This window comes from Oceanobacillus piezotolerans, assembly GCF_003665065.1.
GTDB classification, from domain to species: domain Bacteria; phylum Bacillota; class Bacilli; order Bacillales; family Amphibacillaceae; genus Oceanobacillus; species Oceanobacillus piezotolerans.
Genome location: NZ_RCHR01000004.1, coordinates 288,358 through 346,028, shown reverse-complemented (window position 1 = coordinate 346,028; position 57,671 = coordinate 288,358). Strand labels below are relative to the sequence as shown.

The window sequence follows — 57,671 nt, the reverse complement described above, 5'->3', positions numbered from 1 at the left end:
GCCAACTTGACAATATCCTGAACTTCCTCAACAGTACTAGGCTGAACAACCAATAAGGGTTGATATTTATCCGAGTCATTTGGTCCATATGGATCTTTAAATTCTTCAATTTGTTCTTCCTCACCAAGAACAGCATCTTCACCAAGTATGCTAATAAATTGATCCATTAATTTCTTTTTATTAGTATCATTATTTTCATTCATATTAAATCCTCCTGTAATAATTACTTTTAATAAGCCTAATTTTTCATTTAGAAAATTAAGAAATTAGGTTCTATTTTATTAACAATGTAAAATAACTCTCAAAGTTACATCAATTAAGCCCCTCCTTATACATAATGTAAATAAGTGTACTACGAGTTCACTTATGTACCCATATTAAAGCTGGATATAAAAAAAAATCAAATAATCTAACGATGAACGAATAAAAATCATTAAAAATTACTTCATAACTTTGATTACTAGTTCTATAGTAGTAAAGGGTATTGATATTTAATTTAAAGTGTAGTAATGTAAGATAAAAACAAAATTGTACTGGTCGTACATTTTTAAACGGAATAAAAAAGTTGATTATTACTACTCTTCTTAAAAAATAATTGTAAGGAATGAGTTTATGACGGGGCCATTTTCTAGAAAACAAATCCAACTAAACCGTGAAAATTATATTCTTCAAGTTACAGAGGAAATACTTCAGGAAAAAGGATTTCATGATATGTCTATGGATGAAATAGCATCTCGCGTAGGAATTAGTAAAGTTACAATTTACAGGCACTTTAAATCAAAGGAAGATATCGTTTTTTGCCTATTTTTCCGTGACCTACCTGATTTCCTTCATAACATTGACCAAGTGATAGTGTCTGATCGCCCACTTCTTGAAAAAATAGAATCCATTATATATATGAGTATCTTAAAGTTTCTGCAAAAAGAATCGGCACTTTCTCTTAGCGTTATCTCCGTTTTAGGAGAACTTCCTATTTTCCTGAAAAGTAAGCAAGAGGAGATTGAGAATGTTCAAGATACATTATCGAATCATCTAATGCCCTTACTTAATGAAGGACAATCAGAGGGTCTATTAGATTCGTCGATTCCTTCCATCCTTCTTTATAAGTTATTTTTTAGTATCATTCCTACAATCAGTTCGCGACAGCTTATGGAAAAAAGTAATATGAGTGAAGATGAATTAGCTAAAATAGGAACTCGTATGTACATGAAAGCAATTACTATTTAAATTTACAGGGACAAATCTTACTGTAATACCTTGCTTAAGATAGCAACTAATATAATGAGCATTAAAACGAAAAAAACGCCAATCTCTTTAGCTTCAAATGATTGGCGTTTTTTTATTTTTTAACGTTTATACATCTAAAATGAAAATAAACAGTTTAGGTTTCTTTAGAATCCTTTTATCTACTAATTTTGAATTTTTGTTCCTCTGTAGTAACTTCCTTTTTACCGGCCAAAAAATCAGCTTATTACACTAACCTGCCTCGTTACTTCAATAAAAAGCAGCAATGCTTGTTGAAGAAATGCTACCCGTTTGTTTAAGTATATTTTTTCATAATCTTGTCGAGCGCGTCAGACCAGCCGTCGTACACGTACTGATCGCCAGGGTGACCGGCGAATCCGCGCAGATGAAAAATCATCTCGGTGCTGTCGCCGTGTGCGGTGAGGGTTAGGGTCACGACAGGGGATTTCTCGATGGGATCATCGGGGTAGCCCCAGGTGAAAACAAGCCGTTCAAATGGTACGACGTCGAGAAACACACCTCCGGTAGGATACTCCTCGCCGGTCTTGATGTTGACCATCGTGTAGCGGTAGCGTCCGCCTTTGCGAACGTCGAAGGAGATGGTCTCCAGGGGGGTCGAAGGCAACCAGCTGGCTAGTTCCTTCTCCACGGTCCACGCGCGCCACACGAGTTCTTGGCGGGCATTCAGGGTGCGGGTAATGAAAAACTCCGGTACAGATGTGGACATATTCATTGTTCCTCCTTTATGGTCAAGTCAAATATTTCTCACCATATTTGATCTTATTTAACTATTCTGCCCCGTTAATTAAATAACTTCACCTTATAATAACATAATATTCAAAAAATATTTTTTTAAAAACAAAGGCAATCGTATTAATGATTGCCTTGTTTTACTTTTCCACCAGTTAGCTCAATATATATTTAGAACCATTAAATCCTCGTCAAAATACTGACCATTAAATTTAAGGGCCTTTCTTTCTACACCATAGACCTCGAATCCTAAGGACTTGTATAGCTTCTTTGCCGACTCATTTTCAGATACAACTGTTAAGTTTATTTGTTCCAAGCCATCGAAGTTTTTTACCTTCCCTATAAGTTCCATCATTAGTGATTTTCCTAAACCACGTCCTCGACCTTCTGGTGCTACATACATCCCGAAAATATTCCCTTTATGATTCATTTTAAGGCTGCTTTCACGCATAAAAGTAACGATTCCAACTAACGAACCACTATCATCAAAAGCACCTAAAACAAATTTGTCTTTAACTGGTTTTAATCTCTGCCCAACTGTTTCTATTGAGAATTTAACTTCTCTTTCATATGTTGAACCAAATGCTTCTGGATTGATTTTTAATGCACTTAATCGTAATTCTTGATACAAAGGGGCATCAGACTCATTTAAAGTACGAATATTCATTAGCAATTCTCCTCAGTTCCTTTTGTTTCCCTATATACTACAATCTAAGCAGAATATATCCAAAAATATATTTACTAAATAAAAACCGATCGTCTTGATGAAAACCTTGTTCTAACAGATCGCTCCTTGGAAACGTAGTTACTGAAGCTTTCTTTCAACATCCATAAAATCCTCCAATGCATTTGGATAATATGATCCTAAAAAGGGATATTAATGAAGAATAATCTACCAACTATAATTGGAGTGAAGAAGATGCATACACGTTACATAAGGAACACCGTTTTATGTATGTTGGTGTTTGTTTTAGCATTCCCAATGGAGCTGCTAGAGGTACAGGCGCAGAATAATGTAGAAGTTGAAACAAGAACGAAGGCTATCTTAACTATTGAAGGGAAAAGATATCGCGATTTAAATAATAATGGCAAGCTTGATCCATACGAAAATTGGGAGTTGCCTACCGAAAATCGAGTGGAGAATTTATTGTCTCAGATGACATTAGAAGAAAAGGTAGGATTACTGACGATAAACGAATTTCCAGAAATTCAGGATAGTAAGGTCGTTTTCCCCAACAAGTTTCTTGACCAGCATACTCGCTATTTTATTTATCGGGAAATGCCGAGTGCCGATGTTATCGCCAACCATACCAATCAATTACAAGAAGCGGCTGAGGCATCAAGATTAGGAATTCCTGCTGTAGTTATTTCAAATCCAAGAAATCATCCTTTAACTATCCCAGTTATTGAAGAGGCAGGACAGTTTTCTCATTGGCCAGATACGTTAGGTTTAGCGGCCACTCGTGATTCGGGCTTGGTAAGAAGATTTGGTGAAATTGCTGCAAAAGAATGGAGAGCAGCAGGAATCCATAAGATGTACGGCTATTCTGCGGATGTTGCAACAGACCCTTTATGGGCAAGAAATCAAGAAACATTCGGCGAGAATCCAGAACTTATCTCTGCTATGATCTTTAATGTTATTAAAGGGTTTCAAGGTGACGTATTAAATAAAAATAGTGTCTCCATGACTACGAGACATTTCCCCGGTGGGGGAGCGCGTGCAGAGGGGAGGGACCCTCATTTTAAAGAAGGGCAATATAATATTTATCCAACGCCTGGCAGCTTGTTAAAGTATCATATTCCGCCGTTTAAGGCAGCCATTGAAGCAGAGACAACTTCCATTATGCCTTATTATGCCTATCCAAGTAACGAAAGCGCAGAACAAGGATTGCCACATTTTAGTGAAAATCAGCAGTTTGAAGAAGTTGCTTTTGCACTAAATGAGCCATTTATTAATGGATATTTGCGAGATGAACTGAAATTCTTAGGCTATGTTAATTCCGATACAAGCGCGGTGATTGATCGAGCGTGGGGCGCAGAGGATTTACCGGTAGAACAGCGATTTGCAAAAGCAATCAATGCGGGAACCAATATTTTCTCCGGGGTACCAAATCCAGAACCAATCTTAAACGCTGTCAATCAAGGTTTGGTGGGAGAAGAACAAATTAATCGTTCAGCCACCTATTTACTAACAGAAATGATGAAATTAGGGCTTTTTGAAAACCCATATGTGGATTCTGACCAAGCATTAGCAATTGCCGATAATCCCGAATCCCAAAAGGTGGCAGATGATGCGCATCGCAGGTCGATTGTTCTGATGCGAAATGATAATAATCTATTGCCATTAAGGGATGAAAATATGGCAGAAGTTCGTCTTTATGTGGAGATGTTCCCTGGAGGAGAAAATGGACAAAAGACCGAGGAATTAAAGCAAAAAATAAGAAATCACGATAATTCTATTACCATTGTAGATAATTTAGCAGATGCTACACATGCCTTTGTTTGGGTTCAACCCTTCCAAGATTTATTTGCCAATAACCCAACGGTTGTGATTGGTCCGGAAACGGGTGTGGATCAAGTAAATCGAATTGTGGAAATTCAAAAGACGGTTCCGACGATAACGGCTATTAATTTTTCCAACCCATGGCTTATTAATACGATCGAACCGAACGCAGGAGCTGTCATAGGAACGTTTGGTACAAAGGCTGAGGCAGTTGTAGATATGATCCGTGGAAAATATAATCCTGTTGGAAAACTCCCTATCACCATCCCTGCAAATCAGGAAGCAGTGAACAATGAAGCCGGTGATGTACCAGGATATGATGAGGATCCCTCCTATCCGTATCAGGATAAAGCAGGGAATAGGTATCAATATAATTTTGGACTTTCTTATTGAGAATAATTTAAAGAAAAAAGGGTCAGTCCCCCACTTAACTAAAGTGATAGAGAAGCAGGGGACTGACCCTATTTTTCACGATTCTAAAACAGGAGGCAAGAAACAAAGAGGCCTTAGCCTAATAAGCAGGATGGCATCGTTCTGAGCGTAAATATGATGGTCATTCGTACTATTGGAAGGAATCTTCTGCTTCTAATTTGGCGAATCATTAGAAGCGCCCTTGTGTTTTACAACAGATTATCTTGTCCATCATTTCTGATAAACCAAAAGTGATTCAATTAAATAGCTTATGACATTCCTTATCCTGTAGTAATTATTTGAATCTTTTATCGTATGGTTATTGACAAAAACATGAAACTGTTATATATTACAATCATAATATAATACTGTTATACAACAGAAGGGAGGGTAAAATAATGGAAAATATCTGTGTTGCAGCATACCGTGGTTACTTGTCGATTTGTGAAAGATATGGAATGCAGTCAGTTAGCTTTTATCACTTTATAGGACAATTAACAGAAGAACAAATCAATGAGTATAGTAAGTTGGATATTTAAGAAAAGGACGTGTTGAAAACGGAACTCCCATTAGAATCAGAAGTCGAAGTCAAATAAAACCCTTACTTGTAATGTATTCATATAAGTAGGGGTTTTTAGGTGGTTTTTAAATAGTCACATATTTAAATGATGAAAAAATCATCCTAAAGCCTATTAGTTACCACGTTATTCCCCATTAGTTGATCCAGTTCTCACGTATTAAAATGCGAGGAGTTCCTGAGTGGAAAGCCTATGAACGGGGAAATAGCCGAAAAGGTTACTGGCTTATTTCAAGCAGTCCTATATTACATAAAACCCTTGGAAACTCCTATTGGAGTGATCAAGGGCTTAAAAGTCTACAAGAACGTTATGAGTTCTTGCGTCATATATCTCTTGATTGAACGGCCGTATACGGACCCGTACGTACGGTGGTGAGAGCGGTCGTGAGTTTTAACCACTCCCTCCTACTCGATTTATGGTATAAATTCTAAAATCTCCCTTTCCCATTAGCCGAAACGCTTGAAACCGCTTGTCCTGCATCCCACAACTACAATTTTTTCGTTCGCACACCGAAAGATATGTACGACTGTGACACCTAGATTATCAAAGTTCTGCTTTACTAGGGAATGAACTGCTACGATATTTCCATACCGAATAACTAATCCGCCATGTGGAGCTTTGAGTATTCGGGTTATAATTATTCTTCTAAAATAAAATGCACTTCTGTATTATAATTAGCAAAATACTTTGGCGTGGTGTATTTCAATTCGAGATAAAAAATCATTTAATACAACCCAGTATTCCTTATGCATATTTTTATTCATTAGAATTATTAAATTATTCAAAAAAGTAATTGACAAAGATAAATAGGCAGAATATAATCAACTTAAGAAATTTGAAAATCAAGTTTTACATTATAAAACAAACTTCTTCTTAGTAATAGACTTCAATGGTATTACACAGCACAGCAACATTATAAATGTTTAATTGAAATTTATTTTTTATTCATTTATAAAAACAGAGTTTTACATTATAAAACTGTGACGTGATTCCATAAGAAGAATGGGAAGAAGTTTTTTATTTGACACCATGATAACGCTTACAACAAAAAAGGAGGGTCTTTATGAAAAAAAGGAAAATCTTTAAAATTGCTGCAAGTATCACGTTGGCAGGTGCAATCTTTCTTGCAGGCTGTAGTAGTGCAGGAACAACATCTAACGGATCTGAATCTGAAAAGAAAACGATTAAAGTTGCACACTATTTTGCTGATAATCACCCGCAAAATATTGCTTTAAAGGAAAAATTTAAAAAAATAGTTGAAGAAGAAACCAATGGTGAATTAGAAGTAGAAATCTATGCAAACAGTACATTAGGTGCAGAAAAAGAATTTTATGACGGTGTTAGAAATGGAACAATTGAAATGGGAATTCCAGGGTTAATCATGCAAGCAGATATTCCAAAAATGAGTGTTCCTGAATGGCCTTTCTTGTTTAGAGATTTTGAACATGTCAAAAAGGTTTTGAATGGACCTATTGGCGAGGAAATAACAGCAGATTTAGATACGAAACATGGGGTTACACCACTCGCTTGGAGTGCGAATGGATTTAGAATGATTTCAAGTAATCGCACAATAGAAAGTATGGAAGATTTTGAGGGATTACGACTAAGAATGCCTAACATTCCAAACTACATAAAGTTAGGTGAGGCACTTGGTACAAATGTCAATCCACTGCCTATTTCTGAAATTTTTACTGCACTTGAACAAAAAGTGGTGGATGCACAGGATAACCCAGTTGCAACATTGAGAAATTCTGGATATTACGAAGTTCAAAGCGATGTTTTAGAATCAAAACACATGTTCAGTCCTAATATTTATATCATCAACAGCGAGTTCTTTAACAGTTTAACAGAAGAGCAGCAGCAAATTATTCAAAAGGCCGCGGAAGAGGCAGCAGCATACGAATTTGATTTACTAGAAAAGAGCTATGAAGAAGACAAAACATACCTTGAGGACAATGGAATCAAATTTACAACGCCTGATGAAGGATTTACAGAAGATATGATAAATGCGAGTCAATCTGTTTATGATGAAATATTTGCTGAGAATGATTGGGCAGAGGAACTAGTTGAAAAAATTAAAGCGGAATAAATAAAGGCTCTTTAAAGGGAAGGGAGAGATTAGATGAATAAACTATCGATGTTATTGGAAAAGACGTTGAACATTTTTATGGCTGCAGCTCTAGCGATCATGGTCGTTCTCGTTTTTGGGAATGTAGTTCTCCGTTATTTCCTTAATTCAGGGATTACCTGGTCTGAAGAAATGTCTCGTTATTTGTTTATATGGCTAACATTTCTAGGTGCTATCGGCGCTTTCAATAACAAAGAACATTTAGGGGTAGATATGCTTATCAAACGTCTTCCTGCCAAGGCGAAAAAAGTGGTGCTTATCATAGGAGATTTATTGATGTTATTTGTCCTTATCCTTATCTTGGATGGGAGCTGGAAGATGACATTGATTAATATGGATAGCACTGCACCTGCTACTGGGATGCCATTAGCTTTTGTACATGGTACTGGCATTCTTGTAAGTATATCGATGGGGTTAATCATTATCAATAATTTATATCGAATCATCTTTAACAAAATAAAAGATGAAGATTTGGTTCAAATTAGTGAATCCGAAGAGTTAATTGCTCTCCATAGCAATGCAGACAACGCTGAAGTTTATATGGATAAGAAGGAGGAAAAACAAGGATGATTGGAATTTTTGTCGGATCCTTACTCGGTGCTATGGGACTTGGAATTCCTATTGCTTTTGCCTTACTCGTAAGTAGTGTCGTTTTGATGTATTTCCTTGGTATTTTTGACAGTCAAATCATCGCTCAAAACCTAATCAGTGGTGCTGATAATTTCCCTCTAATGGCGATTCCATTCTTTATGTTAGCTGGTGAAGCAATGAACCGCGGGGGATTGTCAAAGCGGATTGTTGAAATGGCGATGACAATGGTTGGTCATATCAGGGGTGGCCTTGGTTATGTTGCAATTATTGCGGCCGTACTTTTTGCAAGTTTATCTGGATCCGCAGTTGCTGATACAGCTGCTCTTGGCGCTATCCTAATTCCGATGATGGTAAAGGCTGGTTATGATAAAAATCGTTCAAGCGGACTAATTGCAGCAGGTGGAATTATTGCTCCAATTATCCCACCAAGTATTGGATTTATCATTTTTGGTGTTGCAAGTGGTGTTTCGATTACAAAGCTATTTATGGCCGGAATCGTGCCTGGTCTTATGCTGGCTGTAGGATTGACAATTACATGGGCTATAGTAGCTCGTAAAGATAACGTAGCAGTACAACCCCGTGCTTCTGCAAAAGAAATCTTTATGTCACTTCGTAATGGTATATGGGCACTTTTTCTTCCAGCTATTATTATTGGAGGATTGAGATTTGGCTTTTTTACACCAACAGAGGCAGCAGTAGTTGCTGCTGTATATGCATTATTTGTTGGTCTAGTAATCTACCGTGAAATGAAAGTAAGTGAATTGTTTGATGCTTTGGTACATGCAGGAAAAATGACAAGCGTCGTTATGTTTTTAGTAGCTGCAGCACTTGTTTCATCTTGGCTTATTACGGTAGCTAATCTACCGGCAACAGTCATCAGCTTATTGGAACCGTTCCTGGATAACCCGTTCCTACTATTAATCATGATTAACTTATTAGTCATTGTGGTTGGTACAGCAATGGATATGACGCCGACAATACTAATTCTAACGCCTGTATTAATGCCGCTTGTTGTTGCAGCAGGTATTGACCCTGTTTACTTTGGAGTTCTTTTTATTCTAAATAACGCAATCGGTTTACTTACACCTCCCGTTGGTACAGTTCTAAATGTCATGTGTGGTATAAGTAAAATCAGTATGGAAGATATCATGAAAGGGATTTGGCCATTCTTACTTGTCCAAGTGATCATACTAATCTTGTTAATCATTTTCCCTTCCTTGGTATTAGTTCCGCTTGAGTGGTTCACTAATTAAAAACAAAGATTATAATCTGAATATTGTAACTAAACTTAAAAATTAATATGAAAATGGGGGAAATGAGATGAAAAAATGGCTGAAACTTTTTACTATTGGATTTATCCTTCCGGGTATCTTGCTGCTAAGTGCCTGTAGCGGTGCAACTCAGAGTGAAAGTGCTGCAACTTCTGAAGGCGGTATACAAGAAAGAACGATTAAAGCTGGAATCGGAAATAGTGAAACACACACTCAAGGGCAGGGCATGGTGAAATTTGCAGAACTTCTAGAGGAAAAAAGTGGCGGGAAAATGAAAGTACAAAACTTTTTTGATGCCACTCTTGGAGATGATCTAAAAATGACAGAAGCACTCCAAGGAGGTTTACAGGAAGTAACGGTCCCATCAACCTCTCCATTAGTAGGGATGATTAAAGAGTATGGTATTTATGACTTCCCGTTTGTTTTTCAAAGTGAAGAAGAAGCTTACGCTGTTTTAGATGGAGCAGTTGGACAGAAATTATTGGATAAATTACCTGAGCACGACTTAATAGGTCTTGGTTACTGGGAAAATGGCTTCCGAAATTTAACAAATAGCAAACATCCTGTTGAAACGGCTGAAGATTTTAAGGGACTTAAAATTCGTACAATGCAAAATCAAGTCCACTTAGATGCCTTTTCTAAGTTAGGAGCAAATCCATCTCCTATGGCATTTTCTGAGGTATTTACAGCATTGGAATCAGGTACTGTTGATGGTCAAGAGAACCCATTAATAACAATCCAAACCCAAAAATATGATGAAGTACAGGATTACTTAAGTCTAACGAAGCATGTATATACTCCATTTGTTTTTCTTGTTAGCAAAAAGTTTTGGGATGACTTGTCAGAAGAAGAACAAGAAATCATGAGGGAAGCTGCTCAAGAAGCTGGAGAATACCAACGTAAGCTTAATCGAGAAGAGAATGAAAAAGCACTTAAATATTTAGAAGAGGAAGGAATGAAAATTAACGAAGTTTCTGCCGAAGAAACAGAAAAAATGAAGGAAATCATTCAACCAGTGACAGATAAGTTTACTGAAGAATTTGGAGCAGATCTTGTTGAAGAAATGATGGAAGAAGTAGAAAAAGTACGTGGTAATTAATCAAGCTTGGGATTTAGTAAGGGGGAGCAAAGTTGGATATTATTTCGGAACTTTTACGAGAGGTCCAATTACCTAAAATGGTGAGAGTAAAGCAAAAATTCCATGCACCTCAACTCGCAGATGTTGCGAGTGAGGTGCAAAAGGCAATAAAGAAAGCAGGTGTCTTATCAAGAATATCAATTGATGACAATGTGGCAATTGCAGTAGGCAGCAGAGGCGTCGCTGATCTGCCTATCCTCGTAAGGGAAACTGCAGCTGCTATTAAGGAAGCGGGAGGGAAACCATTTATTGTCCCTGCAATGGGCAGCCATGGCGGGGCTACAGCAGAAGGACAAATCGATGTACTTCATCAGCTTGGTGTTACGGAAGAAGCGGTAGGAACCCCGATAAGATCGTCTACGGAAGTGGTTAAGCTAGGCGAATTACCAAATGGTCTACCCGTTTATATCGATAAATTAGCTTATGAATCAGACAAAATTATTGTAATTAATCGAATTAAGCCCCACACTGCATTTCGAGGTCCGGTCGAAAGTGGACTAATGAAAATGATCACAATTGGATTAGGAAAACAAAAGGGCGCTGAAGCCGCCCATGCTTATAGCTTCAAGTATATGGCAGAACATGTCCCAGAGATGGCGAAAATATCAATCACGAAAGCTCCTATCATATTTGGTCTTGCTACGATCGAGAATGCCTATGATAAACCCGCAAAAATCGTCGCAGTACCAGCAGAAGATTTAGAAAAAGCAGAGCCGGAACTACTATTAGAAGCAAAATCTTTAATGCCAAAGATTCATTTCGATCAGATTGATGTCCTGATCGTAAATGAAATAGGCAAGGATATTTCTGGAGATGGAATGGATCCGAATATAACGGGGAATTTCGCCACTCCATATGCATCTGGAGGTCCTGAAGTTACACGGACAGTAGTTCTTGGACTCACAGAGAAAACAAACGGAAACGCAAACGGAATTGGAATGGCCGACATGACGACGAAAGCTGTTATGAATGAAATCAAGTGGGAAAAAGGATATGCTAATGCACTTACAAGTACCGTTATTGATGTGGTGAAATTGCCAATGTGTTTAGATACTGAGGAATTGGCTGTGAAAGCTGCAATTAAAACATGTCATGCATTTAATCTATCAAAAGTAAGAGTTGTAAGAATTAAAAACACCTTAGAAATTGATGAGATCTGGATATCCGAAAACATGATAGAAGAGGCAGAAAAAAATAAAAATTTAGAGGTTCTATCAGAACCTAAAGAATTAGTACTAATCTAGTAACTCATTAGAAGTGTTAATCGAATGAAAAGCTTGTTCGATTTCATTATGAATATTGAAAGGAAGTAATCTAATGAATCAATTATATCCACTCATTGATAATGAGGTAAATCCGTACAGAGACAATGTACAGGGAAAAGCAAATGAACCGATTACGGTAGCAGGGCTGCTTGACCGTTCAAAACTGACACTAGGTTCCTCATACGAAGGGGGCAAACCGGATTGGACACTGGAAGAAATCTATAACCGCCTTGAAATGAATGCCCCTCGTATTGCCATTATTGGAGGCTCATCAGATCACCCAGCACACATAATGGACTATCAAACTTCTGCACGGGCGGCAATCCGCATTTGGCAAAATGGAGGAGTTCCATTTTACTTTTCTACTCCGGTTATGTGTGATGGAACAGCCCAAAGCAATCAAGGAATGAGCTATTCTCTCCAAAGCCGAAATGCTGTAGCTCAAATGGTTGTCAATCAGATTGAAGCGCATAGTTACCATGGTGCATTCGTCATTCAAGGGTGCGATAAACAGCCTCTTGGTGTAGTAAGCGCCTTGGCACATGTAGACCGTGTAAGGCGTGACCGTGGTGAGGCTCCATTCTTTGCTACATTCGCACCAGCACATGTACTTGAAGGCGGCTCTATTCCGGATGATGTCATCACAGAGCTGGAAGGATTGGCGAAAAAAGCAGAAACAGAAGGTGCTTCAGATGTAGCGATTGATTTACGTGACACGATGGCCTACATATTGCAGTGTTCATCCAATACAGCCTTCCAGGGAGTTTTCGAGCGTGCCTATGAGAGGGGCATTCTAACGAAGGAACAGCATAAATATTTTGAAATGCGTTTAGCAGTTGCGACATGTGATGGCCAGGGCGGTGTATGCGCGTTTAATGGAACAGGCAATAGTTCACGCCATTTAGTAGCCGGAATGGGTCTTGTTCATCCAGCGGTTGAACTACTGACAGATCCGCCAACACAAAGACAGATTAATGCTGTTCTTGATAGCTTTGCCACCATGATAAATGACGAGAAATATGGAGTCTCCAATATTGTAGCAGCCAACATTAAAAACGCTATTCGCATTCACAGTGCCTCTGGCGGTTCTACAAACTTGATGATGCATATCGTCGCAGGGATGCTCTATGCAGGATACAAATTCAGCTTATGGGATTTGGACACCATTCATCATGAGTATCCGATTCCGGATTTATTTGATTATAGCCTCACAGAAGGGCGCGATATTTACTCACTGGCTATGCAGTGCTGCAGTGGAACAAGCAGGGGAATGGAAACACTCTTTTATGAACTTCTTGAAAATGGCGTCCCAATGGATGAAGATGCTCCGACGGTAGCAGCCAGCACATGGAGAGAACGCTTGGCCATTACAAGAAGCCTTCAAGCAATAAATGTAAAGGAGAACCCTGTTATCTTATCTACCCCGCGAAGGGCATTCAGCGGAGTGGATGTATTGCAAGGGAACTTCTTTGAGAGCGCTGTTGTTAAAATTAGCGGCATGCCGACACCTCAGCTTGATCAGTTTGATGATAAGCTTGCATTTGTTCTTTATTTTGAGAATGAAGATGATGCGAATAGAAGTTTACTGGACTCCAATCTCTTGAACAATATTAAAGAGAAGAAATTATTTGATTATAACCTGTTGTTTGAAACACTTAAATACAACAGCAAAGAGGAGTGGGAACTCCTGAAAGAAGCACCATATGAAAAATTATTTGACAAAATGGTGGAAAAAGGAATTTTGAAAATTTCCGTTGTTATTGCGGGCCAAGGTCCTGTAGCATTCGGAATGCCTGAGATGTTTACCCCAATGCAGCATATTAATGCCAACCGCGTCATGAAAAAACTGGCAACCATTATTAGCGATGGACGCTATTCCGGCGTAACCTATGGTGCAGCAATAGGACATATGACACCTGAGGCATACGAAGATGGAGGCATTGGCTTCCTTCAAACAGGCGATGTTGTCCACCTTCAACTGCGAGAACGCCGCATTGATTTTATTGACAGAGCCCAGTTATACTCAGGAAACGTTGTCCATGTGTTTTCAGACAGTTTAAAAGAAGAACGGAGATCTCTTGTGGAAGAGAGAAAACAGCGAATGAAGACACGCCAGAAGCTAGTCGCAGCAAGCAACCGGATGTATGGTCATACGGATGCTGCCAATGGTGTTGTTCCACTGGCTGTATCGGAAGATGCGGTGCTGGATTATAAAAAAGATATATTACTTCATGAAATCAGCACAAATGCTAAATAAAGAGGCATACTTGTCTGAAATTTAGTAAAATTAGTCTAAATAAGACTAGGAGGATGAGTGAAGATGCCTATTATCCAATCAGTGGAACGTGCATTAAAAATATTAGATATATTTGACGAGAGGGACAGAGAGTTATCCATCACAGAAATAAGCAGACGAATGAACCTGCATAAAAGTACCGTTCATTCGCTATTAAAAACGTTACAGGTACATCGGTATATCTCACAAAATGAGGAGAATGAAAAATATCGGCTTGGATTAAAGCTTTTTGAACGAGGTAACATGGTCGCTAACAATTTCGATTTGCGGAAAGTTGCCAGAAAACATCTTGAAAGGCTATCTGCTACAACGAATTTAACGGTTCATCTTGTAATTCTGGATGGGCAGGAAGGTGTCTATATCGACAAGGTTGAAGGAAGCGGTGTCACCGTTGTATATTCCCGTATTGGCCGGAGAGTGCCGATTCATACAAGCGCGGTAGGTAAATCAATTATTTCAACTAAAACAGATAAAGAACTTGACCAGTTTCTAAAAAACTATCAGTACACGAAACAAACACCAAAATCAATCAGCTCAAAAGAAGAATTATTAGCGGAAGTCAACCATGTTCGAACGGCTGGTTATTCTATGGACAATGAAGAAAATGAACTCGGCATCGTCTGTATCGCTGTACCGATTAAAGATTATACTGGCAAAGCGATCGCAGGAATAAGCATGTCCATGCCTGCTACTAAATTAACGGAAGAAATCAAAGAATATTACGTCAGTATCTTAAAAGAATACAGCAACAGCATTTCGCAGGAGCTTGGTTACGATTATCAAAAAATTTAAAAGAATCAAAGTTGGTTATTATAGGGGGAAACTATATGAGAATTATTCGTTACCTAAAAGATAATAAGAAGCAACTTGCAGCTGTAACAAAGGAAAATGAAGTAGCAGACCTTCCATTCAACGACTTTATGTCGTTGATTTCCAAGGCACGCGAAGATAACAAAACTTCGTTTGATATTATAAAACAACTTACAGCTGGTACAGAAAAGCAACCATTGGAAGGTCTTCACTTAACCACTCCAATCGATGCTCCGGAAGTTTGGGCATCGGGTGTGACATATAAGAAAAGTAGGGAAGCGCGAAATTATGAAGCGACACAAGGGAAACTGGACCGTGAAACCTTCTATGACAAAGTCTACGATGCAGTGCGCCCGGAAATTTTCCTTAAATCAACATCTGCAAGAACAGTAGGACCGAATGATCCTGTGTATCTCCGTTCAGATTCAAATTGGCAAATTCCAGAACCTGAGCTAGGGCTAGTTATTGATAAGGATGGTAATGTGCTTGGGTACACGGTCGGCAACGACATGAGTTGCCGGGATATTGAAGGAGAAAATCCGCTTTACCTGCCACAGGCAAAGGTTTGGAAAAATTCTTGCTCCATTGGGCCAGCTATTGTATTGGCAGAGACGATAGCAGACCCTTATGAATTCTTAATTATTTGCCGTATTTATCGTGATGAAGAGCTTGTATTTTACGGGGATGCGCAAGTTAATCAGCTAAAACGCACACTGGATGAGCTTGTCCATTACCTAGTGCTTGATAATGAGATTTTTGACGGAACAGTACTTCTTACAGGAACGTGTGTGGTACCGCCAAATGAATTTACTTTAGCAGAAAATGACAGGATTGAAATTGAAATTCCTGGAATTGGCGTCTTGAAAAACCCGGTTGTCCAAAGTAAAGAAGTCAGGCATGCCGCTAAGGGGTGAAAAAATGAGTGAGTACAAGACGCTTTTTTTAAACGAAAAGGATAGTGTAGCAGTCGCTCTGTCAGATATACCTGCAGAAGTGGAAGTGGTTGTCAAAGCTGATAGCAAAGAATTTCGTGTGAAGATACTTGAACCCATCCTTTTTGGTCATAAATTTGCAATCAGAGCGATATCTCAGGGTGAGGACATTCTTAAATATGGTGAAGTGATCGGAGCTGCAGTAGTCCCGATCGATGTCGGAGAACATGTGCATGTTCATAATCTGGAAGGAAAAAGAGGAAGGGGAGATAAGGTTGTTTAATGAAAAACTTCAGTTTTGGGGTTATCGACGTCCTGATGGTCGCGTTGGCGTAAGAAATCATGTATTGATTCTACCGACAATTACTTGTGCGACGCAAACGGCTCAGCGGGTGACAGAGCTAGTCAGCGGAACCGTCACATTCATACACCAGCATGGATGTGCCCAGGTGGGTACAGATTTTGACCAAACGGCAAGAACCTATGTCGGAATGGGAATGAATCCCAATGTATACGGCGTAATTGTCCTGGGCCTTGGCTGTGAAACCCATCAAGCAATTCAAATTGGGGATGAAATTGCAAAATGTGGCAAGCCTGTGGAAACAGTATCCATCCAAGACAATGGTGGCACGCTTCAAACGATTGCAGAGGTGGCAAAAATTGCAGTCAGAATGGTACAGGATGCTTCGATGGTACAGCGGGAGTTATGCGATTTTAGCGAATTGATCATCGGGACGGAGTGCGGAGGCTCTGATGCCTGCTCCGGCCTTTCAGCCAATCCTGCTGTTGGAAGCACCAGTGACATGATTGTGGAACAGGGAGGGACAGCTATTTTAGCCGAAACAACCGAATTAATCGGTGCAGAGCATTTGCTTGCCAACCGTGCTGCAAATGACTCAGTGGCTAAAAAGGCGTATGCAGTCATTAAAATGATGGAGAATCGTTCCATCCAAATGGGTGTAGATATTCGAACTGGAAATCCAAGCCCAGGTAATATTGAAGGAGGATTAAGTTCTCTGGAAGAAAAGTCGCTTGGGGCGGCGACAAAGTCTGGTACAACAAGACTAGAAGAAGTCATTGACTATGCAGAGAGGCCAACAAAAAAAGGGCTGGTCTGGATGGATACTCCTGGCCATGACATTGAACAATTAACAGGTATGGTTGCTGGAGGCGCCCAAATTGTTTTATTCACCAGCGGACGCGGGACACCGACCGGATCACCGATAGCGCCGGTTATTAAAATCTCAACAAACACCCCGATGTACGAACGCATGCAAGAAAACATGGATCTTGATGCTGGTACCATTGTGGACGGGAAAGAAACAGTTTCACAAGTAGGTGGACGTATCATGGAAGAAATTAAAGCAGTAGCAGATGGAAAGTTAACGAAAGCGGAAATTTTGAAACAGCATGACTTTGGTATTTGGCGAATTGGTCCAACATTTTAATAAAGGTCTTTCTAAAAGCACTATGTTGATCCTAGCACACTGTTGATTCGATTGTAAGCCTGTGCTAAAGAGCGGATGAACGGAAGTCACCGCAAATGCAAGGCACCGTGGAGGCTTCCAGAACGCTCGTGGAAAACGAGCAACAGGAGAGTATTACAGTGTCTAATAAAAAAGGAGATTAAAACATGAAAACAGTTGTCGAAACAAAAACGTATAACAACTTTATTAATAATGAATGGATAGCATCTGTATCCGGGGAAGTTATTACAAGTATCAATCCAGCTAATAAGGAAGCAATAGGATATGTACAAAAGTCTACTGAAGAAGAACTAAACCAGGCAGTAGAGGCAGCACACCAAGCGAAAAAGGCATGGCGCAAACTAGGCCAGGCAGCAAGAGGCCAGCTTTTGTTCCAAACAGCAAACATTCTAGAATCAAGGATAGATGAAATTGCAGAAACCATGACAAAGGAAATGGGGAAAACATTACCTGAAGCCAAAGGGGAAACAGCTCGAGGCATAGCCATTCTCCGTTACTATGCAGGGGAAGGGATGCGCAAAGACGGAGACGTGATTCCTTCAACGGACAAAGATGCCCTCATGTTCACAAAGCGTACTCCGCTTGGTGTCGTTGGTATCATTACACCTTGGAACTTCCCAGTGGCCATTCCAATCTGGAAAATTGCGCCTGCTCTTGTATATGGAAACACAGTTGTGTTCAAGCCTGCTAGTGAAGCAGCTGTTACTGCTGCTAAGGTTGTGGAATGTTTTGCGGAAGCCGGTTTTCCGGAGGGTGTATTAAACTTTGTAACTGGTTCAGGATCTGTCATTGGTCAGGGGCTGATTGATCATCCTAAATTGAATGCCATAACCTTTACAGGATCTGAAAGCGTCGGACAAAGTGTAGCGAAAGCAGCTGCTGCACGTGGCATCAAGTTCCAGCTTGAGATGGGCGGGAAGAATCCTGTTATCGTTACGAAAAATGCCAATCTTGATCAGGCAGTTAATGAGGTTATCAACGGCGGATTCCGCTCTTCAGGACAAAAATGTACGGCAACAAGCCGCGTAATTGTAGAATCTGAGGTTTATCACGAATTTAAACAAAAACTTGTCGAAGCGTCCGAGAAAATCACGGTAGGCAACGGTCTTGAAGAAGATGTTTGGATGGGGCCTTGTGCAAGTGAAAGCCAATTTAACACATTCAAAAATTACATTGAAATTGGGAAAAACGAAGGTGCCAGACTTATCCATGGTGGTGAAGTCTTGACAGGTGGCGAATACGATAATGGATTCTTCGTTCAACCTGCCATTTTTGAAGAAGTATCACCTGATATGACGATTGCGCAGGAAGAAATTTTTGGTCCAGTTATTGCTTTAATCAGAGCGGCTAACCTGGAAGAAGCGATTGAATTGGCGAACAATACAAAGTACGGTTTGAGTGCATCGATCTTTACAACGGATATTAGCTCTATTCTGGAATTCATTGATGAAATTGAAGCAGGCCTTGTCCGTATCAATGCGGAAAGTGCGGGAGTTGAGCTGCAGGCGCCATTCGGCGGCATGAAAGCTTCAAGCACAGGCTCACGCGAACAAGGGGAAGCTGCGAAAGAATTCTATACAGCCATTAAAACGGTTTTCATTAAAGGATCTTAATAAATACGAAGTACAAATCTATTCACTATCAGAAGAATAAAGATCCATTCACATAGAAATGAGATGCGAGGTGAACATATGAAAATTACTAAACTTTCATTATATAAAGTTCTGCCCCGTTGGCTGTTTTTAAAGATTGATACTGACGAAGGTATTTGCGGATGGGGAGAGCCCGTTGTTGAAGGGCGGGCAGAAACAGTGAAAGCGGCGGTTACTGAATTATCAGATTACATTATTGGGCGTAACCCAAATGACATTGAAGATATATGGCAAACGTTGTATCGAGGTGGTTTTTACAGGGGCGGTCCGATTCTGATGAGTGCTATCTCTGGCATTGAGCAGGCCCTCTGGGATATTAAAGGGAAGTATTACAACATACCAGTTTATGAAATGCTTGGCGGGAAAGCGCGCCAAAAAATTAAAGTGTATTCATGGATTGGCGGCGACCGGCCTATTGACGTCGCTGCGGCCGCAATAGAAAAGCATAAACAGGGCTTTCAAGCAGTTAAAATGAATGCCTCTGAAGAAATGAACTATATAGACAGCTTTTCAAAAGTGGAAGCAGTCATTGAGCGTGTTGCATCGATTCGCGAAGCCCTAGGAAAGGACTTTGGCATTGGCGTTGACTTTCATGGTCGGGTTCATAAAACCATGGCCAAAACGCTTGTGAAAGAACTGGAACCATATCGTCCAATGTTCATTGAAGAGCCAGTGCTTCCGGAAAACAATGAAGCGCTCCGTGAAATTGCACTCCATACGACTTGCCCGATTGCAACAGGAGAAAGAATGTATACTCGCTGGGGATTTAAGCAACTTCTTCAAGATGGCTATGTTGATATAATCCAGCCTGACCTTTCCCATACAGGCGGTATTCTGGAAGGAAAGAAAATTGCTGCGATGGCTGAAGCATATGATGTGGCGGTAGCACCACATTGTCCGTTAGGTCCTATGACGCTTGCTTCATCGGTTCACCTAGACGCCTCAACACCGAATTTTATTATCCAGGAACAAAGCCTAGGCATTCACTATAACGAGGGAATGGATATTCTTGATTATATCCATAACCCTGAAGTATTTGCCTATAAGAATGGATATGTGAGCATTCCGGATCAGCCAGGCCTTGGTATTGATATAAATGAAGAAAAAGTTAAGCAGGCAGCCGAAATCGGGCATGATTGGAAAAATCCAATCTGGCGTCATGAAGATGGCAGCATTGCAGAATGGTAATAGAAGGAGGAGAATATGTTGAGCTTTCATGGAATTATTCCCCCGGTCGTCACCTTGTTTGATGAATCGGGAAATCTGGATTTAGAGCTAAATAAACGCTATATAGATAAATTGATTTCACAGAATATTCAGGGCGTTTTACTGATGGGCAGTTCAGGAGAGTTTTCTTCCCTTTTAATAGAGGAGAGGAAACTTTATATAAGAGAAATAATCAAACATATTCATGGCCGTGTAAGAGTAATGGTTGGGGTAGGCCATACGGCGTTAAAGGAAGTCCTTGAACTAACCTCATATGCAGAAGAAATGGGAGCGGATGGTGTTCTGGTTGTAAGCCCCTATTATTGGAAGCTTTCAGATGAGCAGCTTTACCGTTTTTATTCAGCAGTTGCCAACCATACTGAGTTACAGGTGTTCATTTATAATATTCCGCTTTTAACAGGGCAGAACCTGCCTGTTGAACTGATTTTGAAATTAGCGGCAGATCACCCGAATATTGCCGGTATTAAAGAGACAGTCAGTGATTTTGGCCACCTTCGACAAGTTCTGACAGAAGTGAAAAAAGTCCGTTCGGATTTCCTTGTTTTCTCCGCCTTTGATGAGCACCTTCTTCCTGCGCAAATGATTGGTGCAGCAGGAAGTATTAATGGAAGTGCAGTCTTTGCGCCGGAAATCTCCGTCGATTTATATGATTCTTATCAAAAAGGGGATCTTGCGGAGGCGCAGAGGAACCATCGGCTGATTTCCAAGCTCATGGAATTATATACGTATTGCCCTACGTACTTCACAGCAATGAAAGAAGCGGTCCATCTGCGCTGGTTTGATACAGCAGCGGGGCATCGGGTTCCGTTTGATGTATACCCAACAAATTTACGTGAAAACGTTAAAAGTCTCTTAGAAACTACCATTACGAAAGAAGGCGTCTAATTATGAAAGAATCCCGTGATTTACTAGAAAAATTAGGCTATCCATCTTCTGATTTTCAAGAGTTGCCGACATCCTTAAAAAGATTCCCTGACGGTGCACAGTACCGTGTTGAAATTCCTAGTGTGGAAGGTCCAGTAGCATTAAAAGCCACTCTCGAAGAAATTGACCGGCTCGGCCTTACGATTCACCGTGTCTCCCAGGGAAGCGGTATTATGCTTCAAACAGATGAAGAAATTAAAGAGATGTGTGATCTGACAGCAGAACGTGGAATGGAGCTTAGCTTATTTGTAGGTCCACGAGGAACATGGGATATAAGTGCAGCCCCGTTTACATCGGGCGGCAAATCCCAAGCACTTCGCCACGAAGGAGCCGATCAGCTGGTTTATGCAATGGAAGATTTAAAGCGCGGTGCAGCACTTGGTTTAAGGGGCGCACTTGTGGCTGATGAAGGGCTTCTTCTTTTAACAAAAGAAATGAAAAGTATTGGACAGTTGCCAGAAGACTTTGTTGTGAAGGTATCCGTACAAATGGGATCAGCCAATCCAGTTTCGGTAAAGTTAATGCAAGATATTGGGGCAGGTACCTACAATGTTCCATCCGCATTGCCGCTGGCTAAACTTGCAGCGATCCGGCAGGCCATTGATATTCCAATCGATTTGTATGTAGAAGTTCCTGATAATTTTGGCGGATTCCTGCGGTATTATGAGATTCCGGAGATCATTCGGGTTCTTGCTCCAGTTTACATTAAATTTGGTCTGCGCAATCATCCGGATGTATATCCTTCAGGAAAACAGTGGGAAAGTACCAATATTTCCCTTGTGAAAGAGCGTGTCCGTCGCGCTTCCATAGGCATTCAAATGATTGAACGCTACTATCCGAAGGCAAAAACCTCAGAGCTTGGCGCCAAAGGGCTTGGAATTCCGAAAGTCGGAAAAACGTTAGCTAAATAACAATAGATTCCTGATGTGTCCCCATGTTGCTTCAGGAATTTCTTACAATCATTTTAGGGAGGGAAATGAGGATGGCTTTTAAAGTACTGTTAACAGACTATGAATTTGAAAGTCTGAAATATGAAGAAGAAATCTTTATGGAAAGCGGCCTTGATATTGAATTCGTCAAAGTACAATGCAAAACAGAAGAAGAGGTTGTGGAGCAGGCAAAAAAAGCAGATGCTATTCTAAATCAATACGCACCGATATCGCGACGTGTTATTGATTCTTTAGAGAATACCAAGGTTATATCTCGCTACGGGGTAGGTGTCAACACGATTGATCTAGAAGCCGCGAAGGAAAAAGGCATTACGGTTGCAAATGTACCTGATTATGGGATGGAAGAGGTTTCGAACCATGCACTGGCCCTTTTATTATCATGGGCACGCAAAGTGACTTTATTAAATAATGAAGTAAAAAAAGGCAATTGGGACTTCAAAGCTTGTGTACCGATTCATCGTTTTAACGAGCAGACAGTAGGGGTTCTCGGATTTGGACGCATTCCACGCCGATTTATTGAAAAAGTAAAGCCTCTTGGCTTTAAGACAGCAGCGTATGACCCTTTCGTTTCGGCAGAAGAGATGGCTTCTGCTGGGGTAAAGAAAATGGAGTTTGATGAAATCATACGGGAAGCTGATTATTTGTCTGTTCACGTACCGCTTGTTAAAGATACCTTCCATATGTTAAATAAAAAACGTTTTAGTCAAATGAAGAAAAATGCCGTTATCATAAACACAGCTCGCGGGCCAATTATAGATGAAAAGGCACTTATAGAAGCTCTTGAAAAAGGGAAAATAGCTGGTGCTGCTCTTGATGTAACAGAAGAAGAGCCTATAAGCATGGATAGCCCGCTTCTCAACATGGACAATGTCATTATTACTCCGCACAGCGCCTGGTATTCCGAGGAAGCAATGATTGAACTTCGTAAGAAAGCTGCGAAAAATATAGTTCAGGTTTTAAAAGGTGAAAAAACGCCTTATGCTCTTATATAAGAAAGAATCGCTGCCGAGAAAATATGAAACTAGTATGCTTTTGACCCATTCTGCAAATCATATCATCTATATCACAGTCCATGACTCTGAGACCTGGTATTTAATAGCAGCAGGCACACCCTCCTGAAGTGGAAATGGCGGAAATCTGAAGTTTGGCTAATTGTTGGATACAGAATTAGTATTACGATTGAGTGAATCGGAATGCTTTTTAAAGGCCGACTAACAAGAGAAAGAGGTTGATAGACATGGATGTTGTAACAATCGGGGAAACGATGGTTTTATTTACACCAAATGAAGAGGGCATGCTTCGCCATGCCCATTCCTTTTCGATGAAGTTTGGTGGAGCAGAATCCAATGTTGCCATCGGATTAAGCCGTCTTGGCCATCGCTCAAGATGGATCAGCCGTCTTGGAGAGGATGAGTTCGGGGATGCCATGTATTCATTCATTCGAGGCGAAGGAGTGGATGTTTCCTATGTGACACGAGATCAAACTTCACCGACCGGCGTTTTTTTTAAAGAATTCAGGCGGTTGAATGATATGCGCGTCTATTACTATCGAAAAGAATCTGCCGCTAGCAAGATGAGTGCTGAATGGCTGCCGGAGGATGCTATCTCAGATGCTAAATATCTTCATCTTACGGGTATAACGCCAGGGTTGAGTATATCGTGCCGGGAAATGCTTGAAAAAGCAATCTGCACTGCCAAAAAAAATGGAACGAAAATTGTTTTTGATCCAAATCTCCGCTTGAAAATTTGGGAAGACGAAGAAGAAGCCCGCCATTTTTTAAAAAAATATGCTTCTGAGAGCAATATTTTTCTCCCGGGCATTGCCGAAGCAGAATTTTTATTTGGTGCTTGTACGATGGAGGATTATGTTGAAAAATTTCATAGCCTTGGAGTTGAAACAGTTATTATGAAACTGGGAAAAGAAGGAGCACTGGTTTCTTCTAAATCGGTACCTATGACTAAAGTGCCTGGGTTTGTTGTGGAGCGGGTAGTTGATCCAATCGGGGCAGGCGATGCATTTGCGGCTGGAGTGCTTTCTGGGTTGTTGGACGGAATGCCGCTGGAAGAATCGGTACGTCGTGGCAATGCGATGGGTGCGATGGTGACAATGGTAAATGGTGATGTAGAAGGCTTGCCGAATCGATTTGATCTTGCTGCCTTTATGAACGGTGGCTTGGAAGACGTTACGAGATAAAAAGGAGGAGAATTAGTGAACAGGTTAGTGGAATTAAAGAATCGCAAAATAGTTGCAGTAATCCGCGGTGCACATCCCGATCAAATTTTACCAATAGCACATGCACTGCAGGAAGGTGGAATCAGCACACTTGAAATTACAGTCGAAACACCAAAGGTATGCACGTTAATCGAAAAAGTAAAAGAAGAGTTTGGAAATAAAGTCATTGTTGGGGCAGGGACAGTTTTGGACCCTGAAACAGCACGAGCAGTTATTATGTCCGGAGCGGAATTTATTTTCTCACCAACCGTTAATACTAAGACGATTCAAATGGCAAAACGATATGGTGTTCTTAGTATACCCGGCGCCCTTACGCCAACAGAAATCCTGACTGCTTATGAAAATGGCGGGGATATTATCAAGGTGTTCCCAGCTGATGCAATGGGATTTTCTTACTTTAAAAGTCTGCAAGGACCACTTCCACATATACCATTAATGCCTACAGGTGGCATAAGCGTTGAAAACCTCCAAGACTATTTGAAAGCAGGGGCTGTTGCTGCTGGTATCGGTGGTTCGTTAGTTAATGCAAAAAAATTAAATTCTGAAGAGGATTATGCCAACCTAACTAAAAAGGCAAAGCAATTCTCAGCACTAGCGGGAAACTAAAATTACAAAATGCCGCTAAAAAGCTCATGACTGTTAATAAAGGAGGATACGATCTGTGGATGTACAACTTAGTTTGGCCAAAGAGCAGCAGCTAAAAAAGATATTAACGGAGATGGAGAGCGTAATCATTGCCTTTTCCGGAGGGGTGGACAGTACATATTTATTAAAAGTGGCATTGGATATCCTGGGGGCAGAAAATGTTTTGGCTATTACAGCAGATTCTGAGTCTTTCCCTCGTTCTGAGCTGGAAGAAACGATTCGAATTGCTGAGTCATTGAATGCTCCGCATCAAGTTATTAAAATGTCGGAACTTTCCATCCCTGGCTATGCCGAAAATGATTCAAACAGATGTTACTTCTGCAAAAAAGGTCTGTTCGAGAAGCTTTATCCCATTATGATAGAGCAAGGTTACAAGAACCTGACATTTGGACTTATTAAAGATGATTTAGGTGAACATCGGCCAGGTGTAAAAGCTGCAATGGAAAAAAATGTGAGAGGGCCGCTAGCAGAGGCGGATATAACAAAAGAAGATATTCGCATTCGCTCCAAAGAACTTGGGCTTGATACATGGGACAAACCTTCAATGGCCTGTTTATCATCCAGAATTGCCTACGGTGAAAAAATTACAATTGAAAAGTTAAAGAAAGTCGATCAAGCAGAGCAATTCATAAAAAGCTTTGGCATAAAGCAGGTGAGAGTCAGGGTTCATAATGAGATTGCCAGAATAGAAGTGGATTCGCAGGATATGGACAGCCTCCTGCAAAACCATGACCAAGTTTCAGAAAAATTGAAACAAACTGGTTTTAAATATGTGGCGATGGACTTAACAGGCTATAAAAGCGGAAGCATGAATCTAATGCTGTGATTGCTTAATAATAGTGCAAGCGTATAGTGGGAGGTTTGATTTTCAATAAAAACTTTTGATGGATTTTCTCCAACGAGGCTGATTAATTTGAGGCCTCTTTTCTGTTGAAACCCTTTCGTTAGAGTCTATAAAGCTCTCTCTTCAGCACAATCACAGGAAAGAGTTCTGTGATCTTCTGTTTTTACTCCAAAGAGACCACCTAAGCAATAAAGTTTTTTCCTCATTGCTGACTATCTATTTTGTATCTTTAACATAAAGAACGGTCCACGACTATCAATAGTGGAAATCATATTGATTATGAAAAGGGCATGTGTAATAATAAAGAAAACGCTTTCTAGTTTTAAAAACTCCACTGGTAAACTATTAATCTACTTTTTAACCTCTTTATACGGACATTTTCCAACCTTGTTCAAAAATAAACTAAATAGGAAGGAAGAGTAACATTATGCGCAATCATGTACAGATTCGTTTTATGGCCATCATTATGATCTGCATCATGTTATTAAGCGCTACATTACCGTTTGTTCCACTTCAGCAAGTCATTGCGGATGGAAATACCGAAAATCGCATCGTCCGACTGACATATGAACGACCGGATGGAAATTATGAAGATTGGGATGTGTGGGTTTGGAATACGGGGGTCAAGGAAGACAACATTGATTTTACCGACTTTGAAAACGGGCATGCGACAGCTTTTATTGAAGTCGCCCCTGACACGAAGGACATAGGATTTATCGTACGCAAAAAGGATTGGGGCGACCGGGAACCGAATGGACAGCATATCGATCGTTTCATCAGGATCAATCAACAGGAATCGATTACCAAAGTAACGGTAAAGCAAGGAGAGCAAGAGGCTTATATTGTCCCTGAAATACCAAAGCCACAGATTTCGAATGGGGATGCATTCTTTTATTACCGCGATTCCGATCTGTATCACAATGATAGGATGGATAGCATAGAAAAAGTAGAACTAAAGGTTGCTGGTGAGACAGTTGAGATGCAATATGATGAAGGAAATGAACGCTACCAATATACTTATGAGGATTTTCCGGAAGGGGCATATCACTATTCATTTTTGGTAACGAAAGACGGTCAAACAGTGGAAGTGACCGATCCGTATTATCGGAAGTCTGTCATCGAAAATCGGAAAGTCGATATGTCAGTTTCTGCGACAGTATCTCCTAAAGCTATCGATTATAACGAAAATGCAGTTCTTTCATTAGATATTGAAAATAAGTCGGGGGCAGGAGTACGAGAGATTTATGCTGATACGACATCACTCGGTGGTCCCGCTAAACTAGCAGTAGATCCCGATCTTAATCAAGTCTCGATAGCAGTCAATGAGGAAGTACCTGCTGGAATCAAGGAGATTCCACTTTCTGTCGTGGACGAATTCGGCAATATTCATAACGTGACAACGACGGTTGAAGTGAAAACACGTCAGATTAATGAAGGGGGAGATTTTGACTGGGATGACGCCGTCATTTACTTTCTCTTAACAGACCGATTTTTTGATGGAGATGCATCGAATAATGATCCCTATGGAATCGATTATGATAAAAATAAGCCAGGAACCTATCAAGGTGGGGATTTAAAAGGAATAACCGAAAAATTGGATTATCTCGATGAGCTTGGTGTGAATACGATTTGGATTAGCCCGATCGTAGAAAATGTACGACATGATGTTCGATTTAATTCCTCGGATGACAATCAGGATCAACCTTATTATAGCTATCATGGATACTGGGGAAGTGATTTTGAAAATCTAAACCCTCATTTTGGGGATATCGAAGACTTGCATGAGTTGATTGATGAAGCTGCAGCTCGCAATATGAAGATTATGGTCGATGTGGTACTTAACCATGCTGGATATGGGTTGAAGGAAATAGATGGTGAACTCCCAGAAGCCGAGCAACCTGCTGGCTATCCCACTGATGAAGAACGTTCCAGATTCAAGCCACTTCTTCGCCAGGGAAGTGATGTAGGGAATGATGAGGTAACAGGGGAACTTGCCGGTCTTCCCGATTTTATAACGGAGAATCCGGAAGTTCGTGAACAGCTAATTGATTGGCAAGCAGATTGGATTGAAAAATCAAGAACGGTAAATGGCAATGCGATTTCCTATTTCCGCGTCGATACGGTGAAACATGTAGACCATACAACATGGAAAGCTTTTAAGAACGCCGTTACAAACAAGGATCCTGCATTCAAAATGATTGGCGAGGCATGGGGAGCGGGGCAGCATGAGGACTTTGGATTCTTAGAGTCAGGGGAAATGGACTCCCTGCTCGATTTTGAGTTTAAGAATATTGCCAGGGATTTTGTGAATGGAAAATTGGAAAGTGCGAATGATCTTCTTGAAAGCAGAAATAGTGGATTATCCAATACGGCAACGCTTGGGCAATTCCTTGGAAGTCATGATGAAGACGGGTTCCTTTATTCCGTTGGCGGTGACAAAGGAAAATTAAAAGCAGCGGCTACTTTACAGCTCACGGCAAAAGGGCAGCCGGTTATCTATTATGGAGAAGAGCTTGGCTTAAGCGGGGAGAATAACTATCCAATCCTCGATAATCGCTACAATATCGATTGGGACCTTGCTCAAGATAATAGCATTTTAGAACATTATCAAAAAGTACTGGATTTCAGGGAAGACTTTTCCGAGATTCTCTCTGACGGCACACGAGATGCTCTTGCGGGATCAGATGCGGAACAATTTCTGCTGATTGAACGAGAGCATAACGAAGATTCCGTCTATGTCGGCTTGAATGTTTCAAACGATGAAAAAGAAGTCACCTTAGCCGTAGACTCGGCAGAAACCGTTGTAACAGACCATTACTCCGGTAACACGTACAAGGCATCTGAGGATAAAACGATTTCTATCACACTGCCATCGATGGCCGATGGGGGAACGGCATTACTGACTGCTGCAAATGGGAAAATCATTGGAGATCAAGAGATGGAAGAAATCCCTGAGGATACACTGCGTGTTCACTATGAGCGGGAAGACAATGATTTCACAGGGCTTGGTTTATGGTTTTGGGGAGATGTAGAGAAAGCATCGGAACAAAATGGCAGTTGGCCTGGTGGGGCTTCCGCTTTTACGGAGAATCCGCTGACAGACTATGGTGCCTATGTCGATATCAAGCTTACGGAAGGTGCAGAGACAGTAGGGATGCTTGTCAATCATTCCAATGGTTCCAATCTGACAGGTGATATTTTCGTCGATATCCTGTCACCCCAAATGAATGAAATCTGGTTATCAGAAGATGGAAAGGTATCACTTTATGAACCCGCTGATCTCGGTCCAAATAAACTAAGAATTCATTACAAGAGTGAGGAAGCCGCCTATGAGCCATGGGGAGTGTGGACGTGGGGCGATGTGGCAGAACCGAGTCAGAACTGGCCAATGGGTGCACATGCTTTTTCCAATGAGCAGGTTGGAAAGTACGGTGCCTATGTGGATGTTGACCTGACAGAAAATGCAAAGGAAATTGGATTTCTGTTGGTGGAACGGCAGAATGGTGGACGGCAGACAGGAGATATGTCTTTTGCTGAACTTGAAGCGCATAACCAGATTTTCCTGCAAGAGGGAGATGAAACCGTTTATACCAATCCCTATTATGTTTTCGAAGAAGGGCTGGAATATGGGGAACTTGTTTCCTTAGAAGAAATAGAACTGACTTTTTCTTCTACAGATGACTTTACAGAGGAAGAAATTAAAGAAGGTATAGACTTAAAGGACAAAGATGGTAATGACGTGGAATGGACCAAAGTTACTAAGGATGAAGATGGCAAGACGGTTCACCTTGCAGGTGCTTTTACTCCAGAAAGTGCCCCATACAGTGTTACATTTATGAATCAAACGGTACAGGTGCATAAGAGCTGGAGGCTTACAGATAAGCTTTACAGTTATGATGGAAACGACTTAGGAGCGACCTTGAACAAAAATAAATCGGCTACATTAAAAGTTTGGTCGCCAAGCGCGGACAACGTCTCGGTTATTTTATACCATAAAAAAGATCAGTATAAAGTGGTCGGTGATCCGATTCCGATGAAAAAAGGGGACCGTGGGGTCTGGGAGGTTACGCTTGATAAAGGCAATACTGGTGTTTCGAATCTAACAGGATATTATTATCATTATGAAATAGAGCGGGATGGGGAAAAAGTGCTTGCCTTGGATCCTTACGCGAAATCGATGGCGACATGGAATGTGGAAGAGGAAGATGAAGTACCTGTTGGCAAAGCGGCCATTGTAGATCCATCGAAAGTTGGACCGACTCTCCGTTACGCTGATATTGAAGGATTCCAAAAACGGGAGGGTGCCATCATATATGAGGCACATGTCCGTGATTTCACATCAGACCCAAGCATAGAAGCTGGCTTGAAATCTGAATTTGGTTCATTCTCGGCCTTCACGGAGAAGCTGGATTATCTGAAGGATTTAGGTGTTACCCATATTCAGCTGCTTCCCGTGATGAACTATTTTCATGTGAATGAAAATGAACGAGAAAGATTGGTGAATTATTCATCCAGTGATAACAACTATAATTGGGGTTATGACCCACATAGTTATTTCTCACTCACTGGTATGTATTCGGAGGATCCTGATAACGCCGAGGAACGGATTAAAGAATTCAAGTTTTTAATAAAGGAGATTCACAAGCGTGATATGGGCGTCATTCTTGATGTCGTATACAATCATACGGCACGCGTAGATATTTTTGAAAATCTTGAGCCCAATTACTATCACTTTATGGATGGGGATGGTACACCAAGAGAAAGCTTTGGTGGAGGCCGGCTTGGTACGACACATCAAATGTCAAGAAAAGTCCTTGTCGATTCCATTGAATATTGGGTAGATGAGTTTAAAGTGGATGGATTCCGCTTCGACATGATGGGAGACCATGATGCAGAAACGATCCAGATTGCATACGACAAAGCGAAGGAACTCAATCCAAATATCGTCATGATTGGTGAGGGTTGGAGAACGTATGCAGGAGATGAAATAGGGGCAGATGTAATGCCGGCAGATCAGGATTGGATGCAACACACAGATAGCGTTGCCTCATTTTCCGATGAAATAAGAAATGAACTCAAGTCCGGTTTCGGCTCTGAAGGCGAACCACGTTTTCTCACAGGCGGGGCAAGAGATATTGAGCAGATTTTCGATAATGTAACAGCTAACCCGCATAATTTCCTGGCAGATGATCCAGGAGATGTCGTATCTTATATTGCTGCACATGACAATCTGACACTGCATGATGTGATTGCACAGTCGATTAAGAAGGATCCGAAAGATCACGAAGAAGAAATCCATAAACGAATTCGCCTTGGGAATACGATGGTGTTGACATCACAGGGAACCGCCTTCCTGCATGCCGGGCAGGAATATGGTCGGACTAAGCAATTCCGGCATGAGGATTATCGCGAGCCCGTTGATAATCCGCCGTATAAATCTACCTACATGACAGATGCAGGAGGTAATCCATTCCAATACCCTTATTTTATTCATGATTCGTATGATTCATCAGATGCCGTAAATAAGTTTGATTGGGAAAGAGCAACAAACAAAAAAGCATATCCGATTCATGTACAAACGAGAAACTATACACAGGGGCTCATTAAACTGCGTCGTTCCACTGATGCATTTACATTGGGAACAAGGGAAGAAGTGGATGCAAATGTTACGAAAATAGAAGCTCCGGAAATAAAGGAAAGGGATTTGATAATTGGCTACCGGGCCGAATCGTCCAATGGGAAGGAAGCGTACTACGTCTTCATCAATGCTGACGATAAAGAGCGTACACTGACACTTACAGATTACGATTTAAGCTCCGGAAAGGTAATTGTTGACAGTGATGAATCCGGTACGAAAAAGGTAAAGGATCCAACAGGATTTCGATGGAAGAAAGATGGAATTACGATCGATGCCTTGACTGCGGTGGTTGTAAAAGTGAGTGGGGATGAAAAGAAAGAAAAGGGGAAGAAGCGGTAAGGTTAAGCTGGTATAGTTGATCTTTGAAGTGCTGTGATTGTCAAGCACTTCTTGCCGATATTTTACAAGCATCTAAGGCGAATTCAAGCCATAAGAATTGGTGAAAATCCTAAATTAACTAAATTTCTGCAAAAGCATTTTAAGAGTAAAAATGATGATTCTATAATCAAATTAAACAACCTGCTTCCATGGTATAAATTGGGAACAGGTTGTTTATCATGCGTGAACTGGCTGTAAGATCCCCACCGAAGGGAAATCACTTTATTTCATATTCAATACTTCCAGAAAACAAATCTGGTCAAGATTAACATCTGCTGAGCCGTCACTGTTTGTAATTTGGATGCTTCCTTCATTAGCTTTTGTTAATGTTCCTGTTAGTATGGACTGAGAATCACTGTTTCTGACGCTGACATCTTTCCCCAAATATTTTAGTAATTGCTTGTGAAGGGAGAGACCAAAGAATAGATTGATGATCTCAGGCCGATTGGATACGAATTCACCGAAATTTAATACTAAATCCCTTTTTGTAGAACAATCTGCATCTATAAATTCCTGATCCGACGATTTGGAATCATGTTCTTCCCGTGTGATGGAGACTAATTTATCGTATAAGATGAATACAAACTTGCCTGTAGAGTTGACTTGAAGGAAGTCACGACCTGCAGTTGCCAAAATCCCTTTTTGTAAAATAGGATTTGCTACACCTTTATCTAAATCATCTTTTATTTCTACGGTAGGCGCATCATCTGAATCAATGCTGTTACAACTGATTTTCACTTTCACTAGCGTACCTTGAAGTTCAAGAAATTGCAGTTGGAGCTGACGCATATTATTTGGATCGCTATCTGAACCCAGTGACCGGAGTAAATGATTTGCTTTCTCAATACATCTTTGTAATTCTTCTAATTCTTTCGGCTTAAGCGGACTATTTGGAGATGTAAAGCGGCGTGTAGGAATCTGCTCCGGACAATGAAATGGTGACTCAAAACAATCATCACAATTTACTTTTTTCCTTTTACTCATTTGAACCTTCTACCTCCTCCAACTTTGTGATAGTAAGAGGGGCAATCAAGGTACTGTTTTTGTCAAGAACTCTCATAATTCCCCACATGCCGATTTCAATATCCCATCTTATATTTCCTGAACGATACATATAATCACCAGGCTGTTTTAATAGTCCTCCAGCGCCATTTATTAATAGGAAATCATCATTGCTTCCTGGGATAGCTAATCCTTTAGCTGACACTTGGGAAGAATTAATATCATTGTGGCTTCGGAACCATTTATGACCGTGGATGGTAAAAGTATGTGCTCTTGCTCTATCTGCAGGTGTTACAAATCGGAAGGTTACTGGGTCCCCTGGATGGGCCAAAAATATCGGTGTACTTGGATCTCCATGAACATCAGAACTAAAGACAGTAAATACCTCATTAATCTGATCGATCCGATTGCTGAATCTTTCGTTTCGGTAATTAAAAGCTTTAGAACCTTGATCTTCAAAGTCTGGTAATTCCTCTTCTTCTGGGTCTACAAAAAGCGGCTTCGGATCAATGATGAGCTTGCCATCCTTATCTAGAAGTCTAGCTCCGTCATGCATTAACAAAGCAAATTCTCTAAAATCTGGCAGAATAGGGTGAGAGATAATTACTTGACTGCCAGGAGTTTCTGCTATATTTCGGCTCAATGTGTCAAGGTATTTGGATCCTCTAGATTCTGAAATTAACATACCAAAGGCGCCATGATGTCTGTGATTACGAATATCCGCCATATCCCAGAGATTAGCTGAACCGAAATCTCTATCTAAATACCAGCGATACGTAATACTCTCGCCTGGTCCCACCGTCTGATCTAAATTAAATCCAACGGTTGCGCCATCAGAATACCTGACGTCGTACGCTGCTAGTTGGGCATGAAGCGATACTCGCTTAGAAGGCGGAAATGGTGCTTCTACTGGAACCTCAGGGTATCCATGTCTTCTGCCATCCTGATGAAAATCTCCTGTTAATTGATTGGTCAAAGTGACTTCTATGCATTCCCCGCGATTACCACGTAAAATTAATGGCTCTGGATTTACTTTTCCAGATAATATATCTGCAACATCTTTTTTATGCGCAAAGACTATTCCAAAAGGATCATGATCTTTGAACTTGTTATAATCAATTCTAGTGTTAATTGCAACAATATCATATTTTCTAACGTTTGCATCTGATGGACATGGATTTCCTGGTTCTGTTGCTAAAGGTGGTCTCTTTCCATTTGGGCAAGGCAAGGGTTCCTTCCGTTTTAGAGGTGCCTTCCGATCAGGCAATGGAATTAGATGAGGAACTCTTTTTTCAAAGCTACGGAAGATTCCCCAATTCCCAAGCCAGATATCATCAAGCGTACCAAAATGATAAAGCGTGTCAAAATCGCCTTCACCCTCCATGTAAATTTCAAAGGTAAATGATTCTGCGATGGCAATATGATGGTGTTGATCAAGTTCAGATTCTAGATCCGGACGTTCCTTTTGCCAGCGGTGGCGATGGAGATTAAAGCTATGTGAATCCTCGTGCGCGCCTTGCAATAGACGTATCCTTACAGGATCTCCGTTATAGGCCTCCAACATCGGTGTAACTGGGTCACCATGTACCCAGGAACTGAAGACATATGCTGGGTCGTGTTCTGGTTCTCTTGCACGGAATTGAATAGGTTCATTCCGATAGTTGATCCCCATTACACCTGGATCATCTGGAGAACCAGGGAATGGTGGTGGGTTTAATGGACAGCCATCCTTATCAAATAATAAAGCAAAGTCATGAACAAATAGTGTCATTTCACGGAAATCCGGTATTAATGGATTAACGATCGTAGCTTGTGTACCTGATCTAATTTCTTTACCAGTATTGGAGTCTAAAAACTGGGAACCTCTTGCTTGAATATTAATGCTGGCAAATACACCATGTTGCTGGTGCTCATTGGCAAATAAATGATCGTGCCAAAAAGTCGACTTTAATTCCACGTCTGCAAACCATTGATATTCAATTGTTTCCCCTGGAAGTACACCTGAGTCATAGTTCCAGCCTACGTTTGCTCCATCTGCTACAAGTGGATCAAACTTGACGAAATGGACATGCATACCAGCCTCATACGTTCGGTTGACTAATTGAAAAGCATTCCCACCAAGAGTTTCAGGCAACTTGTTTGTAAATTTAAAACGGATAGCTTCACCAGCATTCGCACGAATTACCAAAGGTTCTGGCTTTTTCTTTCCAGATCGTACATCTTCTTCATCTTCTGCTAACACATACAAACGGCCTTCGGGGTCATGCCAACCTTGGTTATTATAAACGATTGGTGTCTGAATTAATACGACATGAAATTCCCTCTCAGGCGTTACTCCTGGAACAGCAGGGTTTACAAATACCGCACCAGGCCGTGCATTTGGAGCAAAATGATTTTCTTCGATTTCAGTAGCTTTTCTTCCGCCCTTAATACCAAGAGGTGGACGAGGTGCCTTGAATCCAGGAATGCCAGGGATAAAGTTAGGGAATCCTGGTTTTTGCGGTGTCGGTTTTTCAGGTAGGGGGCGTCCCGGTAATGGCTGAAGGGCTTTAATTTGAACACCATTTGGATAACATTGACTGCCGTCTTGAAGGGTGTCAAAAGTACGGTGTAGTCCCCACATACCTTCGCCAAAATGCGGATAAAGGTGACAATGAATGATGACATCACCTATTGCACCCTGCAGGCTCCCTGCACCATATGCCGGAGTAACGGTATACTGTGTTTGCGGCGAAATGGCCTGAACATCAATAATATCAGAATCCATGTCCGTTGGCTCAAATAACCATTGGTGGACATGATAATGAAAGGAATGGGTTTCCTGAACGCCAGCATGAACAAGTCTTATTTTTATCGGATCTCCGACATATGTCCGCAATATAGGAGTGTCTGGATCACCGAAAACCCAAGAATCGTGATGGACTTCCTCCCCTTCACAGTCCGGGCAAACAACACCTTCTTGGATAAGTCTCATTCGATTCCTCATCGGTTCTGCCCGGTAGTTAACTAGATGAGTTGCTTCTGGCTGCAGTGTGTGTGGGTTAATAGGTGCTTCCCCGGTTAAATCATCTACTTCCATTTCATCATGGAAAAACCACCCAAATTCCCTAAAGGATGGGAGAAAGGGATTGTGAACATCAGCAAAATTACCGCTTTTAAGAGGCTTGCCAGTAATCGGATCTGTCCACCAAGATCCTTGGGGTTCCACAAAAAGGGCCCCAAATAATCCATGAACATTTGACCCCTTCTCGGAAGATAAAGGATTTCCTAAATCCGAAAAGAAATGAACACCTTCCTGATTTACTTTCCATTTATACATTATCTTTCCACCAGGTGGTACTGTTGTATCCGGATTGAAACCAACAAAGGCTCCATCAGAGTTCAGAACATTGTATTCTGCGTCCTGAATATGCATGGACGTATGAAAAGGCAGCTTGTTTTCAAGTAAAATCTCAATTTCATCGCCGACATTTGCCCGAATAACCAATGGTTCTACCATGTCAACTGGTGTATAAGGATTTAGTTCTACCTTTTTCTGCAAGATACTTTCATTTTCTTTCAATACATACATCATTCCATCGGGATCATGATCACCAAAACGATTAACCACAATCCGAATGGGGATGGCGACAATATGAAATCTTCTAATCATGACGAACATTCCTAATGTCTGGAATCGTTATACCATCTTGCTCAATGCAAAACACTTCAATATCATCAATATGGATACGAAAAGTTTCGCCATCTAATTCATTAATATTGGTAACTTCTGCTTTAATGAAGAGATAGTCACTTACGACTTCTTTAATCGTTCCTATTACTAAAAATGGATAAGGTGCAATCAATATTAATGCTCTTGCATTTATATGATCTATAAAAGCTTGCGTGACAACAGCTTGGCGTATAGCATTTATGTCTGCACCTTGGCTAAAAAGCTGCTCTTCGGATTCTTGATAATTAGAACTCATCTATTCAAACTCTCCTTACTTTTAGAAATTAGTGTTTAAACAAGTGGAATTTGCCGATCTGGATTGAATGGAGTAAAAATGGCAATGCTCTCAATAGGAAAAGAAAGTGCTGTTGGGAATTTATAGAAAGGAGCATTATGCATTTTAATTGTAACGGGGTTTAAGGTGATGTAGCCATTGGTTACTTCGGTTACTTTCCCTGTGAAAATAGGGCGGAAAACTTGGCCCAGAATACTTAATTGCTTGCTTTCCGTGACAAGTAAGATATTCTGATTCAGCATCTCTGCAAAAAGTTCATTTCCCGGTAATATAGGTTCTCCCATGCTATTCTAAAACCTCCCTTTAGATAGATTCTAAGTTATTGTATGAAAGGGTAGTCGAAGGGGATGGGTACAAGACATGATAATTTGTAAATTCACCTTCCTAATTACAATCTTTGTTCTCCCCCGTTGTTCAACCATCTATTTATTCTTAGCTAAGGAATGAAAGAAACGCTGGAAAAAAGAAAGGAAACGCCATTGTTTGATATAGTTTATGGTGCTTATTTTTAGTGCCTTTTCCTTCTGGTTTTTTATATAAATGTTTTTCCTAGTAACTTTTAATAGTTTAGCGGTTACTTCTTGATCAGCATGTATGGTCAATTTTGTTCCTTTCCATGTTTTTAAGTTGGTTTCTAGTGATTCTTCATAAAACTTCTGTCTCAAGGTTTCTTTTCCGGCAACTGTTTCTCCGAAGTTTGTCAATAGCTTCCTTCGAAGTTCTTCATCAATAGCAACATGTTGATGGGTATCGGGAACATCAGGTGTGTTAAAAGGTGTTTTAGCTGAGTGTATCGCTTGATAGGGAATCCAGGTTCGTGTGAAGAGTGTTTTTAGCATGACAAAATTCCTTCCGATTACATTCACCTTACCCCTGGTATGAATAACTTCTTCTCCATTTCTCGAATAAACCTCAACTAGCTGATTCCTCTTGGCTCTAAAAAAATTTATTAAGATTAATTGCTTTTTATTATTAGGGAGTGTGGCGCTTAGGTTTTGTAAATTTGCACCATGAATGTAATTCTGCAGCATTTTTAATTCATGTAATGGCAAGGAACTTGCTGGTGAGGTATATCTTTCCTCTTTCTTTAGTTCAGGAAATTTATTCTCATACATCATTCCGGTGTCCAATAGAGTCTTGTTACCTTCCAATATGAATCTCCTCCCGTTGATCATGAACCGAATTTATATAATAAATATCCTATAAACTGGAACCCATTGAATGGGCAAGAACATATAATACCCTATATAAATAGAGGTGTTATGAATGAATCTTTTATATGTGCTTATCCTATTAAGCTATTTCCTTGTCTGTTTTACAGCCTATTCTTTTTAGTATAAATTGAGGTATCTGATTTCTTATCATCTGGGCATGAATCTTGCCATGTCAAGCAGTGGTGTAATGGGAATAGCAGTTGGTACCATACTTGGAGCTGTATTCCCGGCTCATTATACGTTAATCACAGTTATAGCCACCATTGTCGCTATGGTAATTGGTGCTTTATTTGGGGGTTTGGTGGACTATCAATCTTTGCTGACTGGCATCTCAAGTTGTTTAATGGCCGGAATTATGGGACCGATGATTGGTGTAGTTGCGGATATTGGAATGATTTCCTTTTGTTCTTTTCTCGTTTATCTAACTTTTGGGCTGCTTTGCTTTTCTATACGATCTTGACTTATCCTAGCGGGTTTAGTGTGGTTAAAATGGATACTAGAATGACAATGGCAATCATAATGGAGAAATCAAAGGTAATCCATTTACCCAAATCTGTCTGAGATGATTCTTTGATTTTTTTCCGTATGATGTATCCAGTAATGATGACAAGTAGGACTGCTAATAATTTTAATACTAGAAAAAGAGTCCAATAATTGAAAACCAATCCTGCGTTTAAATAAATAATCACGGATAATATGAATCCAGTAATAGATAAAATGATGATGCTATGAAATGCATACTTTGAAAATATAGGAACGAACGACTGGATGTAAAGCCGTTGTTTCCTCCAAAAAGTGATAATAAATAACAGACCAGCTGCCCAAATAGCTGCCGCCAATAAATGGATACTATTGCTAACAATAGATACAATAATTGGTTGGAACTCCACTGAATGCCCTTCCAAGCTTTTCGCAGCGATTAGGAAGAGGATCCATGTATAATCAAACCACTTATTTCGAAATAATAAAAATAGACCAATCAAGGACATAAGAAGGGAACCAAACCACATGAATCCGAACCCTGATAATAGCGAAAAATCGGTGGGAAGGGAGATTCCATAGTTTGCAAATATGTCCAATTGAACCAGAATCATAGATATTAATCCAACTAGGTGAATCATTTGAATAATGGTTCCCCAAAACAAGTATTTTTTCTTTAATGTTGCAGGATACCCTTGAAGTTGCTTCCACCAAAATACCCAGCCTATGATGAGTATAAATCCTATATAATATATGGATCTCATCACATAATAAAGGATTTCCGATAAACTGTTTTCATTAACTGTGGTATCAGTTTGTATAGATGAATCATTCGTTGTCGGTAACGTTTCGTTACTTGAAGGGTTACTGTTGTCTATAGGATTATTGTTAATTGAAGGATTATCGTTATTTACAGGATTATTCGTACTTGTTGGGGGTTCTGGACGAGTCTCTTCCTGAGGCTGCTGCGTAGATGTTGTCGTATTTTCTACTGTAAATAGATAGGAATCTTGTATGGGGTGACCATCATTGGATGATACAACGTAATATTCTACTTTATAAACCCCGTTTTCTAAGATAGGCAACTCTATGCTGATTTCTTGCTTATTGTCACTTATTTGCACAGGATTCTGAACCACTATTTCCTCGTTTTCATTCAAAATATTAATAACTGCTAAATCCTTTTCTACTTCAGAGTTAAAAGCGATCGTTATCTTCTCTGGTGGAGTCTCTAACTTACTGTTCGGTGCAGGTGACTGCTCGATTACAAAGGCATGCCCCCAAACTTGATGCGTGTTAGTGAGAACCACAAAGAATATCAGAATGAAAGAGAAATAGATTGTTAGTCTTTCTTTAGACAATTTACACCCTCCAGATTTCTAATTCGCGTCCAGCTCACTCGTGATAATAGCTATGATTTAAATTTACTTTATGGCGCCTGATTTTTGACAGCTCTGCTCTCTTTGTATATTCACAATTTTATTCTTTAATATCGTAATGATCTTATCGTCATCGTTTTTAATTTCGATAAAATCAATTCCTACATTATAAATTCTACCAATTTCCGTATCCTGATTTGGACCAACCATAATTTCTAATTTGCAGTCTTTCTCTTGTAATAATTGGAAATTCAAGTTCTCTGTTAATCCGGCCAAATTCAAACGAAAGTGATTTTTGCAGTCTTTGCACGGTAACTGGTAGGGAATCTTGCAACCTTCCACTGTAAATTGATCCACTTTGTATTTTCTCTTCTTTTCCTTTTTGTGTTTATGTGAGCCCAAGGCAATACCCTCCTTTTCCAGTTTATGTAAATATATGTGTTACAACATTTATATGATATGGATAAACGTACAGAAGGTTAATTATTTTATATAAAGTACTTAAATCCCTTCCATCCTAGAGTCTAACGGAATATTTTAATGCATAAGCGGATATTGTGCTAAAAACTGCAAACTTCCGAGGATCTTCTCATAAGATATGTGGTAACTAGTAGTCTGTTAATTTACTAGGTTTGTAAACTAATATAAAAGAGGTGACCTACTTATGGAAGTTGGCCCAATTAGCAGTGAAAATGGGTTTCCTGTTTGGTATAAGGATGAAAACGGCCTTAGACTGCAATTAAACCCCGATCCTTTCGATCCGTTTTCTGGGTTAGAAGATCCAGAGTTGCCGAATCCCTCACAACCAGTCTCTTTTCCAGATAATTTCCCATCTGAATCATTTTATATCACATGTGAGTCTGAAATGACGACCGGTACCGGGGAGAGAGCAAGATTAGTTCTTGCATTAGAAGCCGCTTTTGTGAATGAAGTTCCAGTAGAAGGTGAACAAATTGTATTTGGGCGTGTTCGAATTAGGGTGTCAGGGTTAGTACCGAATGCAACGTATACAATTAGACATCCATATGGTACCGATACATTCGTAGCAGAACCAGATCCAGGTGAACCAGGGTTTGGCGAAATTAATTTCACAGAGGATATTGGGGGATTAAACGGAGGAGAATTTAATCTTGCGTTAAACAGCAGAGTTCATCCATTTTTACGTTGGGATCCTGATGTTTTGCCTAATGCCCCTGTAGGATATATTGGCGATCCTAGTTTCCCTCATCCAATAATAGGTAGTGTGATTTTGGATCAATTTGGTGAACCTCAGAATTTCTTCCGAATAGAGGGACCGGGTATTGGTATTGGATCTCCTGATAGATCAACTACTCCTGGACTTAATCCAGATGATGCAATTGAAACCAGTTTTTTTAAAATTGCTGGGAAAATATCTACCATTTCCGGCGTTGAAGTTACACGTGCTACCTATACAAAATCATTAGATGGAGACAGATATTTAGATGTTTTTGTCATTTCCGATGTTACTCCGCAAGATATTGAAGTGACAGGTCTTGGTCTTAATCCAACTAAAATGGAGGGGACAAATGGCTCTTACTTTAGCCGTCTAAGTTTCACAGGTGATGTGGTTCCAAGTGAAATTACGATAACAAATATTAGTGATAATCCAGATAGTATCCAAACAGTGGTTCCTGTAGATTTTCTTAGCGCTGCTGCTGAATATAACACAGATACAGATATACTGACCATCACCGCTCAATCGAGTAATGAAGTCGACAATATTCTGTTGAGTGTGTCTGATTTCGGTATTGGAGAATTGGATATTCCACCAAACGGAATATTGATTTTAGAAGCACTCCATTTCTCACCAGCTCATATAACCATAAACTCAGCGGCGGGAGGACAAATTAGGATTCCTGTGCAAATTATCGGCTCAGCAGATCAACCGATTCCTGTCGTTGCCAATGCAGGAGAAGATAGAGTTGTTCTCGAAGAAATGCAAGTTACTTTGGATGGAACAAATTCTACTGGGCCGATAGAAACTTACTTTTGGCAACAAATCTCAGGTGTTCCAGTTACTTTGGAGAATGCCGACACACCTACACCTACCTTCATCGCACCGGATACGGAAACACTACTTGAATTCCAATTAACGGTAGCAGGTCTTGATACGCAATCAACCAGCAGTGTTTTGGTTGAAGTGGTAGAGTCCTCACCAGCACCTATTGCTAACGCTGGAGGAGATCAGACGGTGATACAAGGAAGCGTTGTAGAATTGGATGGAACTTCATCTACAAATGCGGATACCTTCCTTTGGGAGCAAACTTCAGGTCCTGCAGTTGTTCTATCCGATGTTCGTTCACCTACACCTTCATTCATTTTTCCAAAAAGTTTAGAACCTCTTCTCTTTACGTTAACTGTTAGTGGTCCAAGCGGCGAGTCGGTAGATAATGTTCAAATTTCAACTTTGCCAGATACTCTTAATGTAAATAGAATTGAATACCGAACACAAGCCGCCGAATGGCGAATTGAAGGGACATCCAATGTTGCTGGACCAGGAGTAAGCATTACCATTTATTTGGGAATCAACAATAGTGGATTAGTTCTTGCAGAAGTCCAAGTGGATGGACTCGGTGAATGGGAGTATAGGGTAAGTGCTTCTACTTTATCACCGGATGCAACAAGGTCAGTGACAATTCAATCGTCTTCCGGAGGCATTCTTGAAGCTGTGCCAATAACAATCAGGCAGTAATGGATGGTCCTAAGATTAAGATATTTTTAAGACTTCAAAGTATATCACAGGGGCTGTATGCCCTTTAACGAGAAGAATTCAAGAATAACAAAAATTGGAAGTGGGGGCGGACAGCAAGTTAAACGCTCGATTTGTTTAAAGGCCTTTAGGTCATACCCTTGTGTTGGTACTACTCAGTGGGGAAGCCCCACTGAGTGAAGTTTCACTTTATAGTAGAGAGGTGATATTAAATGCCGGATAAAGATAATGAATTAGAGAAAATAAATTTTAAGAAAGAGGAAGAGAAAGGGAAGAAAAAGAAAAAAGATAAGTGTAAAAATGGTGGTATACCTGGGCCACAGGGGCCACCTGGACCCCCTGGACCTCAAGGCCCACCAGGGGAATCAGGGGGAATAGCCAATAAAGAATATGGTTTTGCATATTCTCCATCCATTAGTACCAATTCAGGTCCTGTTCAACTTACAATTGCTAGTCCAATTAGTGATAATATGCTTTTTAGGTCAAATGGATTATTAGTGCTAAGAGCTGGTATTTATCAGATTAGTTATAAGGTAATTGCAACCTTAGAGGATGAAAATAGTGAGGCTATTTTTCAACTCTTGGTAAACGACTCCATTCAAGTAGCATCTTCTAGAACCAAATTGCAAAAGAGTGATACTTCACCCAAAACAACCTCAACGCTTAGCGCTACAGTGAGCATGTCTTTATTAGAGAACGATTTAGTGAAACTAATTGCGATGTTGCCAAACAATGCTAGTTATGAGATGCCTACTTTACAAATTACTCAACTTGACTGAGTAAATATAATATTGGTGTCGGTGTTCTGTGAGAAAGGATGTAGGCTGTGGTGTGCCACCCCTAAAGTTAGAACAAAATCTAATAGTAGGGGTGTTTTTCTTGCCAAAATACGATGAAGCTTTAAACCAATTTTTACAAACAAAGTAGCTCTCATTCCAAGCGAAATTTAGCGTTTACTATAAGGGAAGGTATTTAACCTTCTATATAAATAAAAGCCTGCAAATTTTTTTGCAGGCTTTATTAACGGATGAATGGTGTCTATATATTAATACCCGTACTCCCAGTCAATCTTATCCTCATACCAAACGACCTTACTAACGGGTTCGAAATGTACTTCTTTGTCATCAATGGTACATTGTATATCTTGAGAATCTTCCTGGCCAACTAACTTTTCATATACCTCATGCTCCACGTTTTCTAAAACAGTAACAGAGTGATCCTCTTTGATTAATAATGCTGTACCTTTCATTTACCTCGCACCTTCCTTGGAAGATTTTTCTAACATCTACAGTATATCGTCATTTTGTATTTTGGAAATACCTATGTGTGATTTTTAACAAATTTTTCATATTTATGCTTTAAAGTTGTAACAACTTTAACTATATTTTAAGGTATATCGTGTATTCATATTCGCTCTTCAAAATAGAAAGTTGATCCAGGATGTTTAATAGTCAAGCATACAACTCCAAAGTCGAACAGCCATAGCCAATAGTTAATCTAACTTGCTTAAGAGTTGAGCAGATATATGTAAAAGTTGATCCAACACCTTAAAAACTCACCCTGTACTACTGAAAGTCGCTCTAAACAACAAATGCCCCAGCTATAAGGGGCTAGAGAACTGTCTCGCCAGGTCTTCAACACAATCTATTGGAGACCAGAAAAAAACAACTCCCTCAAAAAGGCAGTTGCTTTCAATCATCTCTTATAAATAATCTCTTCTCAGTTCCTCTGCCGAACGCGGGGAAATATACCCTGGTGCAACATCATAAACGGTTTTCGCCCCAAATTGTTTTTCACTGCTTAATCGATAAGCTGCTCTTGCATAAGCAACTAAGACACTTGCAGTGAACTCAGGATTACTGTCCAGCTTAAGAGAGAATTCGTAAATTTGTGTGTTGTCAGCCCCTGTATTCGCACTTTGAATGACAAATCCACCATGGGGTGCTTTGGAGTGGTCGCGTTTTAATTCATCCTCTGAAATAAAATGCACTTCTGTATGATAATCAGCAAAGTAGTTTGGCATGGTCTTGATTTCATTTTCGATTGCTGCTTTATCAGCGCCTTCTTCAGCAACAATATAGCACACACGATTATGCTTATCTGCCGTCCCTAGTTCAGGATTCTCCCCACTGCGTACTCTTTCGATTGCAGTTTCAGATGGAATCGTATATTGTACACCATTTTTTACACCTGTCACTCTTCTTACTGCATCGGAGTGTCCTTGGCTAAGCCCTTTCCCCCAGAATGTGTAGTTTTTCCCACTCGGTAAAATTGCTTCCGCCATCACACGGTTGATAGAGAATAAGCCTGGATCCCAACCTACAGAGATAATGGCTGTCGTGTTATTTTTAGTTGCAGCTTCATTAACAGATTGATAGAACTCAGGAATTTTTGCATGTGTATCAAAACTGTCTACCGTGTTAAACATACTTGCAAAGTGAGGAGTCTGTTCAGGTAAATCCGTTGCAGACCCACCGCAAAGTAACATTACATCGATTTCATCTTTATAATCACTTGCATTTGAAATATGTACTGCTTTAACATTTGGATCAGCAAGCTTTAATGATTCTGGGTCTCTTCTACTAAAAATGGCTACTAGCTCCATGTCTTCCGTTTGTTTAATGGCTTCTACTGCGCCTTTACCTAGATTACCGTACCCAACGATACCGATTTTAATTTTACTCATATACCTAACTCCTTATTCTTTGCTAGATTTTTTAAGAAGATTTAATTCTAATCTTTAGCCCAATGCTAATTCTTATTTAATAGAATCACTTCAAAAAATTGTTTCCCTTATTATACGCGGATAATATTATTTATGTAAATAATAGTGTTCAATCCACTTTGTTTTCTGTTTTTGTCTAGTTCATTAATGACGAATCACGTGGTCTTTCCCCATAGACCTGAGTAGTCATTGTGTCTGCTTCTTATTGACGCTATGCAATTTCTTTTACCCCACCGCCAATTTTCTTGATGCTATTTATCTGTTTTCTTAGGATGAAATGATAAGCAATCATTGCGATGATCACACTTAGGGCACAGTAAAGAAAAACAAACCTAAAACCTTGACTTAATGAAATGAATCCGAAGATGACGGCACCAAAACCGCCACCTAAATCTTTAGCAGTAAAAAATGTAGAATTCCCTGCACCTCTTCTATCTGGGGGGCAGAGTCTAATCATCACTGCATTTAATGTTGGATCAACTGATCCTAAACCTAATCCATAAAGAATGGCAGAGATGATAAAAGCGGATAAAGATGTGGCATAAGCCAAAACGACAAATGATAGAACGATCATAATCAAGCCTGGGATAATAACGAGTGAAGATCCGTATTTATCAGCCAATTTCCCACCTGCAATTCTCGTGAAAAATAGAGCGAATGAATAAACGATAAAATATATCCCGATATCTTCTATCCCCAGTGATAGGGCATAAGTTGGTATAAACGTCATGGTTGCTCCCATCGCAACATAAATAAATACCGTAACTAGAGCGGTTGGTAATGCGGTTTTTTCGTACATAATCTCCGTAAGTTTTCTTTTTACTTTAATATTGGATAATTTATGGTCAGGCTCCCCATTCTTCTCATAATTAATGAAAAGACTACAGAATAATGCGATGAAACCGATAAGCGTCGTAACGATAAATAGGATATTAAAGTTAAAATTAACGATGATAAACAAGCTTAAAGCGGGTCCAACAGCAGTAGAGAGCGTATTCGCTAACCCAAAATATCCAATCCCTTCTGCTAATCTGCTTTTTGGAACAATATCGGAAACAACCGTGCCGGAAGAATTTGTTGTTGCACTGAATCCGAAGCCATGCAACGCTCTTAATACAAGCAATAGACCGATGGAAAAGGCGAATACATAGGAAAGGCTAAGAAAAGCTGATATAACACCCCCAGCAATCAGCACCATTCTTCTACTTTTCTCGTCTATTAATTTACCAAAAAGTGGACGGGACAAAATAGCGAAAAGCATAAACAGACCAAAAAGCAATCCTGAGATGGAATTATCCCCGCCAAGATGTAACGCATATAGCGGAAGTCCTGTAAGTAACATATTGTTAGCGGTGGAGGTAAATAAAGCGTAAATAAACGTTAGAATAAAATATTTCGTCCATAGTTTTTTTTCTGCAGTATTCGATTGTCTTTGCAAAGTATAGTCCTCGTTTCTAGTTCATATATGCCTTAGTGTTTTGTAATAAAAAGAACTTAAGGTAATGATTGAACTCAAATATAACTACAATTTGGTTTAGTTGTTATTTGGTTATGTTCAGTATAGGGAATATTTTAAATTTTTGTCAATAAATTCGCTCTCTTCATACAATTGTCTGTTGCGATCCGGCAATTAGAAACAGACAAAGAACTCCTTGTCATACTTGCTAGGTGCTTCTATCAGATGTTATTACTGATTTCGATTAGGAAGGGATTCTTTATATACCGATTAAAAGGGGGGAAGAGATGTACACCATTGGACAAGTAGCTAAATTTTTGGGCGTCTCTAGAGATATGAAAAGATAAGAAATAGTACCGAGGGTAATCCTAGGCTTGCCTGTTGGAATGATTTTTGGAGCCCTTTTGCTAATTGTTGCAATCTTTTCCTGGCGTTTATTAAAATACTTGTTAATTAGTTGGAATAAATAACTGTAAAGAATAAAGGAAAGTCTACACATGATTATAAAGTACGATAGCTTGCCATTGAGCACTAGGGTTATAAAAGCGAATTTCATTGATTGTAATATGAGCTCATAAATGCTGCTAAATCAGCATTTATGAGCTTTTTAATATGGTATGATAAACTACTTCATTTTATATTGAGCTTACGGATTTGTAAATTTTACAATAAAATATAAAAATTACTTTGACACATAGAGTACTTTGTTTTACAATTACTCTAACAGGTAGAACTCTATGTGATAGAGTATTCTTGAAGAAAGGAGTGAGAGCTTGATAAGAAGTGATATTATCCGCGGACATTTGGATTCGATTATCTTGCGGTTAATTATGGAAAAGGATCGATATGGCTATGAAATATCGAAGGAAATTAGCGAGCGCACCGATCAGCGATTTCAAATCAAGGAAGCAACCTTATACGCTGTTTTTCAACGATTGGAGAAAAAGGAATTAATACAATCGTATTATGGAAGTGAGTCAAAGGGTGGGAAAAGGAAGTATTACCGCATTACCACATTAGGAAAAGCTTATTTTAAAGAAACGGTAGAAGAATGGAAAGAAATTAAGGACATAGTTGATATATTTATGGAGGGATTCGATTGAAAAAGTTAGCCCAGCATGTGAACGAGTTGTTTAAGGAAGTTCCAGAAAGTGAGAAAAAGGAGATGGTGATGCAGGAAGTTCTGCAAAACCTCGAAGAAAAAGTCTGGGACTTAATGGAACAAGGGAAAGAAGAGGAAGATGCCATCAACAAGGCAATTGTTGATTTTGGAGACATTGGCGATTTGAAAGAGGAACTTGGGGTTTCAGAGGACTCCTCAGCCACGCAAGCAAGGAGAAATAAATTAATGAATCGAAAACTAAACTTAGGATATTCGATTTGGGGAAGTTTGTTGATTATTGGATTGCTTGTTTTTATTAATTTCTATTATTCTCCTGGAGTAATCTGGTTTGTATATCCAACATTTGCTGTATTGTGGTGGCCATTATCGATGTATTATAGCTGGTTAAGAGTAAAGAAGGGGTGAGTGAAAGTGAAAAGATATGAATGGCGTTTTATTGCCACTGGATGTGCTTTAACCATTTTTTTCTTCATTATAGTTAATTATATAACGAAGACACAATATCCATGGTTTATTTATCCTACCCTACTTCTATTGTTATTGCCTCTTGGACTATACTGCATCTTTGAAAAGAAACACACCCTGTTTTCCTTAGTCGGGAGTTTCTTGATTCTCCTCTACTTAGTGACCGAAAATTATCTAAATACACCGGATTATCCGTGGGTCTTATATGCTGTCGCACCAATTGTGTTATGGCCAGTACTTATCCTTCTTGGGAAGCGGAATAACAGCATGTTTGTGGCCTGCACGATAAGTACATTCTTTATTTTATATTACGTGATTTTGAATATTTATCTAGCACCACCGTATCCATGGGCTATTTTTCCAGCTTTCGCTATCCTGTGGTGGCCCTTATCCTTATACCACGTTAAGAGAAAATCATATTTTGCCTTTTCCGTTAGTGCGGCAATATTTATCAGTCTATTCTTTATCAGTGTGAATGTGTTTTTCTCACCAAGAACTATTTGGGCTGTTTATCCCGCTTTTGCCGTATTATGGTGGCCTCTTAGTATGTATTATTATTACTATAGACGGAAAGTGGATTATTGAATCGTCAAGATAAAAAAGATAAGGAAGGCGCATACTAGCGTTCCTTATCTTTTTTTACATGACTCATAATTACTGAAAAAGCACAGGAAACGAATAGTCTGCCCACCCAAAAAAGTAGAAAAAATTCTTAACTCTTCCTATTGACATTATAAAAACATAACTGTAATATAATACTTAATTAATTTAATTAAGTATCGTAAGTAGGAAAGTAATCTTAATTAGTGTTTTTGGAAAGCGTTTACTAAGGTGCGGTTAGAAAGAGGTTTCAGCTTTAGTAGGCGGTGTCTTTTCTGACAAAAACCCGTGATACGTATGTTACATATCTGAATAACAAAAAGCAGGGGGTAGGAATAGTGAAGAAATGGTTGACAGTAATTACTGTTGGGTTGTTAACTTTAATCCTTTCAGCTTGCTCATTAGGAGCTGATAAAAATACTTACGAGGAGACAGGGGTTCTTACAGCGTGGGCTTGGGATCCGTTATTTAATGTGGCTGCCCTAGAATTGGCGAAAGATTATTATATAGAAGAAGATGAGAGTTTTGAATTAGAAATAATAGAAAATGGACAAAAAGATATTGTTCAGCGATTAAATACTGGATTAAGCTCGGGCACGATGAAAGGGATGCCAAATATTGTTTTAATTGAAGATTATCGCGCGCAGAGCTTTTTACAAGCATATCCAGATGCTTTTTATGATTTATCGGACTACTTTAATATAGATGATTTTGCCGATTATAAAAAGGCGCCGACAAGCTTTGATGGTGGTCAGTTTGGTGTTCCATTTGACACAGGCGTCACTGGTTTATATTTACGAACAGATTATTTGGAAGAAGCAGGCTACACTCCAGAGGATTTAACAAATATCACCTGGGATGAGTTTATTGAAATTGGTAAGGACATAAAAGAGAAAACTGGAAAATTAATGATTTCCATTAATCCAAATGATCCAGATCACTTGAGACATATGATTCAAACAGCCGGTGTCTGGTTCACCGAGGAGGACGGCAGAACAGTTAATATTAGTGAGAATGAAGCGGTAAGAGAGGCTGTGCGTACCTATACTGCACTACAAGAGGAAGGAATCGCACATATTAATACGGATTGGAGTTCCAGAGTTGCTGCCTTTCAAAGTGGGGAAGTAGTAAGCGTAGCAGTAGGGAATTGGATGACCCCGAGTATTAAAGCAGAGGAATCACAAGCTGGAAAATGGACAATTGTACCAATTCCAAGGTTATCCGTTGATGGCGCTGTTAATGCGTCAAACCTAGGCGGAAGTTCTTTCTATGTATTAAATATACCTGGTAAAGAAAAGGCAGCAGAATTTTTAGCGAGCACATTTGGTTCCAATGTCGATCTTTATCAAGACTTCGTTACAGAGATAGGTGCTATTGGAACTTACTTGCCCGCTCTAGATGGGGAAGCGTTCAAGAAGAGTGATGATTTTTTTGGAGGTCAAAAAATTATTGCTGATTTTATAACATGGATGGAAGATATTCCTAGTGTTAATTATGGAATGCATACGTATGCCTCTATGGATATTCTCATTGGCGAGATGCAAAAGTATAAAAGTGGTAAAGAACTAGATGATGCTCTAATTGATGCTCAGAAACAAGCAGAAGGGCGATTAAGTAATTAAATGAAACTATTAAAATATTGTCTTGTTTACCAAGGCTATACAACGTTTGGAGTGGTCAAAAATGAAGCTTGCCAGTAATAAAAGTTTAATAGGTTGGTTTTTTATCCTTATTGCTGTAATTTTTATTACTTTATTTTACTTTTATCCAATGCTACAAGCACTTATCCTATCGTTTCGTTCAGGTATGGGAGTGAATTTGGAATTTGTTGGATTGGATAATTATATACGTTTATTCAATGATCCGGTGGCATTAACCGCTATTAGGAATACGTTCATATACTTAATTATTCAAGTCCCAATTATGATATTGCTAGCAATGTTTTTCTCTGTATTGCTTAATAATCCGAATTTAAAATTTAAAGGTTTTTTTAGAACTGCAATCTTTTTACCGGCTGTTATTTCGCTTGTAGCCTATTCTGTTATATTTAAGTATTTATTCTCTACGGATGGAATCGTTAACAAATTCTTATTAAATCTATCTGTAATATCCGAACCAATCGAATGGTTAATGGATCCATTTTGGGCAAAGGTACTTATCATTATCGCGATTACTTGGCGTTGGACAGGCTATAATATGATTTTCTATTTAGCTGCATTACAAAACGTGGATAAATCGGTTTATGAGGCAGCAAGAATTGATGGAGCGAATTCATTCCAACAATTCTTCTATATTACGATTCCAATGTTAAAACCTATTATTCTCTTTACGGCAATTACATCTACCATTGGAACGCTCCAATTGTTTGATGAGCCAATGAACATCACGCGAGGTGGTCCAGGAAATGAAACGTTAACGATTTCACAATATATTTATAACCTTTCATTCGAGTACACACCAGACTTTGGTTATGCAGCAGCAGTTTCATTTGTCATTGTTATTTTGACAGTTATCTTCTCTATGATTCAATTTAGACTTGGTGGTGATAGAAAATGAATAAATTGAAGTCTATTTTTACTTATTTGATATTAAGTGTTGCGGCACTCGTTTCCTTGTTTCCGTTTCTGTGGATGTTAATCAGTATGACGAATAAATCGGTTGATATCACACAAGGAAGTTTAATGCCAGGAACCCACCTTTTTGAGAATTTAAGAAATCTCTTTGAAAATTATAATGTAGGTTCCGCATTGTTTAATTCATTTTTTATTGCTATTATTGCTACAGTATTATGTTTAGTGATATCCTCTCTTGCGGGATATGGATTCGAAGTATATAGAAGTAAAGGGAAAGACATTGTTTTTACCATCTTACTCCTTTCCATGATGATACCGTTTGCTGCTTTAATGGTACCGTTATTTAGATTGTTCGGGGACATTTCTCAAGTATTTCCTGCCATTGGAGTAGATACATTATATGCGGTTATTCTGCCGTATGTAACGACAGCATTTTTTGTATTCTTTTTCAGACAAAACACAAAGATGTTTACGAAGGATTTAATCGAAGCGGGAAGAATAGATGGGCTGAGTGAGATTGGTATATTTTTTAGGATTTATATGCCATCCATGAAGAATACGTTAGCTGCAGCTGGGATTATTTCATTTATGAACAATTGGAATAATTACTTATGGCCATTAGTTATCATACAGTCGCCTGAAAATCAGACGATCCCACTATTAATCTCGAATTTAGGTTCAGGATACACTCCGGACTATGGTGTGATTTATACAGCGATTGTGATTGGTACCATACCAACTGCTCTAGTATTCTTCTTCTTACAAAGATACTTTGTAGAAGGAATGACAGGCTCGGTGAAGGGGTAAGCCTATCGTTATATAAAATAAGACAAATGGAGGATTTTAATGGAACGTGGTTCATTTCAATTAATGAAATCGGTCAATAAATCTCTTGTGTTAAATAAGATTCGAACATCTGAACCAATTTCTAGAGCGCAAATTGCAAAGGAGACCAAATTGACGCCTCCGACGGTGAGCAGTATTGTAAAGGAACTGTTGGAAGATGGTTTAGTTAGAGAAAGTGAGCTTGGTGAGTCAAGTGGTGGCCGTAAACCGAAAATGCTACATATCAACAGTGATGCTTTTTATGTAATTGGAGTTGACGCTGGGCCTGAAACGGTGGATTGCGTATTAACTGACTTGACGGGGAAAATAGTAAGAAGGTCATCGTCGTACGTTTTAACAAAACCATTAACGAATGATAAATTTCTTGGTATCTTACAAGAAATAATTGGTGCTATGATTCATTCCACGGATGTTGTTCAAGAAAAAATCATTGGAATAGGAATCGCCATGCATGGGGTTGTTGAGGTGAAAACCGGAACGTCTCTAGTGGCCCCAAACCTGGATTTAAAACATATTCCCATTAAAGCAACATTGGAAGGTGTATTTGATCTCACAGTTAAAGTGGAAAATGATGCCCGTGCCATGGCGTTAGGGGAATCTTGGTTCGGTGGGAATAGTGATGTGGATAGCATGGTGGCTGTGAACTTTGGGAGTGGTGTCGGTGCTGGTGTGGTCATTCATGGAAATTTATATCATGGTGCACAAGATATTGCTGGAGAATTTGGCCACATGACAATCGATTTACATGGAGAGAAATGTGAATGTGGAAATCCTGGCTGTTTACAAACGTTTGTCAGCGGGGAGGCCCTTGCGGAACGATTCAATAAACAGGTAAACCAGAATAAAGTTGTGAATGGAGAAGAAATATATAAGATGGCGAAAACCGGTGATGTGTCAGCTGTTCAATTTTTGCAAGAAACAGGAGAAATTATCGGTATTGGGTTAACCAATCTTATCCATCTAGTTAATCCCAGTAGAATTGTCCTCGGCGGGGGAGTAATGAAGAGTCAGGAATTTATTCTTCCCGAAGTGTATAAAATGATTGAACAAAGAGCATTAACAACAGAGGCTAAAAAAACAGAGGTGATCGTTTCACGCCTTGGTGATGATGCGACATTACTTGGAGCAGTTTCCCTCCTCTTAGTGGAATTGTTTGAACATTAGTCTTTGCTGCAGCCTATAAGAATGGAAAAAGCAGTTAACCTTGTTATTTAGGGGTTAACTGCTTTTTCTTTCACGCGAAATGCAAAAACGGTTTGATGTTGGTAAAGATCTCCAGGCTTTAATAAGATAGTCGGAAAGCCTTTATGGTGCAAAGATGCTGGAGAACCTTGTGTTTCAAAACAAACTCCCAAATGTCTTCTGGAAGTATTCTCTCTCAATTCCAGACCGTCTTCCAAACCATTGGCCGTATACATCACCATTCCTGGCTGATTTGTTGTTACTGTAAGAATCCGTCCGTTATTCGGTTCTGCCATCACAACTTGTTCCTCATCCTTCACATCGTCAAAAATAAAATAATGGTCATAACCACTGGCTATTCTGTTATGTTTCGATTTTTCATTCAAACCCTCTCGAATCAACTGTCCATTCCGAAAGTCAAACGACGATCCTCCTACTGCTTTTAAATTTCCAGTTGGAATCAGTTCTTCATTCAACTCTGCAAAATTACTACTTTTTATGGTTAGAAAATGATCATGGATCGTATGCTTTAAATCACCAGATAAATTAAAATACGTATGATTTGTTAACGCAATCGGTGTTGTTTTATCACTTGTAGCTGTATAGTTAAGGAATAGTTCATTATCATTGGTCAACGTATAGGTAACGATGATTTTTACATTACCGGGGTATCCTTCCGCCTCTTTGCTTTCGTGGGTCAATGTCAAGCCAATCGTTTCTTTTGTTTCAAAAGTTGCTACTGACCAAATCACCCGATGGAGTCCAGCCTGTCCGCCATGCAAATGATGGTCACCATCATTTGCTTCCAGTGAATAGGTTTTTCCGTCTATTTCAAAAGCAGCGTCTTGAATCCTTCCAGCAACTCTTCCTATGATTGCCCCGAAATAATGGGGATTTGCTTTATAATCCTGATAGTTCTTATAGCTTAGAACCATGTTTTCAACCTTACCATTTCGGTCAGGAACAAGTATCCTTGTAATAATTCCCCCATAGTTCAATACACTAACAGACATGTTCTTATCATTTATTAAAGTGAATTCCTTCCATTGCCCGTATATCTTTTCTTTAACAATCTCCATAATCCCGCCACCTACTTATTCAATGTATGAATAAACCGTTCAAAAACAGTTCGTTCTTTAAGAACGCCTGCATCTTCTAGTATTCTTGCATATTTTTGCCCAAGTTCATTTTTAATAATTTCTTCGGCTTCCTCATCAGTTGCAACGAGGTGATAGGTTTCCTTTAATTGTTCTGCCCATGTTTGATGGTGTTCTGGTATATCGCCCGCATTACCCAGTAAGTAGTTCTTAATTTCTTTTAATTCATCTTTTAATCTAGGAGGTAATACGGCGAGTCCCATCACCTCAATTAATCCAATGTTTTCTTTCTTGATATGTTGAACATCAGCATGAGGATGAAAAATTCCAAGCGGATGCTCTATAGATGTCCGATTATTACGCAAGACGAGATCAAGCTCAAATTTCTCATCACGAAATTGAGCAATTGGTGTAATCGTATTATGTGGTGTATCATCCGTGAATGCAATGATATCAGCGATCGGATCGGAGTAATGGCGCCAAGCATCCAAAATATGTTCCGCCGCATGGACAAGATCAGATATTACTTCACCTTTCAGACGAATGACCGACATTGGCCACTTCACAACAGATGCAGCTACTTCAGGGAAATCTGTTAGTTCAAAGGTAAATGCATCCTCTGCTTTCATCATTGGAAATTCATATCTCCCGGCTTGGTAATGATCATGACTCAATATCGAGCCTCCGACAATCGGTAAATCCGCATTAGAACCGATAAAGTAATGCGGAAACTTATCAATAAAAGTTAGCAGTCTTTCGAAAGTGTTCCGATTAATCTTCATGTCTCGATGCTCTTCAGAGAGCAAAATGCTATGCTCGTTATAGTAAACATATGGAGAATACTGTAAATACCAGTTTTCTTCTAAGAGGGGAACATGGATAATCCGGTGATTCGCCCTTGCAGGGTATCCTGTTCGACCTGCATATCCTTCGTTTTCTACACAGAGCAGGCATTTAGGATAATTACCAGTTTGCTTCATCGCTCGCTCTCTTTTAATCTGTTCTGGATCTTTTTCGGGTTTTGATAGATTAATAGTGATATCCATCTCACCGTACGAAGTTTCAGCTTTGAAGGAAATATTTTTTTGGATCCGATTCATTTGAATATAGTTGCTGTTCTTGCTTAAGTTATAAAAGTAGTCCGTTGCTGCTTTTGGTGACTCTTCATATTTCTGATAGAATATTTCATTGATAATGGAGGGTCTGGCGACAAAACAATTCATGATATTGGCTGATAGGATCTCTTTCTCATCCAAGACATTTTCAATTATTCCCTGTTCGATGGAAAAGGAAAGAAGGGCATCCAAGATATTAGGAATCGTATCAATGGTTGGATTTTCTACTGCTTCCGGGAATGAATTTAATCTTAATAGGTTTAAGACCTGATTGCGAACGTAATGGACATCAGCTGTTTCTATTAATTCCATCTTTAGTGCTTGTTCAATGAGCCCTTCAATATTTTGATATATCATGATTTTGCCTCCTTTCCATATCCTGCTGGATGTGAAGAATGCCAGTTCCAAGCATCTTCCACTATTTTGGTTATCGCTGTTCGTGTTGGATTCCAGCCTAGAATTTGTTTTGCTTTTTCAGAACTTGCAATTAATGTGCTTGGATCACCTGCACGGCGTTCTCCGATTTTGGCAGGAATCTCTTTTCCTGTGACTTTGCGAGCCGTCTCAATCATTTCTTTTACAGAAAATCCATTACTGCTGCCCAGGTTAAAAATATCACTTTTCCCACCGTTTCTTAGATACTTTAAGGCTAAAAGATGGGCATCGATCAAGTCTTCCACATGTACATAATCGCGAATACAAGTGCCATCCGGCGTATCATAATCTTCGCCGAAAATGGTGATGTAATCCCGCTGGTTTAATGCAGTTTGTAAAATTATCGGTACAAGATGTGATTCTGGGCGATGATCTTCACCGATTTCTCCTGTTTCTCTTGCGCCTGCTACATTGAAATAGCGTAAGGAAACATAGTTGATATTGTGTGCCTGCTCCGTCCATTTCATCATCTTTTCCATTGTAAGCTTTGTTTCTCCATACGTATTGGTCGGATTCGTTGGCATAGATTCTGTAATCGGTACGGATGGTGGCTCACCATAGGTTGCTGCTGTTGATGAGAAGACGATATATTTAACTTTTGCTTCGACCATCGCTTGTAGTAAAGCTTGAGTTCCATATACGTTATTATCAAAATATTGGAGTGGCTTTTCCATTGATTCACCAACTAGTGAATTTGCAGCAAAGTGAATCACCGCATCAATTTTTTCTTTCGTAAAGACGGAAGAGATAAACTCCATATCTCGCAAGTCTCCCTCATAAAAAGTTGCTTGAGGGTGAAGCGCGCTTCTGTGGCCTGTTGTTAAGTTATCTGCGACAACAACATGTTCCCCTTGATCGATTAATTGATAGACTGCATGGGAACCGATATAACCGGCTCCACCTAAAACTAATATACTCATATCACCACTCCTTTTGTAATTTCTTTGGCGCCATCACCAATCGTAGCGGTATAAAATGTAGCCTTTATCCCGAACTTCTCTTGATAGACCGCATTGATCTGTTCTTTGGCTGCTTCGGCTTTATCCTTTTCGATGATGGCAATTGCACATCCTCCAAACCCGCCACCAACCATTCGAGCTCCCAGTACACCATCGAGCTCCCAAGCAGTTTCAGCAATCGTATCCAGTTCCGGTCCTGTCACTTCGTAATCATCTCTTAATGAAATATGGGAGTCATTTAATAATTTTGAAAAGGCTTCTAAGTTTCCTTGCTGTAATTGATCAAATGCTTTTAATGTGCGCTCGTTTTCATAAACCACATGCTTAGCACGTTTTCGAATCGTTGAATTGGTGATTAAATGCTTATACTCTTCAAATTCTTTCTT

Annotated in this window: 48 protein-coding genes and 1 pseudogene (2 of these 49 only partly in view); 32 read left to right on the top strand and 17 right to left on the bottom strand. The window is 39.6% G+C overall.

The features are described 5' to 3' along the window. A protein-coding gene (locus D8M04_RS13285; RefSeq protein WP_121523760.1) for an FAD-binding oxidoreductase crosses the window boundary here: on the bottom strand, positions 1-203 show its 5' end (the start). Its footprint begins 1,336 nt before the window's first position; the window shows 203 of its 1,539 coding nt (coding positions 1-203); its start codon is at positions 201-203; the stop codon falls past the left edge of the window. A gap of 409 nt (positions 204-612) precedes the next feature. Here D8M04_RS13285 and D8M04_RS13280 point away from each other — a divergent pair, with 409 nt between their 5' ends. After that, positions 613-1,227: a TetR/AcrR family transcriptional regulator gene (locus D8M04_RS13280; protein WP_121523758.1), complete on the top strand. Its 615-nt coding sequence runs from the start codon at positions 613-615 to the stop codon at positions 1,225-1,227. A 313-nt stretch (positions 1,228-1,540) separates the two neighbouring features. Here the strand turns inward: D8M04_RS13280 and D8M04_RS13275 are convergent, their stop codons facing one another. Both D8M04_RS13275 and D8M04_RS13270 read right to left on the bottom strand, forming a co-directional pair. Then, positions 1,541-1,972 carry an SRPBCC family protein gene (locus tag D8M04_RS13275; protein WP_121523756.1) on the bottom strand — a complete coding sequence of 144 codons (432 nt, stop codon included), beginning with the start codon at positions 1,970-1,972 and terminating at the stop codon, positions 1,541-1,543. A 183-nt stretch (positions 1,973-2,155) separates the two neighbouring features. Further along, positions 2,156-2,662 (bottom strand): GNAT family N-acetyltransferase, encoded by a 507-nt coding sequence (locus tag D8M04_RS13270; RefSeq protein WP_121523754.1) that lies wholly within the window; start codon positions 2,660-2,662, stop codon positions 2,156-2,158. Between the two features lie 252 nt (positions 2,663-2,914). On the opposite strand from D8M04_RS13270, the gene D8M04_RS13265 reads away from it, so the two are divergent. The 22 genes and pseudogenes from D8M04_RS13265 to D8M04_RS13170 all read left to right on the top strand — a co-directional run bounded on the left by D8M04_RS13265 (position 2,915) and on the right by D8M04_RS13170 (position 31,857). Continuing rightward, the gene (locus D8M04_RS13265; protein WP_158595128.1) at positions 2,915-4,891 is read left to right on the top strand and encodes a glycoside hydrolase family 3 protein; all 1,977 of its coding nucleotides are present in this window, start codon (positions 2,915-2,917) and stop codon (positions 4,889-4,891) included. A gap of 416 nt (positions 4,892-5,307) precedes the next feature. Beyond that, positions 5,308-5,448 (top strand): hypothetical protein, encoded by a 141-nt coding sequence (locus D8M04_RS20200; protein WP_187695449.1) that lies wholly within the window; start codon positions 5,308-5,310, stop codon positions 5,446-5,448. Between the two features lie 206 nt (positions 5,449-5,654). Continuing rightward, positions 5,655-5,828 (top strand): annotated as a pseudogene (locus D8M04_RS20465) (group II intron reverse transcriptase/maturase); the annotation flags it as partial. A 722-nt stretch (positions 5,829-6,550) separates the two neighbouring features. Beyond that, the gene (locus D8M04_RS13260) at positions 6,551-7,576 is read left to right on the top strand and encodes a TRAP transporter substrate-binding protein (RefSeq protein WP_121523750.1); all 1,026 of its coding nucleotides are present in this window, start codon (positions 6,551-6,553) and stop codon (positions 7,574-7,576) included. 33 nt (positions 7,577-7,609) lie between these two features. Continuing rightward, positions 7,610-8,185, top strand: a complete 576-nt coding sequence (locus D8M04_RS13255; RefSeq protein WP_121523748.1) for a TRAP transporter small permease — start codon at positions 7,610-7,612, stop codon at positions 8,183-8,185. Continuing rightward, positions 8,182-9,459, top strand: coding sequence for a TRAP transporter large permease subunit (locus tag D8M04_RS13250; protein WP_121523746.1), 1,278 nt, complete (start codon positions 8,182-8,184; stop codon positions 9,457-9,459). Before D8M04_RS13255 ends, D8M04_RS13250 begins: the two co-directional genes overlap by 4 nt. Before the next feature lie 67 nt (positions 9,460-9,526). Next, entirely contained in the window at positions 9,527-10,576 is a 1,050-nt protein-coding gene (locus D8M04_RS13245; RefSeq protein WP_121523744.1) for a TRAP transporter substrate-binding protein, read from the top strand. A 32-nt stretch (positions 10,577-10,608) separates the two neighbouring features. Further along, complete coding sequence (locus tag D8M04_RS13240; RefSeq protein ID WP_121523742.1) at positions 10,609-11,859, top strand: nickel pincer cofactor-dependent isomerase, group 22; 1,251 nt, start codon at positions 10,609-10,611, stop codon at positions 11,857-11,859. 73 nt (positions 11,860-11,932) lie between these two features. Further along, the gene (locus tag D8M04_RS13235; RefSeq protein ID WP_121523740.1) at positions 11,933-14,137 is read left to right on the top strand and encodes a dihydroxy-acid dehydratase domain-containing protein; all 2,205 of its coding nucleotides are present in this window, start codon (positions 11,933-11,935) and stop codon (positions 14,135-14,137) included. 63 nt (positions 14,138-14,200) lie between these two features. Beyond that, the gene (locus D8M04_RS13230) at positions 14,201-14,968 is read left to right on the top strand and encodes an IclR family transcriptional regulator (protein WP_121523738.1); all 768 of its coding nucleotides are present in this window, start codon (positions 14,201-14,203) and stop codon (positions 14,966-14,968) included. A 35-nt stretch (positions 14,969-15,003) separates the two neighbouring features. Further along, complete coding sequence (locus D8M04_RS13225) at positions 15,004-15,900, top strand: fumarylacetoacetate hydrolase family protein (protein ID WP_121523736.1); 897 nt, start codon at positions 15,004-15,006, stop codon at positions 15,898-15,900. A gap of 4 nt (positions 15,901-15,904) precedes the next feature. After that, positions 15,905-16,201, top strand: coding sequence for a UxaA family hydrolase (locus tag D8M04_RS13220; protein WP_121523734.1), 297 nt, complete (start codon positions 15,905-15,907; stop codon positions 16,199-16,201). Then, entirely contained in the window at positions 16,194-17,366 is a 1,173-nt protein-coding gene (locus D8M04_RS13215) for a UxaA family hydrolase (protein ID WP_121523732.1), read from the top strand. The genes D8M04_RS13220 and D8M04_RS13215 overlap by 8 nt, the downstream gene beginning before the upstream one ends. Before the next feature lie 185 nt (positions 17,367-17,551). Then, positions 17,552-19,018 carry an alpha-ketoglutaric semialdehyde dehydrogenase GucD gene (gene gucD / locus D8M04_RS13210; protein WP_121523730.1) on the top strand — a complete coding sequence of 489 codons (1,467 nt, stop codon included), beginning with the start codon at positions 17,552-17,554 and terminating at the stop codon, positions 19,016-19,018. A 78-nt stretch (positions 19,019-19,096) separates the two neighbouring features. After that, positions 19,097-20,245, top strand: coding sequence for a galactonate dehydratase (gene dgoD / locus D8M04_RS13205; protein WP_121523728.1), 1,149 nt, complete (start codon positions 19,097-19,099; stop codon positions 20,243-20,245). Between the two features lie 15 nt (positions 20,246-20,260). Further along, the gene (locus D8M04_RS13200) at positions 20,261-21,169 is read left to right on the top strand and encodes a dihydrodipicolinate synthase family protein (RefSeq protein ID WP_246001243.1); all 909 of its coding nucleotides are present in this window, start codon (positions 20,261-20,263) and stop codon (positions 21,167-21,169) included. Between the two features lie 2 nt (positions 21,170-21,171). After that, positions 21,172-22,119 carry a U32 family peptidase gene (locus tag D8M04_RS13195; protein WP_121523726.1) on the top strand — a complete coding sequence of 316 codons (948 nt, stop codon included), beginning with the start codon at positions 21,172-21,174 and terminating at the stop codon, positions 22,117-22,119. Positions 22,120-22,190: 71 nt separating this feature from the next. Beyond that, positions 22,191-23,150 carry a C-terminal binding protein gene (locus D8M04_RS13190; RefSeq protein WP_187695448.1) on the top strand — a complete coding sequence of 320 codons (960 nt, stop codon included), beginning with the start codon at positions 22,191-22,193 and terminating at the stop codon, positions 23,148-23,150. Positions 23,151-23,395: 245 nt separating this feature from the next. Then, on the top strand, positions 23,396-24,352 hold the full coding sequence (locus tag D8M04_RS13185; RefSeq protein ID WP_121523722.1) for a sugar kinase: 957 nt from the start codon (positions 23,396-23,398) through the stop codon (positions 24,350-24,352). A 15-nt stretch (positions 24,353-24,367) separates the two neighbouring features. Beyond that, on the top strand, positions 24,368-24,997 hold the full coding sequence (locus D8M04_RS13180) for a bifunctional 4-hydroxy-2-oxoglutarate aldolase/2-dehydro-3-deoxy-phosphogluconate aldolase (protein ID WP_121523720.1): 630 nt from the start codon (positions 24,368-24,370) through the stop codon (positions 24,995-24,997). Between the two features lie 55 nt (positions 24,998-25,052). Beyond that, on the top strand, positions 25,053-25,862 hold the full coding sequence (larE, locus tag D8M04_RS13175) for an ATP-dependent sacrificial sulfur transferase LarE (protein ID WP_121523718.1): 810 nt from the start codon (positions 25,053-25,055) through the stop codon (positions 25,860-25,862). 445 nt (positions 25,863-26,307) lie between these two features. Further along, positions 26,308-31,857: a pullulanase gene (locus D8M04_RS13170; RefSeq protein WP_121523716.1), complete on the top strand. Its 5,550-nt coding sequence runs from the start codon at positions 26,308-26,310 to the stop codon at positions 31,855-31,857. Positions 31,858-32,118: 261 nt separating this feature from the next. On the opposite strand, the gene D8M04_RS13165 is transcribed toward D8M04_RS13170, so the two are convergent. The 5 genes from D8M04_RS13165 to D8M04_RS13145 form a co-directional block, all read right to left on the bottom strand. Then, entirely contained in the window at positions 32,119-32,880 is a 762-nt protein-coding gene (locus D8M04_RS13165; RefSeq protein WP_121523714.1) for a hypothetical protein, read from the bottom strand. Further along, a complete protein-coding gene (locus D8M04_RS13160) occupies positions 32,873-36,550 on the bottom strand; it encodes a multicopper oxidase domain-containing protein (protein WP_121523712.1) in 3,678 nt (1,225 codons plus the stop codon). The genes D8M04_RS13165 and D8M04_RS13160 overlap by 8 nt, the downstream gene beginning before the upstream one ends. Then, on the bottom strand, positions 36,543-36,866 hold the full coding sequence (locus tag D8M04_RS13155) for a hypothetical protein (RefSeq protein WP_121523710.1): 324 nt from the start codon (positions 36,864-36,866) through the stop codon (positions 36,543-36,545). Before D8M04_RS13155 ends, D8M04_RS13160 begins: the two co-directional genes overlap by 8 nt. A gap of 35 nt (positions 36,867-36,901) precedes the next feature. Continuing rightward, positions 36,902-37,189 carry a hypothetical protein gene (locus D8M04_RS13150; RefSeq protein ID WP_121523708.1) on the bottom strand — a complete coding sequence of 96 codons (288 nt, stop codon included), beginning with the start codon at positions 37,187-37,189 and terminating at the stop codon, positions 36,902-36,904. A gap of 138 nt (positions 37,190-37,327) precedes the next feature. After that, the gene (locus D8M04_RS13145; RefSeq protein ID WP_121523706.1) at positions 37,328-38,056 is read right to left on the bottom strand and encodes a hypothetical protein; all 729 of its coding nucleotides are present in this window, start codon (positions 38,054-38,056) and stop codon (positions 37,328-37,330) included. Between the two features lie 232 nt (positions 38,057-38,288). Between D8M04_RS13145 and D8M04_RS13140 the strand changes: the two genes are divergently transcribed. Continuing rightward, on the top strand, positions 38,289-38,579 hold the full coding sequence (locus D8M04_RS13140) for a hypothetical protein (RefSeq protein ID WP_222928590.1): 291 nt from the start codon (positions 38,289-38,291) through the stop codon (positions 38,577-38,579). 1 nt (position 38,580) lies between these two features. On the opposite strand, the gene D8M04_RS13135 is transcribed toward D8M04_RS13140, so the two are convergent. Both D8M04_RS13135 and D8M04_RS13130 read right to left on the bottom strand, forming a co-directional pair. Beyond that, positions 38,581-39,960 (bottom strand): copper resistance protein CopC, encoded by a 1,380-nt coding sequence (locus D8M04_RS13135; protein WP_121523702.1) that lies wholly within the window; start codon positions 39,958-39,960, stop codon positions 38,581-38,583. A gap of 63 nt (positions 39,961-40,023) precedes the next feature. Next, positions 40,024-40,380 (bottom strand): hypothetical protein, encoded by a 357-nt coding sequence (locus D8M04_RS13130; RefSeq protein ID WP_121523700.1) that lies wholly within the window; start codon positions 40,378-40,380, stop codon positions 40,024-40,026. 262 nt (positions 40,381-40,642) lie between these two features. On the opposite strand from D8M04_RS13130, the gene D8M04_RS13125 reads away from it, so the two are divergent. Both D8M04_RS13125 and D8M04_RS13120 read left to right on the top strand, forming a co-directional pair. Continuing rightward, entirely contained in the window at positions 40,643-42,691 is a 2,049-nt protein-coding gene (locus tag D8M04_RS13125) for a PKD domain-containing protein (protein WP_121523698.1), read from the top strand. Between the two features lie 230 nt (positions 42,692-42,921). Then, positions 42,922-43,488 (top strand): hypothetical protein, encoded by a 567-nt coding sequence (locus D8M04_RS13120; RefSeq protein ID WP_121523696.1) that lies wholly within the window; start codon positions 42,922-42,924, stop codon positions 43,486-43,488. 266 nt (positions 43,489-43,754) lie between these two features. On the opposite strand, the gene D8M04_RS13115 is transcribed toward D8M04_RS13120, so the two are convergent. The 3 genes from D8M04_RS13115 to D8M04_RS13105 all read right to left on the bottom strand — a co-directional run bounded on the left by D8M04_RS13115 (position 43,755) and on the right by D8M04_RS13105 (position 46,872). After that, complete coding sequence (locus D8M04_RS13115) at positions 43,755-43,958, bottom strand: hypothetical protein (protein ID WP_121523694.1); 204 nt, start codon at positions 43,956-43,958, stop codon at positions 43,755-43,757. Between the two features lie 453 nt (positions 43,959-44,411). Beyond that, positions 44,412-45,395: a diaminopimelate dehydrogenase gene (locus D8M04_RS13110; protein ID WP_121523692.1), complete on the bottom strand. Its 984-nt coding sequence runs from the start codon at positions 45,393-45,395 to the stop codon at positions 44,412-44,414. 250 nt (positions 45,396-45,645) lie between these two features. After that, positions 45,646-46,872: an MFS transporter gene (locus tag D8M04_RS13105; RefSeq protein ID WP_121523690.1), complete on the bottom strand. Its 1,227-nt coding sequence runs from the start codon at positions 46,870-46,872 to the stop codon at positions 45,646-45,648. A gap of 791 nt (positions 46,873-47,663) precedes the next feature. On the opposite strand from D8M04_RS13105, the gene D8M04_RS13100 reads away from it, so the two are divergent. The 6 genes from D8M04_RS13100 to D8M04_RS13070 all read left to right on the top strand — a co-directional run bounded on the left by D8M04_RS13100 (position 47,664) and on the right by D8M04_RS13070 (position 53,661). Next, positions 47,664-47,993, top strand: coding sequence for a PadR family transcriptional regulator (locus D8M04_RS13100; protein ID WP_121523688.1), 330 nt, complete (start codon positions 47,664-47,666; stop codon positions 47,991-47,993). After that, a complete protein-coding gene (locus tag D8M04_RS13095; RefSeq protein ID WP_121523686.1) occupies positions 47,990-48,418 on the top strand; it encodes a permease prefix domain 1-containing protein in 429 nt (142 codons plus the stop codon). Before D8M04_RS13100 ends, D8M04_RS13095 begins: the two co-directional genes overlap by 4 nt. A 998-nt stretch (positions 48,419-49,416) precedes the next feature. Beyond that, the gene (locus tag D8M04_RS13085) at positions 49,417-50,700 is read left to right on the top strand and encodes an ABC transporter substrate-binding protein (RefSeq protein ID WP_121523684.1); all 1,284 of its coding nucleotides are present in this window, start codon (positions 49,417-49,419) and stop codon (positions 50,698-50,700) included. A gap of 61 nt (positions 50,701-50,761) precedes the next feature. Continuing rightward, positions 50,762-51,634 (top strand): carbohydrate ABC transporter permease, encoded by an 873-nt coding sequence (locus tag D8M04_RS13080; RefSeq protein ID WP_121523682.1) that lies wholly within the window; start codon positions 50,762-50,764, stop codon positions 51,632-51,634. Beyond that, positions 51,631-52,458, top strand: coding sequence for a carbohydrate ABC transporter permease (locus tag D8M04_RS13075; RefSeq protein WP_121523680.1), 828 nt, complete (start codon positions 51,631-51,633; stop codon positions 52,456-52,458). Before D8M04_RS13080 ends, D8M04_RS13075 begins: the two co-directional genes overlap by 4 nt. A 39-nt stretch (positions 52,459-52,497) precedes the next feature. Further along, positions 52,498-53,661: an ROK family transcriptional regulator gene (locus D8M04_RS13070; RefSeq protein ID WP_121523678.1), complete on the top strand. Its 1,164-nt coding sequence runs from the start codon at positions 52,498-52,500 to the stop codon at positions 53,659-53,661. A 47-nt stretch (positions 53,662-53,708) separates the two neighbouring features. On the opposite strand, the gene D8M04_RS13065 is transcribed toward D8M04_RS13070, so the two are convergent. The 4 genes in view from D8M04_RS13065 to D8M04_RS13050 are tightly spaced (at most 11 nt apart) and all read right to left on the bottom strand, a layout consistent with a single transcriptional unit that may run on beyond the window. Then, on the bottom strand, positions 53,709-54,758 hold the full coding sequence (locus D8M04_RS13065) for an aldose epimerase family protein (RefSeq protein ID WP_121523676.1): 1,050 nt from the start codon (positions 54,756-54,758) through the stop codon (positions 53,709-53,711). Positions 54,759-54,769: 11 nt separating this feature from the next. Then, the gene (gene galT, locus D8M04_RS13060) at positions 54,770-56,248 is read right to left on the bottom strand and encodes a UDP-glucose--hexose-1-phosphate uridylyltransferase (RefSeq protein WP_121523674.1); all 1,479 of its coding nucleotides are present in this window, start codon (positions 56,246-56,248) and stop codon (positions 54,770-54,772) included. Continuing rightward, on the bottom strand, positions 56,245-57,246 hold the full coding sequence (gene galE / locus D8M04_RS13055; protein ID WP_121523672.1) for a UDP-glucose 4-epimerase GalE: 1,002 nt from the start codon (positions 57,244-57,246) through the stop codon (positions 56,245-56,247). Before galE ends, galT begins: the two co-directional genes overlap by 4 nt. After that, on the bottom strand, positions 57,243-57,671 hold the final stretch of the coding sequence (locus D8M04_RS13050) for a galactokinase (protein WP_121523670.1). The gene runs 759 nt beyond the window's last position; only the last 429 of its 1,188 coding nucleotides appear in the window; the start codon falls outside the window, past its right edge; the stop codon is at positions 57,243-57,245. The genes galE and D8M04_RS13050 overlap by 4 nt, the downstream gene beginning before the upstream one ends.

Coding starts and splice junctions, on each gene's coding strand:
- D8M04_RS13280 (WP_121523758.1), top strand. CDS start 613: ATGACGGGGCCATTTTCTAGAAAACAAATCCAACTAAACCGTGAAAAT.
- D8M04_RS13275 (WP_121523756.1), bottom strand. CDS start 1,972: ATGTCCACATCTGTACCGGAGTTTTTCATTACCCGCACCCTGAATGCC.
- D8M04_RS13270 (WP_121523754.1), bottom strand. CDS start 2,662: ATGAATATTCGTACTTTAAATGAGTCTGATGCCCCTTTGTATCAAGAA.
- D8M04_RS13265 (WP_158595128.1), top strand. CDS start 2,915: ATGCATACACGTTACATAAGGAACACCGTTTTATGTATGTTGGTGTTT.
- D8M04_RS20200 (WP_187695449.1), top strand. CDS start 5,308: ATGGAAAATATCTGTGTTGCAGCATACCGTGGTTACTTGTCGATTTGT.
- D8M04_RS13260 (WP_121523750.1), top strand. CDS start 6,551: ATGAAAAAAAGGAAAATCTTTAAAATTGCTGCAAGTATCACGTTGGCA.
- D8M04_RS13255 (WP_121523748.1), top strand. CDS start 7,610: ATGAATAAACTATCGATGTTATTGGAAAAGACGTTGAACATTTTTATG.
- D8M04_RS13250 (WP_121523746.1), top strand. CDS start 8,182: ATGATTGGAATTTTTGTCGGATCCTTACTCGGTGCTATGGGACTTGGA.
- D8M04_RS13245 (WP_121523744.1), top strand. CDS start 9,527: ATGAAAAAATGGCTGAAACTTTTTACTATTGGATTTATCCTTCCGGGT.
- D8M04_RS13235 (WP_121523740.1), top strand. CDS start 11,933: ATGAATCAATTATATCCACTCATTGATAATGAGGTAAATCCGTACAGA.
- D8M04_RS13230 (WP_121523738.1), top strand. CDS start 14,201: ATGCCTATTATCCAATCAGTGGAACGTGCATTAAAAATATTAGATATA.
- D8M04_RS13225 (WP_121523736.1), top strand. CDS start 15,004: ATGAGAATTATTCGTTACCTAAAAGATAATAAGAAGCAACTTGCAGCT.
- D8M04_RS13220 (WP_121523734.1), top strand. CDS start 15,905: ATGAGTGAGTACAAGACGCTTTTTTTAAACGAAAAGGATAGTGTAGCA.
- gucD (WP_121523730.1), top strand. CDS start 17,552: ATGAAAACAGTTGTCGAAACAAAAACGTATAACAACTTTATTAATAAT.
- dgoD (WP_121523728.1), top strand. CDS start 19,097: ATGAAAATTACTAAACTTTCATTATATAAAGTTCTGCCCCGTTGGCTG.
- D8M04_RS13200 (WP_246001243.1), top strand. CDS start 20,261: ATGTTGAGCTTTCATGGAATTATTCCCCCGGTCGTCACCTTGTTTGAT.
- D8M04_RS13195 (WP_121523726.1), top strand. CDS start 21,172: ATGAAAGAATCCCGTGATTTACTAGAAAAATTAGGCTATCCATCTTCT.
- D8M04_RS13190 (WP_187695448.1), top strand. CDS start 22,191: ATGGCTTTTAAAGTACTGTTAACAGACTATGAATTTGAAAGTCTGAAA.
- D8M04_RS13185 (WP_121523722.1), top strand. CDS start 23,396: ATGGATGTTGTAACAATCGGGGAAACGATGGTTTTATTTACACCAAAT.
- D8M04_RS13170 (WP_121523716.1), top strand. CDS start 26,308: ATGCGCAATCATGTACAGATTCGTTTTATGGCCATCATTATGATCTGC.
- D8M04_RS13165 (WP_121523714.1), bottom strand. CDS start 32,880: ATGAGTAAAAGGAAAAAAGTAAATTGTGATGATTGTTTTGAGTCACCA.
- D8M04_RS13160 (WP_121523712.1), bottom strand. CDS start 36,550: ATGATTAGAAGATTTCATATTGTCGCCATCCCCATTCGGATTGTGGTT.
- D8M04_RS13155 (WP_121523710.1), bottom strand. CDS start 36,866: ATGAGTTCTAATTATCAAGAATCCGAAGAGCAGCTTTTTAGCCAAGGT.
- D8M04_RS13150 (WP_121523708.1), bottom strand. CDS start 37,189: ATGGGAGAACCTATATTACCGGGAAATGAACTTTTTGCAGAGATGCTG.
- D8M04_RS13140 (WP_222928590.1), top strand. CDS start 38,289: ATGTCAAGCAGTGGTGTAATGGGAATAGCAGTTGGTACCATACTTGGA.
- D8M04_RS13125 (WP_121523698.1), top strand. CDS start 40,643: ATGGAAGTTGGCCCAATTAGCAGTGAAAATGGGTTTCCTGTTTGGTAT.
- D8M04_RS13120 (WP_121523696.1), top strand. CDS start 42,922: ATGCCGGATAAAGATAATGAATTAGAGAAAATAAATTTTAAGAAAGAG.
- D8M04_RS13115 (WP_121523694.1), bottom strand. CDS start 43,958: ATGAAAGGTACAGCATTATTAATCAAAGAGGATCACTCTGTTACTGTT.
- D8M04_RS13110 (WP_121523692.1), bottom strand. CDS start 45,395: ATGAGTAAAATTAAAATCGGTATCGTTGGGTACGGTAATCTAGGTAAA.
- D8M04_RS13080 (WP_121523682.1), top strand. CDS start 50,762: ATGAAGCTTGCCAGTAATAAAAGTTTAATAGGTTGGTTTTTTATCCTT.
- D8M04_RS13075 (WP_121523680.1), top strand. CDS start 51,631: ATGAATAAATTGAAGTCTATTTTTACTTATTTGATATTAAGTGTTGCG.
- D8M04_RS13070 (WP_121523678.1), top strand. CDS start 52,498: ATGGAACGTGGTTCATTTCAATTAATGAAATCGGTCAATAAATCTCTT.
- D8M04_RS13065 (WP_121523676.1), bottom strand. CDS start 54,758: ATGGAGATTGTTAAAGAAAAGATATACGGGCAATGGAAGGAATTCACT.
- galT (WP_121523674.1), bottom strand. CDS start 56,248: ATGATATATCAAAATATTGAAGGGCTCATTGAACAAGCACTAAAGATG.
- galE (WP_121523672.1), bottom strand. CDS start 57,246: ATGAGTATATTAGTTTTAGGTGGAGCCGGTTATATCGGTTCCCATGCA.